The sequence below is a fragment of the Pseudomonas sediminis genome (assembly GCF_002741105.1).
Classification (GTDB): Bacteria; Pseudomonadota; Gammaproteobacteria; order Pseudomonadales; family Pseudomonadaceae; genus Aquipseudomonas; species Aquipseudomonas sediminis.
The window spans coordinates 56,695-111,052 of record NZ_NIQU01000012.1 but is presented as its reverse complement, the minus strand read 5'-3'; the positions used below and the strand labels follow the sequence as shown (position 1 = coordinate 111,052).

Here is a 54,358-nt window from a genome sequence, read left to right as displayed (position 1 = left end):
TGACCATGCGTCTTTTCCTGTTACCTCTGCTGTTGCTGGCCGCCACCACCGCACGGGCCGAGTCGGCGTCTGCCAAAACCCTGTTACCACTGTTCGAACTCGCCGGTATCCATCTGCTCTGCGAGCAGAGCGCGCCATTGGTGCAGCGCGGCCAGGATGAAGCCGAACAGAAGCGCATCGCTGAGTTGTTCGCTGGTGAGGCTTTTTGTCTGGACCTGGCCAAACGCGTCGGGGCCCGCTTCGATGCCGTGCAGGGTGAGCAGGCTCGCGAGCGCCTCGATAGCCCCCTGGCGCAGCGCTTCACCGCTGCCGAGCGTGCCGTCGGTGAGCAGCCCGAAGGCCTGGCTGAATACCGTCAGCGCCTGCAGGAACAGCCGCCACGAGGTGCGCGTCTTGACCTGGTCAAGCGTCTCGATGCGGCCGCGCGTACAACCGAACTGGCCAGCCTGCTGCGTTATGAAGTCGGCAAGACCCAGGCATTGTTGGCACTAAAGGCGCGGGGCGAGAATCTCAGCGAGGCCGAACTGCAGGCGCAGACGCAAAAGCAGGCGGATGCCATCCGCCAGTCCAGCGAGCAGGCGGTGGAAACCTTCATGTTCTATGCCTACCGGCAGATGCCCAGCGATCAACTCGCCGAGTATGCGGCGCTCTACGAGCATTCCAGTGTCAGCCAACTGCTCGCCATCAGCCTGGAAGTGGTGCCGCAGCTGTTCGCCGAGCGTCGGGAGAAGCTGCGCAAGACGGCGGGCAAGTTGTAAGGCTGCGTTGGCCGCTCGGTGCGAGCGAGCAGCCCATCCTCGAGGGTTAGAGAATTAGCAGCCGCTCATTGCGGCTGCTGATACTGCGCTGCCAGCTCACGCAAGGCGACCTCGGCGCTGAGCACCTTGCTCACTGCGTCCTCGGCTTTTTCCCGGCTCAGCCCCAGGGCCTCGAACAGCTCATCAGGAATCTCGCTCTGCGGCCCGGCACCGATACCCCGGTTGCGCAGCAGGCTGACGGCCAGGCACACCAGGTTGGGGAAGGCCGCGCTGTCGCCGGCATAAGATGGGTCGTGCTGAAAGCGCAGGGCGCTGGATAGCTCTTCCGGCATATCCCAATGGCGCATCAGCCAGGCACCGATCTGCTCGCGAGTGATGCCCAGCAGGTGCTGCTCGATGTACCCGGCAGACAGGTGCGGGTTGACCTCCAGGTGGCGGCAGATCAGCGAGAAGTGCGGTGGGAAGACGTGCGCGAGCACCAGATAACCGAAGTTGTGCAGCAAGCCGGCCAGGTAGGTCAGGCCGGCTTCAGGGCGCTGCGCGCGCGGCATGGCGCGGGTCAGGCCTTCGATCACTGCGGCGGTATAGATCGCTTGCTGCCAGTAGGGTGTGGCGTGCTGCGGCTGATCCTTGGGCAGGCTCAGGGTCTTGCCCAATGCCAGGCCGAGAGCCAGGTTGATCACCAGGTCGAAGCCCAGTACGCGGACGATGGCATCTTCCACCGAGCGAATCTTGCCGGGCGCGGCGTAGTAGGGCGAGGCTGCCCAGCTGACCACCTGGGCTGCCAGCGCGGGATCGGTCTCGACCACGCCGGTGATGTCGTCCACTGTGGCGTTGGGGTCGACGCGCAGCTTGATGATCTTCTGTGCGGTTTCCGGCAGCGGCGGAATCTCGATGGTTTCTTCCAGGCGCTGTTGGATGCGGCGTGCGGTAAAGGCCTGCACGGCCTGGGTGATTTCCGCGCGGTCATCATGCGGGCGATCGAGGTTCGGTCTGATCGCACTGACCGGCTCACCGAAACGCGCGGCGCTGGCCTTGCTCAGCAGCGCCTTGAAGGCTTCGGTGGGGATTTCCAGCAATACGCCAGGCTGGCCGGACTCGATCAGCAGGCTGGGCACCTGCAGAAGGCGTTCTTCGTACAGGCAGGGCGAGCTGGTCAGCGGCGGCAAGCCGGGCAGGGCGGCCAGATTGTGCTTGCCGAGCATGCGCTCCAGGCGCTCCGGTTTGACCGCGGTGAGCTGGCGCCCAGTCAGTTCGGCCAGACGCGACAGATCGAGCATGTGGCTACGCGGGTAGAGCACCAGCAGGGCGCCGATGGCGTCGTCCACCAGCACGGCCTGCAGGCGTGCCTCGCTTGGCTGACCCGGTCGCTCCGCGCATACCTGGTATGGTACGGCGAGTTTCTCCAGCAGTTGCACAATCACAGCGGGTGCTTGTGCAGTGGCGTTGGCGGCGAGGGCGGCTTCAGTCATATCGATATCCAGCGTTGGCGCATGTGCCCCGGAGTATAACCAGCGAGGATTTGCGCAAAGGTTCGTGGCGACGGTTGTCCTGTGAACAGGTTCACACTTGACCGTATTGCTGGCCGTGACGCAACCAGCGTTCCAACAATGGAGCCACATGTTGTGGCCAATGTTCCAAAAGTGCCTGCGCGGCATCGCGTACAGCGGGCAGCAGGTCGGCATCGCGCATCAGGTCGGCGACCTTGAACTGCAGCAGACCGGTCTGCCGGGTGCCGAGCATTTCACCGGGGCCGCGCAGCTCGAGGTCCTTCTCGGCGATGATGAAACCGTCGGTGGTCTCGCGCATGATGGCCAGGCGCTCGCGGCCAAGCTGCGACAACGGCGCATGGTAGAGCAACACGCAATGGCTGGCGGCGCTACCGCGACCGACTCGGCCGCGCAATTGGTGCAGCTGTGCCAGGCCGAGGCGTTCGGGGTTCTCGATGATCATCAGGCTGGCGTTGGGCACATCGACGCCCACCTCGATCACCGTGGTCGCCACCAGCAACTGCAGCTTGCCCTGCTTGAACTCATCCATCACCGCGGCCTTCTCGGCCGGTTTCATGCGCCCGTGGATCAGCCCGACGCGCAGCTCGCCCAGTGCCGCGGAAAGCTCCTCGAAGCTGGTTTCGGCGGCCTGGCAGGTAAGTTCTTCGGATTCTTCGATCAGGGTGCATACCCAGTACGCCTGGCGCCCCTGCTGGCAAGCATTGCGTACGCGCTCGACCACCTCGATGCGGCGGCTGTCGGCGATCACCAGGGTGTTGACCGGTGTACGCCCTGGCGGCAGTTCGTCGAGGATCGAGGTGTCCAGGTCGGCGTAGGCGCTCATCGCCAGGGTGCGGGGGATGGGCGTGGCAGTCATGATCAACTGGTGCGGGCTGAGGCGTCCGTCGATGCCTTTTTGGCGTAGGGCCAGGCGTTGCTGCACACCGAAGCGGTGCTGCTCGTCGATGATCACCAGGGCCAGGCGCTTGAACTTCACTTCGTCCTGGAACAGGGCATGGGTGCCGACCACCATCGGGCAGCCGCCGGCAATCTGCTCCAGAGCAGCGGCGCGTGCCTTGCCCTTGAGCTTGCCGGCCAGCCAGGCGACTTCCAGGCCAAGCGGTGCCAGCCATTTGCTGAAGTTTAGAAAGTGCTGCTCGGCGAGGATTTCGGTCGGCGCCATCAGCGCCACCTGATAGCCGGCCTCCAGTGCTTGTAGCGCAGCCAGTGCCGCGACCACCGTCTTGCCGGCGCCGACATCACCCTGCACCAGACGCAGCATCGGTTCGCTCTGCGCCAGGTCGTAGGCGATCTCGGCGCCCACGCGCTGCTGTGCGCCAGTCGGGGCGAAACCGAGGTTCTGCAGGTACTGTTGCGGTAGCTTCTTCGCCGGCGGCAGGGCGGGTGCCTGCTGGGCGCGTACCTGTTCGCGCAGACGCTGCAGGGACAGCTGATGAGTCAACAGTTCTTCGAAGGCCAGGCGGTGCTGAGCCCAATGACGGCCCTCGGCGAGTTCCTCGACATCGGCGTCCGGCGGTGGCCGGTGCAGATAACGGATGGCCTCGTCCAAGGGCGCCAGACGATAGTCGCGGGCCAACTCCTCGGGCAGCCAGTCCGGCAGGCTGCGTGGGCCAAGGCGCGCGAGTGCCTGCTGACTGAGCTGGCGCAGGCGCTGTTGGGTCAAACCTTCGGTGGTCGGGTAGATAGGCGTCAGGCTCTGCTCCACTGGGGCAGGCTCGTCGCCGCTCTGTGCGCGGTACTCCGGGTGGTAGATTTCCAGGCCAGTGGCGCCGGGGCGCACTTCACCGTAGCAGCGCAGGGCGGTGCCGCGCTTGAGGCCGTCCTTCTGCGCCTGGCTGAAGTGAAAGAAGCGCAGGCTCAGCGTGCCGCTACCGTCCTGCAGGCGCACCAGCAGGCTGCGCCGCCGGCCCATGACCACATCGGCGCCGGCAACGATGCCTTCGACCACCGCATCCTGCCCCGGGCGCAGTGCGCCGATGGGGGTGATGCGCGTGCGATCCTGGTAGCGCAGCGGCAGGTGGAACAGCACATCCTGCAGGTTTTCCAGGCCGACCTTGGCCAGTTTCTCGGCCAGGGCGGCGCCTACGCCTTTGAGCGCGGTGACGGAAACCGCTGCCAGCTCGCCCACTGTTGGCCTCAGACTGCCTTGGTCTGCGGACTGCGGGCGACCGAGCAGAGGCGGATGGAGTCGGCCAGCACTTCAATGGCGTTGGGTCGCGGGAAGCTGGCGCGCCAGGCGATGGCCACGGTACGGAACGGCACCGGCGCGCTGAGAGGACGGACTTCGATCACGCCGGGTGCATAGTGGTGGCTGTCGACTGCCGAGAACGGCAGGATCGATACGCCAAGGCCGGAGGCGACCATGTGGCGGATGGTCTCCAGCGAGCTGGACTCCACGGTGGTGTGCTTGCCGTGGTCATCACCGCCCTTGCGCAGGGTCGGACAGGCCTCCAATACCTGGTCGCGGAAGCAGTGGCCTTCGCCTAGCAGCAGCAGGCTCTTGTCGTTGAGCAGCTTGGTGTCGATGGTCTCCATCGCCGCCCACGGGTGGCCGGTCGGCAGCAGAGCGTAGAACGGTTCGTCGTACAGAGGCTTGGTCAGTACATCGGCCTCGTGGAACGGCAGGGCGATGATGATGGCGTCGAGTTCACCGGTGCGCAGTTTGTCGCGCAGGATATGGGTGAAGTTTTCCTCGATGTACAGCGGCATGTCCGGGGCGACCCGGTGCAGCTGCGGAATCAGATGCGGGAACAGATAAGGGCCGACGGTGTAGATGGCGCCGATTTTCAGCGGTGCGGTCAGCTGGTTCTTGCCGGCCTGGGCCAGCTCGCGAATACCCTGGGCCTGCTCCAGCACCTTCTGCGCCTGGGTGACGATGCCTTCACCGACCGGGGTCAGACGCACGGCGCTCTTGCTGCGCTCGAAGATCAGCACGCCCAGCTCGTCCTCCAGCTTCTTCACGCCCACCGACAGGGTAGGCTGGCTGACGTGACAGCGCTCGGCGGCGCGGCCGAAATGCTGTTCCTGGGCGAGGGTGACGATGTACCGCAGTTCGGTGAGGGTCATAGTGTTTATCCATTAAATTGCCGACAAGCATAGCCTTTGCTAACAGATGAACCAACCGGGCTAATAGCCTGTTGCAAAACTATCTCGCCATTGGCGTATGCATCGCCCTATCACCAGCACTCTTGCGGTGCGCTGACGGCTGCAAAGGGCCTGTTACACTGCGCCGTCGCCTAGAAGTCATGGAGAAAAGCATGTCGGGATGCAACAGCTTGCTGATTGCCGGATGCGGGGACGTCGGTACCCGTCTTGGTCTGCGTATGGCCGAACAGGGCTGGCGCGTGCTGGGCCTGCGCCGCAACGTGGCCGCGTTGCCAGCTGCCATCGAACCGTTGGCGGGCGACCTGCATGCCGATGCCTGTCCGCCGGATTGGCCGCAGGGGCCGCTGGATTACCTGGTGTATTGCGCGGCGGCCATCCAGCACGACGAAGCGGGCTACCGCGCTGCTTATGTCGATGGCCTGCGCCGTGTGCTGGGCTGGCTGGCGCAGCATGGCCAGCGACCACGGCGCATCCTGTTCGCCTCCAGCAGCGGGGTGTATGGGCAGCAGGAGGGCGAATGGATCGACGAAGATTCTCCGGCCGAGGCCCAGAGTTTCTCTGCGGTGATCATGCGTGAGGCCGAGCGCGTTGCGCTGGACAGCGGCCTGCCGGCGACCACGGTACGTTTGACCGGTCTTTATGGCCCCGGCCGTGAGTGGTTGCTGAGTCAGGTGCGCGGTGGCTATCGCGTTAGCGAGACGCCGCCGCTGTACGGCAACCGCATTCATGTCGATGACGCAGCGGGGCTGCTCGCCACGCTGTTGCAGGCAGACGTTGCCGGTAAGCCATTGGCCGATTGCTATCTGGGCGTCGATGACGAGCCGGCGCCACTACACGAAGTAGTCGCTTGGCTGCGTGAGCAACTGGGCGTGAGCCACTGGAGTGACGAGCAGCGCGTGCGCCGCGCCGGCAGCAAGCGTTGCAGCAATGCCCGCGCTCGTGCGTTGGGTTGGACGCCACAGTATCCCAGCTACCGCGAGGGTTACGCGGCGATCCTCGCCGAGCGCTGAGATGGATGCCAACAGCCTTCTGGCCAAGCCGTGGTTGCCGGGCGTCGAGCTGTTTCATGCCGATTTCTCCGGGCAGGCGTTTGGCCGTCACAGCCACGATACCTTCGCGATCGGTGCCATCGTACAGGGCGTGGGGGGCTATCAATGTCGTGGTCAGCGCTATGCGCTGCCTGCCGGCACCTTGTCGCTGATGAATCCCGAGGAGCCACATACCGGGCACGCCGAATCGGCGCGTGTGGTCTATCGCATGCTCTATGTCGAGGAGTCGCGGCTGCCGGCGCTGCTCGGGCGCAAGCGCCTGCCCAACGGTTTCAGCACACTCAACCCCCATGACGACGGCCGCGTCGCTGCAAGCCTTGCGCAACTGGCTGGCGAGTTCGAGCGCGGTGATGCGCTGGCGCTGGAGAGCGAACTGCTGGCGTTGCTGGAGCTGGTCTTCGTGCGGCACGGCGGCTTGCGCGAGGCGCGCCCGGCATGTCGCGACAGCGGGGTTACAGCGTACCTGCGCGATTACCTGGAAGCGCACTACGCCGAGGCTGTCAGCCTTGAGCAATTGGGTGCCTTGGTGCAACGTCACCCGCGCCACCTGATCGAGGCATTTCGCTGTGCCTATGGCGTGCCGCCACACACCTATCTGCTGCAGCGTCGAGTGCGTGAAGCCAAGCGCAGGTTGTTGCAAGGCCAGGCCCTGGCCGGTGTCGCACTGGACCTGGGCTTTTATGACCAGGCGCATTTCAATGGGGTGTTTCGCCGTTTCACCGGGGTCACTCCGGGGCGTTTTCGCACGCTGGCAACGGGTTGAGGCCACTGCACTGCAGCACGAAGTCGCGGCGCTGCGCCAGGCTCATTCGCGGTACCTCGATCAGTCGCTTCTACGTAGGCTTCGCGCATCACCGCGCAGGTCCGTTCGGCCTCGGCCGCATCTTGGCGGCGCTCGTGGTCGTTGCGGTAGATCTGCGGCCAGTGCGGCAGCAGGAAGACCTGCCTCTGGTAACGCAATTGGCGCACCGCCTGTAGCAGATGCTCGCCGACCGGCAGGTCGTTCAGGCGCAGGTAGCCGATGATATCGACCAGGCTGCGGTCAAAGAACACCGGCCCTTTCCTCGTCAGCGCCTGGCGGTGGGCCCTGAGCTCCCACGCCAGCATCAGTTCGGCGAACAGCCTCGGGTCGTGCCAGGGCAGGCCCAGGCCGGCGATGGCTTGCTGATCACGAATGATCTCCCGACCGGCTTCCTCGACGACGTTTTGGCCCTTCTGGGCCAGGGCTGCCAGCAAACTACTTTTGCCGCTACCGGGGCCGCCGGTTAGGACATGGAAAGGTGGGTGACATGGCATACTCTGGGCTCCTCTGAGTTTTTTCCAATACATCGACACTGCCAGTTGCCGACACTGCCTCCGCCAAACGGAGGTTCCATGTTCGCGTTGTTTCTACTGGTTGCCGGTACTCACTTCGCCGCCTTGCTGTCGCCGGGGCCGGACTTCTTTCTGTTGATTCGCACCGCTCTGGCCAAGGGCCGGCACCAGGCCGACGGTTGCGCCTGCGGCATTGCGCTGGCCAACCTGCTGAGCATGCTGCTGGTGCTCTTTGTCATGGCGTTGTTACCCGCCGAGGGCAGTTGGCTGTGGCGCTGCTTGCAGGTCGTCGGCGGGCTGTATTTCGCCTGGATCGGCCTGCAGGCGCTGGCCTCGCGGCGAGATCTGGTCCTGCCGCAGGGTGATCAGCTGAGGCAGGGCGGGGTGTGGAAGGGCATGCGCCAGGGCCTTCTGGCCAGCAGCCTCAATCCCAAATTGCCACTGTTCTACGCCGGGCTATTCGGGGCCTTGCGCGAGTCGGCAATGCCGGCATGGGGGCTGGGCCTGGCGATGCTGTGGATGACCCTGGTGGTGCTGCTCTGGGATCTGGCGCTGGTGCGCCTGCTCGATCACGCGCGCTGGCGTGGCTGGTTGCAGCGGCGCGTGCGCTGGCTGGATTGCGTTTGCGGTGGCCTGTTGCTGGCGTTGGGAGGCTGGCTGTTGCTGGGGGCTCTATAGCGTGGCGCCGCTCCTGCCCGGAGGCGGCGCATCCGGATCAGCGGCGTTTGAGCAGCCAGCGTTGTGGGCCGGGCTGGTACTCGGGCATTTCGTCGAACTGGGCACGGTTCTGTGCTTCGAAGATGCGCAGCTGATTGCCTTCATGCACGAATAGCCAGGGGCTACCCTGGTCGCCAGCCTGTAGCCAGAGGCTGTCATGTTCGCCGCTCATGGCCGCGCAGTCGCCCGCCAGACACAGGGCGAAGCGTTCGGCGCCGGGCAGGCCCTGCACCTGGCCGTCGCTGTTGAAGCGCACCAGGCCGCCCTGACCCAAACCTTCTTCGATCAGCCACTCGCCGCCTAGGTAGTCGCGGTACAACGCCTGTTCAAAGCTGCTGCCCAGGACCTTGGATTCGCTGGGGTTGTCGACGCGGGTAAAGTGCTGCTCGGGCCAGTAACCGCTGGCGATCTGTACCAGCTCGCCATTCTGTACCGCCAGTTGTTCCTTGTAGTCGCCGTAGAAGGTGACTTGCCAACGGCCCTCACCGGCGCTCTGCAATTTGCCCTCGGCCAGCTCGAAACCATTGCTGTAGCTGGCTTGCTGACGGTCGGGGGCGATGTGCCATTCGAGGTTGGGACCATAGGCGAGCAGGGCTTCGCGCAGGCGACCGCTTTCGCGGGCGGCATCGATGGCTGCCTGGTTGATCCAGGTTCCGCTCGGGTCGTTGTTGGGCTTACTGGCACAGCCGGCCAGCAGGGCCGCGCAGAGCAGCAGGGGAAGCAGACGCATGGTGATCTCCATGCAGAGTGAGGAGGAAAGAGCGGGGCCTCAGGCCCCGCTGCGGCGCTTATTCCAGAACCAGAATAGCGTCCATTTCCACCAGCGAACCACGCGGCAGAGCGGCAACGCCGATGGCGGCACGAGCCGGGTAGGGTTGTTCGAAATAGCGGCCCATGATCTCGTTGACCTTGGCGAAGTGCGAGAGGTCGGTGAGGAAGATGTTCAGCTTGACGATGTCCTTGAACGAACCGCCGGCGGCTTCGGCAACGGCCTTGAGGTTCTCGAACACCTGCACGGTCTGTGCTTCGAAGCCTTCGACCAGCTCCATGCTCATCGGGTCCAGTGGGATCTGGCCGGACATGTAGACGGTGTTGCCGGCCTTGATGGCCTGGGAGTAAGTGCCGATGGCGGCTGGGGCCTTGTCGCTGGTGATGACGGTCTTGCTCATGAATCGCTCCTTGTGAGAACTGGCTGGGTCGAGCGCCCAGCCTACAGACTGGAAACAGGGGAATTGTGTCAGGCGCGTACTCGGGTGATACGCATCACGCCCTTGAGCGCGCGCAGTTTCTTGATCACACGGGCCAGGTGCACGCGGTCATGTACGCTGACCACCAGTTGCACGACGCTGATCCGGCCATCGCGTTCGTCCATGCTGATCTTCTCGATGTTGCCATCGGCCGCGTTGACGCTGCCGGCCAGCAACGCGATCAGGCCGCGCTGGTGCTCCAGCTCGACGCGCAGCTCGACGTTGAATTCGCCGGTGACATCCTTGGCCCAGTTGAGCTGGATGCATTTTTCCGGATTGTGGCGGATGTCGACGATGTTCCGGCAGCTCTCCATGTGCACCACCATGCCTTTGCCGGCAGACAGGTAGCCGACGATGGGGTCGCCGGGAATCGGCGTGCAGCACTTGGCGTAGCTCATCACCAGGCCTTCGGTGCCGCGAATCGCCAGCGGGCCTTCGCTGCTCGGCAGGGTCTCGTCGCCGCTCTCGGCCAGCAGGCGGCGGGCGACGACATAGGCCATGCGGTTGCCCAGGCCGATGTCTTCGAGCAGGTCCTCGATGACCTCCTGGCGGTATTCGCCCAGCACTGTCTGAATGCGCTCGGGGGAAATCTTCTCCAGGTGCGTGTCGAAGCTGGCCAGCACCTTGTTCAGCAGGCGTTCGCCGAGGTTGATGGATTCGGAGCGGCGCTGCTGCTTGAGGGCGTGACGGATGTGCGTGCGCGCCTTGCCGGTGACCACGAAGTTGAGCCAGGCCGGATTCGGGCGAGCGCCCGGTGCCGTGACGATTTCCACCGTCGAGCCGCTTTCCAGCGCTTGCGATAGCGGCGCCAGGCGACGATTGATGCGACAGGCGATGCAGGTGTTGCCGACGTCGGTGTGCACTGCATAGGCGAAGTCGACCGCGGTGGAACCTTTGGGCAGCTCCATGATGCGGCCCTTGGGCGAGAACACGTAGACCTCGTCCGGGAACAGGTCGATCTTCACGCTCTCGATAAATTCCAGGGAATTACCCGCTCTCTGCTGGAGTTCGAGTACGCCCTTGACCCACTGCCGCGCACGGGCGTGGTTGCCCTTGGGTACTTCGTCCTCGTTGGACTTGTACAGCCAATGCGCGGCGATACCATTGTTGGCCATCTCTTCCATTTCGCGGGTACGTATCTGGATCTCGATGGGCACGCCGTGCATGCCGAACAGCGTGGTGTGCAGCGACTGGTAGCCGTTGGCCTTGGGAATCGCGATGTAATCCTTGAAGCGGCCCGGCAAGGGTTTATACAAGTTGTGCACGGCGCCAAGCACGCGGTAGCAGGTGTCGACCTTGTCGACAATGATGCGGAAGGCGTAGACGTCCATTATCTCGTTGAACGCCTTACGTTTGCCGCGCATCTTCTGGTAGATGCTGTAGAGGTGCTTCTCGCGGCCGATCACTTCGCCTTCCATGCCCTCGCGTTGCAGGCACATCTGGATCGATTCCTCGATCTTGGCGACGATTTCCTTGCGGTTGCCCCGAGCGCGGCGCACAGCGGCGCGAATGCGCTCGGAGCGCATCGGGTGCATGGCCTTGAAGCCCAGGTCCTCGAACTCCACGCGCATGTTGTGCATGCCCAGCCGGTTGGCGATGGGGGCGTAAATTTCCAGGGTTTCCTTGGCGATGCGCCGGCTCTTCTCGTGCGGCATGGCATCGAGGGTGCGCATGTTGTGCAGGCGGTCGGCAAGCTTGACCAGAATCACGCGGATGTCGCGGGCCATGGCCATGGCCATCTTCTGGAAGTTCTCGGCCTGCGCCTCGGCCTTGGTCTCGAAGTTCATCTGGGTCAGTTTGCTGACCCCGTCGACCAGTTCGGCCACGGTTTCGCCGAACTGCGCGTTGAGCGCTTCCTTGGCGATGCCGGTGTCTTCGATCACGTCGTGCAGCATGGCGGCCATCAGGCTCTGATGATCCATGTGCATTTCGGCGAGGATGCTGGCCACGGCCAGCGGATGGGTCACGTAGGCTTCGCCACTGCGGCGGCGTTGACCATCGTGCGCCTGTTCGGCGTAGAAGTAGGCTCGGCGAACCAGGTTGACCTGGTCATGGCCGAGGTAGGCCGAAAGTCGGTCGGCGAGAGCGTCTATGCCAGCCATGGGAGACTCTCCCGTTGGCAGCTGTGGCTCTGCGCCGCGCGACTTCGACCCGGCATCATCGACTTACAGAGGCTCGTTGGCCTCTTCCTCGAAGGCAGCGAACAGCGGTTCTTCTTCGACGATGTCTTCCTGGGCGACGACTTCATAGTCCACCAGGCCGGCAGCGATTTCGCGCAGGGCAACTACGGTGGGCTTGTCGTTTTCCCAAGCCACTTTCGGCTCTTTGCCGCCGGTGGCCAGCTGGCGCGAACGCTTGGTCGCGAGCATGACCAGTTCGAAGCGGTTATCAACGTTGTCCAGGCAATCTTCGACGGTAACGCGAGCCATGGTGTTCCTCGTAACGTGTGCGGATAAGCTTGGCCCGAGCGGGCGAGCGGACTGGATAGTCTAAAAAATCACCAGCGACAATGGAAGCGCTGTTTTACGCCAGCAGTTCGCTGAGCAGGCCGGCATGGCGCTGCTGTTGCTGAGTTTGCGACAACTGGTTGCTGCGGAAGATGGCTTTCAGGTCGCTAAGGGCATGGTTGAAATCGTCGTTGATCACCAGGTAGTCGTACTCGACGTAGTGGCTCATTTCGCTGACTGCTTCGCGCATGCGCCGCTCGATGATCTCGCCGCTGTCCTGGCCGCGGTTGGTCAGGCGATGGCGCAGCGCTTCCTGGGTCGGCGGCAGGATGAAGATGGATTTGGCCTGCGGCATCAGCTTGCGCACCTGCTGCGCGCCTTGCCAGTCGATCTCCAGGATCAGATCGAAGCCTTCGGCCAGGGTCTGCTCGACCCAGGTCTGCGAGGTGCCGTAGAAGTTGTCGAACACCTGTGCGTGCTCGAGGAACTCGCTGCGTTCGATCATGGCATTGAACTGCGCGTGGTCAACGAAGTGGTAGTTGACCCCGTCCTGCTCGCCGGGACGCATGGCGCGGGTGGTGTGCGAGACCGAGACGCGAATCTGCGCCCCGCTGTCGATCAGGGCCTTGACCAGGCTGGTCTTGCCGGCGCCGGAGGGCGCGGAAACGATGTAGAGGGTGCCGGTGGTGGTGGCCATGAATACGATCCTGGGAAAACGATGGACGAAAGATAGCAGCCGTCTGGCTGGCGTTACTCGATATTCTGAACCTGCTCGCGCATCTGCTCGATCAGGACTTTCAAATTGACCGCAGCCTGCGTGCTGCGCGGATCGAACGCCTTGGAACCGAGGGTGTTGGCCTCGCGGTTGAGCTCCTGCATCAGGAAGTCCAGGCGCCGCCCGGCAGCGCCGCCGGCCTTGAGCACGCGGCGCACTTCGCTGACGTGAGTGCTGAGGCGATCCAGCTCTTCGGCCACGTCACTTTTCTGCGCCAGCAGAACCAGCTCCTGCTCCAGACGTTGCGGATCGAGCTCGGTCTGCATCTCGGCGAAGCGGGTTTCGATCTTCTGGCGCTGGCCGGCGAGCATCTGCGGCACCAGTTCGCGCAGAGCGGCGACTTCCTCGAGGATGCTGTCGAGGCGCTCGTTGAGCAGTTTGGCCAGCTCGGCACCTTCGCGGGCGCGGCCGGCCTTGAGTTCGCCCAGCGCCTGGTCGAACAGCTTCAGTGCGGCGGCGTTGAGTGCCTGCGGGTCGGCCGAGTCGGCCACCAGCACGCCAGGCCAGGCCAGCACTTCCAGCGGGTTGAGCGGAGCCGGTTGCTGGATCAGCGCAGCGACCTGCTCGGCGGCAGTGATCAGCTGGCGCGCGCGTACGCTGTCGACCTGCAGTTGCTTGCCGGCACTTTCTTCGGCAAAGCGCAGGGTGCATTCCACCTTGCCGCGCGATAGACCCTGGCGTAGCGCTTCGCGTACCGCACCTTCGAGGTCGCGGAAGGCTTCCGGCAGGCGCAGGTGCGGCTCGAGGTAACGGTGGTTGACCGAGCGCAGTTCCCAGCTCAGGGTGCCGTGGGCGGTTGCCTGCTCGTTGCGGGCAAAGGCCGTCATGCTATGAACCATGGGATACCTCGTGGAAGTCGGCTCGAAAAACGCAAGATTGTAGCGCAGTGAATCGACCCTACCCAATTCGGCATGTCGCCGCAGTCGCCCGACCTCTATAATGCGCACTGTTTTCACTTAATGAAGTAGGTATCGCTCGATGAAACGTCCCAGTGGCCGCGCCGCCGATCAGTTGCGCTCGATTCGCATCACCCGCAACTACACCAAGCACGCCGAGGGCTCGGTGCTCGTGGAGTTCGGCGATACCAAGGTGATCTGCACCGTCAGCGTCGAATCCGGCGTGCCGCGCTTCCTCAAAGGCCAGGGCCAGGGCTGGCTGACTGCCGAGTACGGCATGCTGCCGCGCGCCACCGGCGAGCGTAACCAGCGTGAAGCCAGCCGCGGCAAGCAGGGCGGTCGTACCCTGGAAATCCAGCGCCTGATCGGCCGTTCGCTGCGCGCGGCACTGGACATGACCAAGCTGGGCGAGAACACCCTGTATGTCGACTGCGACGTTATCCAGGCTGACGGTGGCACTCGTACTGCCTCCATCACCGGCTCCATGGTGGCGCTGCTCGATGCCCTGAAAGTGCTGAAGAAGCGTGGCGCGCTGAAAGGCGAGCCGCTCAAGCAGATGATCGCTGCAGTGTCGGTTGGCATCTATCAGGGTGAGCCGGTGCTGGATCTGGACTACCTGGAGGACTCAGCCGCCGAGACCGACCTCAACGTGGTAATGACCAATGCCGGCGGCTTCATCGAAGTGCAGGGCACTGCCGAAGGCACGCCGTTCCAGCCTGACGAATTCAACGCCATGCTGGCCCTGGCGCAGAAGGGCATGAACGAGATCTTTGAACTGCAGAAGGCCGCTCTGGTCGACTGAAACCCGTAACGAGCAAGGAGCACCAGGATGAATGACGATATGCAAAACCCGCTGCCGACGCCCAGTCAGGAAGCGCGTCAGTGGGCCATGTTCTGTCACTTCGCCGCGTTTCTCGGCCTGGTGTTCCCTTTCGGTAATCTGCTCGGTCCGCTGATCGTCTGGCAGATCAAGAAGGATTTCGACCCCTTCGTCGATGCGCAGGGCAAGGAAGCGCTGAACTTCCAGATCAGCGTGGCGCTGGCCGCCGTGCTCTGCTTCATCCTGATGGTGGTGGTGATCGGCTTCCCGCTGCTGATGCTGCTGGGTCTGGCCGCGTTGGTGCTGACCATCATCGCCGGTATCAAGGCCAATGAAGGGCAGAACTATCGCTACCCGTTCAGCTGGCGGCTGATCAAGTAATTCAATGGAGTTGGACGGCCGGGGGTGACCTCCGCCATGTCAGGGAAGGATAGTTTGATGAACGTGCGAATGTTGATGCCGGCTCTGTTTCTGACAGTGCTAGTCGGCTGCGGTGATGCTGCTCGGACGCTGGCCGAGCAGACGAAACTGCAGGCTTTGAGGATCGAAGCTGCGCAATTGCACGACGCGGGGCAGTCGCGGCAGGCGATTGCCAAGTTCGAAAAGGTAGTCGATAGCCCTATTGCAACGGATGCGGAGAAGGCTCATGCGCTTCGCTTCATCTCGCTGGGCTATTACGAGCTGAGTGAGTTTCCACGTTCAGGCGAGTACGCGGCCAAGGCGGCAGCTTACTATCCGCAGGGCTCCTACGATTACCTGGTGAACATGGCCGACGCCGACCTCATGCAGGGGCGCGTACCCGAGGCCGCTGCCAGGCTGGAGCAGGCGCAGGCCATGGAGCCACGTGGTCTGGCGGCCAACAACGTGCTGGGTCTGCTTTATTTGGGCGACAACGGTGAGCAGTATGCCGATTACCCCAAGGCGCTTGCCTACAATCGGGCGGCTTTCGAGATCGAGCCGGGGCGTATTACCGAGATCGCCCTGGTGCGTAACTACCTAGCTCTGCATGAATTCGAGCAGGCTCAAGGTCATTTGCTCGATTTGAGCAGGCGCTATGCCGATGACATGCTTATACGCGACCTGCTGGAGCAGGCCGAGAATGGTTTGAAGCAGGATCGCGAGTGACAAGAAAAAGCCGGCGATAAGCCGGCTTTTTCGTATCCGTCGTTCAGATGCTGAGAATCCAGTCGTAATCGACGATCAGCGGCGCATGCTGAGAGAAGCGCGGCTGGCGCGGCAAGCGGGCGCTACGCACGCTCCGGCGCATACCCGGAGTGAGCAGTTGGTAGTCGAAGCGGTAGCCCAGGTTAAGCATTTCCGCCTGCTCGTTATCCGGCCACCAGCTGAACTGGTCGCCTTCACGGCTGACCTCGCGCAGGGCATCGACATAGCCCATGTTGCCAACCACCTCATCCATCCAGGCGCGTTCGGGCGCCAGGAAGCCTGGTGATTGCTGGCAGTCGCGCCAGTTCTTCACATCCATCTTCTGATGCGCGACATGCAGCGAGCCGCAGTAGATGTACTCGCGGCGCTTGCGCCGTTGCTTGTCCAGATAATGGGTGAAGTCATCCATGAACTTGAATTTCTGATTCAAGCTCTCGTCACCGTCCCGCCCGCTTGGCAGCAGCAGGGTGGCGATACTTACCTTGTCGAAATCGGCCTGCAGGTAGCGCCCGTAGCGATCGGCCATCTCGAAGCCGAGGCCGCTGATCACCGCCTTGGGTTGCAATCGCGAGTAGAGCGCCACGCCACCTTGGCTGGGCACTTCACCGTCGCATGCATAGAGGAAATAACCATCCAACTGGAAGGCTTGGTCGTCCATTTCAAAGGCGGAGGCACGGGTGTCTTGCAGGCAGATCACGTCGGCATTCTGGGCTTGCAGCCAGCTGAGCAGACCTCGCTCGGCCGCAGCCTGAATACCATTCACGTTCACACTGATGATCCGCATAAATGGCCCCCAAAAACACGTGCGTGTATGATACCCGAGCTCACCAGCATTAGCTAAATTCCTAGCCAAATCCGTGCCGTCCGGGACTTTTCATGCAAGCGTACCAGCGCGATTTCATTCGTTTTGCCATCGAGCGCGGGGTTCTGCGTTTTGGCCAGTTCACCCTCAAGTCCGGGCGCACCAGCCCCTATTTCTTCAACGCCGGCCTGTTCGACAGCGGTCTGGCGTTGGCGCAGCTGGGGCGTTTCTACGCCGCAGCCATCGTCGACAGTGGTATCGATTTCGATGTGTTGTTCGGCCCGGCCTACAAAGGCATTCCTTTGGCGGCGACCACTGCTGTGGCGCTGGCCGAACATCATCAGCGCGATCTGCCCTGGTGCTTCAATCGCAAGGAAGCCAAGGATCATGGCGAAGGCGGTACCCTGGTCGGTGCGCCACTCAAGGGCCGTGTGTTGATCGTCGATGACGTGATCACCGCCGGTACCGCGATCCGCGAAGTGATGCAGATCATCCAGGGCCAAGGCGCACAGGCTGCCGGCACCTTGATCGCGCTGAACCGCCAGGAGCGGGGTCAGGGCGAGCTGTCCGCGATCCAGGAAGTCGAACGCGATTTCGGCATGCCCGTAGTGAGCATCGTGTCACTGGAACAGGTACTGGAATATCTGGCAGGGGATGCTGAACTGAAGCAATATCTGCCGGCTGTCGAAACCTATCGCGCCGAGTACGGAATCTAGCCCTAGCACAAGGTAGTCCTGATGCCTGCACCGTTCCTGACCCGCTGTACGCTGCTCTGTAGCTTGCTACTGCCGCTGTCTGGAGTGGCTGCCGAGCTGTATCGCTACGTTGATGACAAGGGCGTGACGGTGCTCAGTCGCCAGGGTGTGCCGCCTGAGTTCATCGGCAAGGGTTATGAGGTACTCAATGACCAGGGCCGTGTCGTGCGAGTGATCGCGCCGGCCCCAACGCCTGAAGAGTTCGCCCGTATGCAGGCGGACAAGGCTCGCGCCAGCAGTGATGCCCAACTGCTGCGGCTATACGCCAATCTCGATGATGTCGACCGTGCTCGCGAACGCAAGCTGGCCGAGCTCGACAGCGTCACCAGCGTCGCTCGCGGCAACCTGCAGTCGGTGCGTACCCAGCAAGCCAACCTGCAGAGCCAGGCCGCCGACCACGAGCGTGCCGGGCGCCAGGTGCCGGAGCACTTGCTAGCGCAGATCAATAACCTCAAGGAAGAGCAGCAGCGTCTGCAGCGCGATATCGCCCGCTACAAGGAAATCCGCACTCAAGCCGAGGCTGGTTTCAGCGCTGATCGCGCGCGCTTGGCCGAGTTGTTTGGAGAGCCGCAGCGTAAACCCTGATCTTCACCTCTGCGGCGCAACCGTCTCGAAATTCTCGATCTTTGCCGTGAGTCACTGCGGCAGCGGTGCGCCGATGTGTTTGCCAGGCCCTCTCCCGCCCTGCGGGCACCCTCTCCCGCGAGCGGGAGAGGGTCATCAGAAGGCCGCGTAGCGGCCGCTTTTTAAGGGCGCTTGCGGTTGCTGATCATGGTGCCGTTGCCGATATCGGTGAAGATTTCCAGCAGAACGGCATTCGGCACGCGGCCATCGATGATGTGCGAGCTGGTCACGCCACCTTGCACAGCTTCCAGCGCGCATTTGATCTTGGGCAGCATGCCGCCATATATGGTGCCGTCGGCGATAAGCTCGTTGACCTGCTCGGTGGTCAGGCCGGTGAGTACCTGGCCCTGTTTGTCCATCAGGCCGGCGATATTGGTCAGCAGCATCAGCTTCTCGGCTTTCAGCGCTTCGGCCACCTTGCCGGCTACCAGGTCGGCGTTGATGTTGTAGGACTCACCGCTCGGGCCGACGCCGATGGGGGCGATGACCGGGATGAAGTCGCCCTTGACCAGCATGTTCAGCAGATCGGTGTTGACTCCGGTGACCTCGCCGACATGACCGATATCAATGATTTCCGGTTGGGTCATTTCAGGCGTCTGCCGGCTGACCGTGAGCTTCTTGGCGCGGATCAGGCCGGCATCTTTACCGGTCAGGCCGATGGCGCTACCGCCATGCTGGTTGATCAGGTTGACGATGCTCTTGTTGACCTGCCCACCCAGCACCATTTCCACCACGTCCATGGTGGCGGTGTCGGTCACGCGCATGCCGTCGATGAAGTGGCTCTCGATGGACAGACGTTTGAGCAGATCACCGATCTGCGGGCCACCACCGTGCACCACCACCGGGTTGATGCCGACCGCCTTCATCAGCACGATGTCGCGGGCGAAGCCCTGCTTGAGCTCCTCGCTTTCCATGGCGTTGCCGCCGTACTTGATCACCAGGGTCTTGCCGACGAAACGGCGGATATAGGGCAGGGCTTCGGACAGTACCTTGGCAACTTGGGCAGCGGCGTCACGCTCGAGGGTCATGCAGGGGCTCCTGGAACAAATCGGTCAAAAGGGCAGTTGCAGGTCGGGGGCGACCTTGAGCAGTTGCGCGCGGAACACGTCCTGGATGCGCTCCAGCTCTTCCTGGGTGTCGGCCTCGAAGCGCAGCACCAGCACCGGTGTGGTGTTGGAGGCGCGGATCAGGCCCCAGCCCTTGGGGTAGTCGACGCGTACACCGTCGATGCTGGTGATGTTCGCCTCGCCCCATTGGCCTTCACGCTGCAGGCGCTCGATCATGCCGAACTTGGTCTGCTCGGTAACCTTGATGTTGATTTCCGGCGTGGAAATATCGCTGGGGAAGGCGCTGAACACCTGCTCGGCGTTGCGCTTTTCGAGGCTGAGAATTTCCAGCAGACGGGCAGCGCTGTAGATGCCATCGTCGAAACCGTACCAGCGCTCCTTGAAGAAGATGTGGCCACTCATTTCGCCGGCCAGCAGTGCGCCGGTTTCCTTCATCTTCTTCTTGATCAGCGAGTGGCCGGTTTTCCACATCACCGGACGGCCGCCATAGCCGCTGATCAGCGGGGTCAGGCGACGGGTGCATTTGACGTCGAAGATGATGTCGGCGCCCGGGTTGCGCGACACCACGTCCTTGGCGAACAGCATCAGCAGGCGATCCGGGTAGACGATGTTGCCGGTGTTGGTCACCACACCGACGCGGTCACCGTCGCCGTCGAAGGCCAGGCCGAGGTCGGCGTTTTCCGCTTTGACGCGGGCGATCAGGTCGACCAGGTTCTCCGGCTTGCCCGGATCCGGGTGGTGGTTGGGGAAGGTGCCGTCGACTTCGCAGAACAGCGGAATGACGCTGCAGCCCAGGGCTTCGATCAACTGCGGGGCGATCACGCCAGCCGCGCCGTTGCCGCAGTCGACCACCACGCGCAGCGGCTTGGCCAGGGCGATGTCGTCACGGATGGTCTTGAAGTAGCGCTGCAGTACATCGACCTGTTGCACGCTGCCAACGCCGCTGGCCAGGTCGTTGTTGTCCAGGCGGGTTTTCAGCGCGAGGATCTGCTCGTTGGCCAGGGTGTCGCCAGCGATGATGATCTTGAAGCCGTTGTAGTCCGGCGGGTTGTGGCTGCCGGTGAGCATCACGGCCGAGCGGCCTTCCAGCACGTTGGCGGCGAAGTAGACGACCGGGGTCGGCACCATGCCGATATCGGTGACTTCGCAGCCGCAGTCGAGCAAGCCTTGCACCAGTTGCTGCAACAGCTCTGGGCCGGACAGGCGGCCGTCACGGCCGACGATGACCTTGGGTTCGCCCTGTGCCAGGCTCTGCGAGCCGATGGCGCGGCCGATCCAGTAGGCGTATTCGGCGGTCAGGGTGTCGCCCACCACGCCACGGATGTCGTAGGCGCGGAAAATATCGGCGGGAAGTTTCGGGGCGCTTTGGCTAGTGCTCATTGCGGGGCTCTGCTCCAGTCCCAGGAGATCCTGGTCTTCATCGAGAATGTCGATATCGAGGATATCGGTGTCCTGAAACAGCGGGTCGACCAACTCGGCTGGCTTGGCTGCCGGCTGAACGGCGGGGGCCGCGGCTGTTCCTTTAGCGGGGGTACTGCTGCCTTCAGCGCTACTGCGGCGCGGTAATCGTGCCAGGCTTTGGGCCAGCGCATCGAGCGCCGGAATGCTGAGGCTGAAGGCTTTGACGTTCTTACCCGCAGAGAGTTCTTTGAGCATTTGCCCAAGCTGCTGGGCGTCGAGATTGACGCGCCGCTGCAGCGCGCCCTGAACCAGAATCATGCCGATCAGGGCGCCGCCCACTGCGAGCAGGAACGCGAGGCCGAGCATTGCCGGAGCGATGCTGCCTTGCGTCAGGCTGGGGCCGGGGGTGAAGCTGATCTTCCAGTAAGGGTTACCGGTAGAGAAGGTCTGCGCAGCGGCAGCGTCGCCTGCCTGGCCGCGCTGTAGGAGCACCTGTGCCGGCGTGTTGGCGAACTGCTGCACCAGCTGCACCTGGCCATACTCGGCGGGTAGCGCTGGCACAGCTGCGAGTACGCGCTGCAGGTCGAAGGCCAGCAGCAGCGTACCTTGGGCCGGCTGGCTCTCACTCAGGCGCAGCGCCACGGCGCTATAGGCCAGCCAGCGCTCACCCACACGATAGGCTTCGGTGGCGGCTTGCTGACCGCTTTCAGTGCGGCGCAGCATATCCAGACCGGCGAAGTTCATCGGCGCGGCACGGGAGGTGTTCTGTACCGCTTCGCCGCGGCGATTAAGGTGGGCATCGATCACGCCGTCCCAGTAGCCCAGGCGCCGTTCGGCTTCGCTGACCCGCAGGTTGTCGCCGCTCTGCAGTGCTTGCAACAGCTCAGGGTTACGAGCCGCGGCGAGGCTGTCGGCCTGCAATTGCTTGAGCGCCTGCTGCACGGCAGCGGCCTGGCTGGTGCCGATGGCCTGCACCAGCTCTGCCTGGCGTGCCTGACTGCTGCTGTTGTCGGCAAACCACAACAGCGCGGCGCCTGCGGCCCCGCCGATCAGGGCAGCCAGTAGGCCGGGTAGCAGCACGCCCGGCGAGGGCTTCGCCGTCTTGCTCTTGGGCTTGCTCGGCACCAGGCTGGCAGCCGTGTCGGCTTCCTTGGCAGTACGCTTGAAGAGTTTCACGTGGGTGCTCCTCGGCAGGTCGTCCTGTGGGGTGTGAATCAGTGGCTACCGGAGTGGCCGAAGCCGCCAGCACCACGTTGGGTCTCGTCGAACTGCTCGACCAGCTCGAAATGCGCCTGCACCACCGGTACCAGCACCAACTGCGCGATGCGCTCGCCGATGGCGATGGTGAACGGCGTCTGGCCGCGGTTCCAGCACGACACCATCAGCTCGCCCTGGTAGTCCGAGTCGATCAGGCCGACCAGGTTGCCGAGCACGATGCCGTGTTTGTGGCCGAGGCCCGAACGCGGCAGGATCATCGCGGCCAGGCCTGGGTCGCCTATGTAGATCGACAGGCCGGTGGGAATCAGCACGGTCTGGCCTGGCTCGAGGACGATCTCCTCCTTGAGCATGGCGCGCAGGTCGAGGCCGGCGGAGCCCGGCGTGGCGTATTGCGGCAGCGGGAATTCCTGGCCGAGGCGGGGATCGAGGATCTTGGCTTGCAGAGCGTGCATGGTCAGTTCTTGTTCAGTCGTTCGGCGATAAGGGTGATCAACTGGCGGGCGATCTTGCCCTTGCTGGTCTGGGCGAAGCTGGTTGGCTGCAGCCCACGGTCGATCACGGTGATGGCGTTCTCTTCACTATTGAAGCCGATGCTGGGGTTGGCCACATCATTGGCGACGATCAGGTCGAGATTCTTGTCGCGCAGCTTGCGCGAGGCGTATTCGAGCAGGTTCTCGGTCTCGGCGGCGAATCCCACGCTGAAGGGGCGGTCCTCGCGGCTGGCGATGGTGGCGAGGATATCTGGGTTGCGCACCATTTGCAGGAGCATCCCTTCGCCGCTGGTGGGGTCTTTCTTCAATTTGTGCTGGGCGACCACTTCCGGGCGGTAGTCGGCCACGGCAGCAGCGGCGATCAGCACGTCGCAGGGCATGGCGGCTTCGCAGGCGGCGAGCATGTCGCGGGCGCTGACCACGTCGATGCGGCTGACGCGATCCGGCGTTGGCAGGTGCACCGGGCCGCTGACCAGGGTCACGCGGGCACCGGCTTCGGCGGCGGCTTCGGCCAGGGCGAAGCCCATCTTGCCGGAGCTGTGGTTGGTGATGTAGCGCACCGGGTCGATGTTTTCCTGGGTCGGGCCGGCGGTGATCAATATGTGCAGGCCGTCCAGTGCCTGGCGCTGGAAGCAGTCGGCGGCCAATTGGGCGAGATCGGTGGGTTCGAGCATGCGGCCGAGGCCGACATCACCGCAGGCCTGGCTGCCTGAGGCCGGGCCGAACAGGCGCATGCCGCGATTTTGCAGTAGTTCCAGGTTGGCCTGGGTGGCGGCGTCGCGCCACATGGCCTGGTTCATCGCCGGAGCCAGGGCAATCGGCGCATCGGTAGCCAGCACCAGCGTGGTCAGCAAGTCGTTGGCTACGCCCTGGGCCAGCCGTGCGATGAGGTCGGCGGTGGCTGGAGCTATGAGAATTAGATCGGCCCAGCGCGCCAGCTCGATATGGCCCATCGCGGCTTCGGCAGCGGGGTCGAGCAGGTCGAGGTGCACAGGGTGGCCGGACAGGGCCTGCAGGGTCAGCGGGGTGATGAACTCGCGCCCGCCCTGGGTCATCACCACACGGACTTCGGCGCCTTGATCCTTGAGTCGGCGAACCAGTTCGGCGCTCTTGTAGGCAGCAATACCGCCCCCGACGCCGACGATGATGCGTTTGCGATACAGCCGCTGCATAGGCTTGCCTTTTATAAACCGGTGGATGTGCGCCACGTGACCAACGCCTCCCCAGGCCGGCCCCGTGTAAAAAGATGGGCTACGATAGCACAGCGCCCGCAGCGGAACAGCGGGCGCCTGGCTAGATGAGGCACCTCTGAAAAACGTAGGCGAGGCAGCCAGCACAAGGCAAAAACAAGCGAGAAAGCGGAGTTTACGTGCTGTAAGTGAACATTTTGATCGGACTCGCGCACGAGCTTGTTTTTAACGCAGTGATGGCAACGCAGGTAGTTTTTAGAGGTGCCGTACAGGGAGGTGTACATGAGCATTCGTGATTGGCCCGCGGCAGAGCGCCCGCGGGAGAAATTGCTGGAGCAGGGCGCGGCGTCACTGACCGACGCCGAACTGTTGGCGATCTTTCTGCGTACCGGAGTGACCGGCAAGAGTGCGGTGGACCTGGCGCGCTATCTGCTGAGCGAGTTCGGCAGCCTGAGAGCGCTGCTCGAAGCCGATTTGGCTGGGTTCAGCCAACACCTTGGTCTGGGGCCGGCTAAGTACGCACAGCTACAGGCAGTGCTGGAGATGTCGCGGCGCCATCTGGCCGAACGCCTGCGTCGTGATTCAGCGCTGGAAAGCCCGCAGGCCGTGCGCGATTACCTCAAGGCGCAGCTGCGTCACGAACCGCACGAGGTATTCGGCTGCTTGTTCCTCGATGCCAAGCATCGGGTGTTGGCGTTCGAGGTGCTGTTTCGCGGCAGTATCGACAGTGCCAGCGTTTATCCCAGGCAGGTGGTCAAGCGGGCGCTGGCCAACAATGCTGCTGCCGTAATCCTTACCCATAACCACCCATCGGGCGTGTCGGAGCCCAGTCAGGCCGACCGCGTACTGACCCAGCGGCTCAAGGATGCTCTGGCGCTGGTCGAGGTGCGCGTGCTCGACCACTTCATCGTTGGCGATGGTGAACCGCTGTCGATGGCCGAGCTGGGCTGGATGTAGCTGGTTCGGGTGTAGGGTGGGCTTCAGCCCACCACGATGGCGCCTTATGGTGCGATCTGCACCGAGGCGAAATCCTGTCGGCCGAACGGGCTGACCTTGTAACCCTGCACCTTCTCGCTGAGCAGGGCGAAGGCGGTGGGGTGGGCCAGCGGTAGCCACAGCGCCTGCTCCTGAATGATCTGCTGCGCCTGGTGATAGAGGCGGCTGCGCTCGCTCTGATCGCTGCTGGTTTTGCCATCAGCGATCAGCTTGTCCAGCGCCTCATCGCAAAAACGGGCGAAGTTCAGGCCTGACTCGACCGAAGCGCAGGAAAACTGCGGAGTGAGGAAGTTGTCCGGGTCGCCGTTGTCGCCCGCCCAGCCCATGAATAGCAGGTCGTGTTCGCCAGCCTTGGCGCGGCGGATCAGTTCGCCCCACTCGATCACGCGGATTTCAGCGTCGATGCCGACCTTGGCCAGGTCTGCCTGCAGCAGTTGCGCGCCGAGGCTCGGGTTGGGGTTGAGCAGGCTGCCGCTGGGGCGCGTCCAGATGGTGGTCTTGAAACCATCAGCCAGGCCTGCTTCGGTCAGCAAGGCGCGTGCTTTTGCCGGCTCGTGCGCGTAGCCGGGCAGTTCGCTGGCGTAACTCCAGGTGTTTGGTGGGTAGGGGCCGTTGGCGGGCTCGGCGCTGCCTTCGAACACGGCCTTGACGTAGCTGGCCTTGTCGAACGCCAGGTTGATCGCCTGGCGCACCTGCGGCTTGTCCAGCGGCGCATGCTGGCTGTTGATGCCGACGAAGGCGGTCATGAAGGCGGCGGTCTGTGCGCTTTTCAGCTTGGTGTCGCCAGCGATGGCCTGCACGTCCTGCGGTTTCGGTGACAGGGCAATCTGGCATTCGCCGCGGCGCAGCTTCTGCAGGCGCACGTTGCTATCCGGGGTGATGGCGAAGATCACTCGATCCACGCCCGGTTTGCCAGCGAAGTAGTCCGGGTTGGCGCGGTAGCGCACCACGGCATCTTTCTGGAAACGCTCGAAGACGAACGGACCGCTGCCCACCGGCGCGCTATTGAGCTTCTGCGGGGTGCCGGCGGCCATCAGCTTGTCGGCGTATTCGGCGGAATAGATCGAGGCGAAGCCCATGCTCAGGGTGGCGAGGAAGGTGGCGTCGCGGCGATTCAGGGTAATGCGCACGCTATGGGCATCCGGCGCCTCGACCTTGGCGATCAGGCTGGGCCACTGCATCGACTGGGCGTGTGGGTAACCGCTGGCAGACACCGCATGCCAGGGGTGCTGCTCGTCGAGCATGCGCTGGAAGCTGAATAGCACGTCCTGAGAATCGAGGTGGCGGCTGGGCGTGAAGTCGGTGCTGTGGTGAAATTGCACGTCGTCGCGCAGCGTGAAGTCGTAGACCAGGCCGTCGGCGGAGATCGACCAGCTGCGCGCCAGGCTCGGCAGTAGCTTGCCTTGCTCGGCGTCGAATTCGACCAGGCGGTTCATCAGCATGTCTGCCGAGGCATTGGTAGTGGTCAGCGAGTTGTACTGCACCACGTCGAAACCCTCAGGGCTGGCTTCGGTGCATATGCTGAGGGTGGCAGCCTGGGTCAGGATCGGGGTGCACAGTAGAGCAGCGAGCAACAGGCGCATGGTGAGGTCCTCATTCCTGGCGTTGACGGCAAGCTTGCAACCCTAGTCGATTTGCCGGGCGCTGAATACCTGATCGAGGCGACGAGCGGTCAAATCTTGATCAGGCCCCAACGGGCCGGCCCCCGGCGGGTCTGCTGACCCGGGGTTGTGTTTTATCCTGCAGTTTTCCTTGTTGCTCCCAGGGCTTTCTGGTATAAAGCAGCGCTCTTTTCTAGGGGCCCGGTTCTTGCGCTATCCAGTGCGCCCGGTAAGACCCTCGAGAAACGCGGCGCCGAGCGCCAATGACATTGAGTTTAAGCGGCCAACCCATGCCGGGTTGGGCATGTGGTTTTAGAGGGCTGAGGCATGTCGAGAGTCTGTCAAGTTACCGGTAAGGGTCCGGTAACCGGGAACAACATTTCCCACGCAAACAACAAAACCCGTCGTCGTTTCCTGCCGAACCTGCAGCACCATCGCTTCTGGGTCGAGTCCGAGAAGCGCTTCGTGCGTCTGCGCGTATCTGCCAAAGGCATGCGTGTTATCGACAAGCGTGGCATCGATGTAGTGCTGTCCGAGCTGCGCGCTCGCGGCGAAAAGGTTTAAGGAGAGAGTCATGCGTGAACTGATCCGTTTGGTGTCCAGCGCCGGTACCGGCCACTTCTACACCACCGACAAGAACAAGCGCACCACCCCTGACAAGATCGAAATCAAGAAATTCGATCCGGTCGTACGCAAGCACGTGATGTACAAGGAAGCCAAGATCAAGTAATTGATCGGCTGCCTGACGAAGAAGCCCGCCTTTCGGCGGGCTTTTTTATGCCTGAGGTTTTTGTCGTTGAGCCATTTTCAGGGCAGCCGGCCAATGCCGGCTGACTTCTCGTAAAGCTGCGGTTTAGACTGCGCCGTTACCATGGAGTTGACCTACTTCTCAGGTTCGCACGGAGTGCCGGCGCAAGCGCTCCCCCTTCGCTATCGTCCAGAGGCTCGCATGACCGCTTCAGCTCACCGTGTGGAAGTTCTGATCGCCGAGGCTGACCCCTGGACGTCCAACCTGTTGCAGCAGTTGGTGCTCGACGTGCGCAGTGATGCCCACGTGCTGCAGTTCAGCGATGGCCAGGCAGCACTGGCGCGCTGTAAACGTCGCCTGCCTGATCTGGTTATCGCCGATGGCGAGTTGCCGGGGCTCGATGGTCTGGAGTTGCTGCGACAGCTGCGTCGGCATCCACGGACACCGGCGCTGCCGTTCGTACTGATCAGCGGCCGTCTGGATGCCAGCAGCGTGCGGGCCGCAAGGCCACTGGCGCCCAGTGCTTACCTGGGCAAACCCTTCAATGCTGAAAGCCTGCGTCAGCGCCTGCTGGCACTACTGCCCTCACCAGTGGCAGCGGTAGTGGTGCGTCAGCCGTTGCTGGTCAGCGACCTGCGCGACTTTCTCGATACGGTGCGCGAAGAGGGGCAGGGTGCGCCCTTGCTCAGCGATGTGCGCAATGCCGTGAGCCAGGGGTTGCAGAGCGGCGAGCAGGACCTCGGCGAGTTGGAGGCCGTGTTCGGCAGTGATCCGCAGATCACCGCCTTGCTGATCGCCGCCGCCAGCACCGCCGCGCAGCATCAGGGCGTGCCTTGTCATACCCTGGCCCAGGCACTGCATCGTTTGGGCGTGGCGCGCACGCTGAACCTGGTGCTCGGCCTGGCGGTGCAGCGCAACGCCCAGTTGCGTGACCCGCGCCTGGCCGAGCTGGCCAGCCACACCTGGCAACAGGCACGACGCAGTGCCGAGCTGGCGCGTTGGCTGGCGTTGGAGCTGAAGCTGGATGCCGAGTTGTGCTACACCGCCGGCCTGTTGCACAACCTGGGGGAGCTGGCGCTGCTGCGCAGCCTGCAGGACTGGCAGGAAGCTGGCGGTGAGTTGAGCGATGCGCAGATCGCCGATGCGATGCAGCGCCGCTCGGCGAGCTTCGGCTCGGCCTTGCGTATCCGCTGGCGCCTGCCCTTCGGTCTGCGCGAGCTGATTGCGGCGTTCTACGGCCTGGGCAGTGGTGTGTTCTCGCGTGAGGCACTGGTGCTCAACCTTAGCGGCCTGCTGCTGGCGTTACCGGCCAACGAGGCACCTAAAAGCCTGGTCGAGGCGCGTTGCGTGCGCATGTTGCGTTTGGATCCGGCGCTGCTCGAGCGCCTGCCGGCGGCGCTCTATCAGGCTTCCTGAGTGCCGTGGCGACGCGCATCGTCGGCCAGTTGCCGCAAGGGTTGCGGGCGACCAACGAAGTAGCCCTGAGCGTAGTCGATGCCCAGGCGGCGCAGGCAGTCCAGGCTGGCCTGAGTCTCGACGAATTCGGCGACGGTGAGCAGGCCCAGTTGTCCGGCGATCTGGCGCATGGAGCCGACCATGGCCTGATTGATCGGATCGTTCTCGATGCCACTGATGAAGCTGCCGTCGATCTTGAGAATATCCAGCGGCAGGTGACGCAGGTAAGCATAGGAAGCGAAGCCGCTGCCAAAGTCGTCCAGGGCGACTTTCAGCCCCTTGCTGCGTAGCTCCTCGATCCACTGCGCGGAGACGCCCAACTCACCCAGGGCGACCATTTCCGTCACCTCGATACACAGTTTGCCGGGCGGCAAGCCGTGGTGCTGCAGCTCGTCCTGCAGCAGGCGATGGAAGGTGCAGTCGAGCAGCGAGCTGGCGCTGAGGTTGACGTTGACCTGGGCCAGTTGCGCCAGGTGCCGTGGGTTGGCTGCCAGCCAGGCACACAGATGCTGGACGACCCAGCGGTCGATTGCGCCGAGAAAATCGTAGCGCGCCGCCGCGTCGAGAAACTGCGCCGGGCTGATCCACTCGCCACTCTGTGGGTCGCGGTAACGTAGCAGCACTTCATAGTGCAGGCCGCTGGCCGCATTCTGCAGCGCCTGCACCGGTTGGAAGAACAGCTCGAAATGACCGCGCTCGGTGGCCTCGCGCAGGCGTGTGATCCACTGCAGTTGGCGTTGATGTTCGAGCAAGGCGCCGTCGGCCGGGTTGAACTGCTGCACACGGTTGCGGCCCTGATGCTTGGCCAATTGGCTGGCGCTGCTGGCCCAGTTCAGCGCGGTTTCCCAGTCGCGCACGCCGGAGCTGAGCGCGAGCATGCCGATGCTGGCGTGCAGGCGGAAGGGTCGTCCCTGCCAGGTGAAGACGAACTGCTCGACGGCGCGGCGCAACTGCTCAGCCTGGCTCAGCGCTGCGTCGTCATCGACTTCTCGCAGGAGAATGGCGAACTCGTCGCCGCCAACGCGGGCCAGCTCGGCATGGCGCGGGAGCTGGTGCAGCAACTGGCCGGCCAGCTGTTTCAGCAACTGGTCGCCGGCCGAATGGCCGAACAGGTCGTTGACCTGCTTGAAGCGATCCAGCCCCAGCAGCAGCAGGTGGCTGAAGCGCCGTTTGGCTGCGCCGCTGAGAGTTTCCGAAAGCAGTCTTTCCAGCTCGCGACGATTCAGCAGGCCGGTCAGGGCATCGTGGGCGGCCAACTGTTGCAGGCGTTCTTCCAGCGCCCGGCGCTCGCTGAGGTCGACCACGATGCCTTCGATGGACTCCTGATGCGGGCGCAGGTGCAGCGACAGGTAGACCCAGCGGGGGCGCTGCTCGAGGTCGTACAGCTGGCATTCGCAACTGACCGCGCCGGCCTGCACGTCGAGTTGCAGCAGCAACCAGCGCCACTGGGTTTCCCCTACCAGGCTCTGCAGGGACAGCTGGCTGAGATCGTCCGGCAGGGTCTCGCTGCCAAGTAGGCGCGCCAGGCTCGGGTTGGCTTCCAGCAACTGGCCGTCGCGCTGGCAGCGGAAGATGCCTTCGCCGCTGTGGCGGAACAGCGCCTGGTACTGCTCCAGATTGTCGATGGCCTGTTCCTGGCTGCTCAGCAGCACGCGGCGTACGCGTTCCAGCTGCTTGTCGAGCAGGGCGCCGAACAGCAGCATGCTCAGCGCCGGCAGGTAGGCATACAACGCATAAAAGCCGGCAGGCAGCGGAATCAGCCCGGCACGGCTCAGCGGCACCAGCAGCATCAGCACCAGCGCCGCGCTCCAGCACAGCATGTATCCGGGGGCGTAGGGGCGGCGCTGATGGACGCCAAGCACCATCAGCAGCAGTTGGTACAGCCCGGTGGCCAGGGTCAGCAGGTTGAGGGTCTGATAGGCGTGGGGGTGGTCGACGAAGACGCCGCCCATACTGACCAGCAAGGTGGCTGCGAACAAGGCGTCGCGCAGCCAGCGCAAACGGCCCAGGTGCAGGCCCAGAGCACTGGCGATGAACAGCGAGCTGAAGATCATCATCCCGGCGGTGGGCAGGTTGACCAGCAACTTGGGCAGCAGCGACCACTGCGGCCAGAGCAGGCCTGCCAGGTTGTACAGGCTGGCGTTGTACAGCGCCACACACAACGAGGTGAGGCTGAAGTAGGCCAGTTGCGCTTCGCGCAGGGTGCTGTACTTGACCAGATAGAACAGCGCCAGGGCGAGCAGTGCACCGATCAGCAGGCCGCTCTGCAGCCAGCTGTAGGCGATCAGTTGTTGGCCCTGCGCGGCACCGACTACCTGCAGCGGCAGGTTGATCGCCGAATGACTCTCTACGCGCAGCAGCAGGCTGTGAGGGCCTTCGCCCAGGCGCGGCAGGTTGAGCAGGAATTGGGGGTAGGGCTCGCCACGCTGGGCGAACGGACGTTTTGCGCCGCTGTACAGCGGGCCGAGCGGCGTGTCGCCGTCGAACAGCCATATCTCCAGGTCATCGAGGAAGGTCTGGCCAATGATCAGTTGCAAGCGTTCTGCCGGCGGTGTCTGCAACTGCACGGCAAGCCACCAGGCGCTGCGGGTGTAGCCGATGCGCGCAGTGCCGTGCACCTCTTGGCCTTCCTCGCCGATGCGCTGCAGCACTTCGCTGGCGGTCAAATGGCCGCTGGGGTCTTCCAGCAGCACACTGCGCTCGATGCTCACTGGCGATACCAGATCGGCGGCACTGAGCTTGAGCAACGGCAGCGCGCTATCCGCCCAGGCCGGTATGACGCAGGCCAGGCAGAGCAGCAATAGCAGTGAGCGAAACGGGCGGAGCATCCAGGGCGCCTCATGGCTACTACGAGGGCGCCGAAGTCCGATGGACACTGTTCTGTCTGAGGAGCGGTCGGGCGCATGTGGATTCTAGCCGACTACTGGCGTGATGATTGCGCTGCGAGTCTCATCCGTCTGGATCGCGCGACGAATGACGGCTTACAGCACGTCACAAGTTTCTTGCGGTCAACGGTTGCGGTTACGCAGGTGTAACGACACTCTCTTTGCCCGAGTGTGACTTTGCTGTGTCGTGGCAGGCGTCAGAGCCCGCAGAATGGTCTGCCCTGCTGCACGAGCATGAATTGGACTATCGAGCTTTCAAACGCTGTGCCGGCCAAGTGCCGAGCCAGTACCGCGACGGATGCAATTAACGCATGACCCAGTACGACCTGATTCTGGCCGGGGCCGGCCATGCCCACCTTGGTGTGTTGCGCCGCTGGGCGTTGGTGGAGCGCCCGCCAGGCCGTATCGCCTTGCTCAGCCCGGGCCCGGAAGCCTGGTACGCCGGCATGCTGCCGGGGCTGATCAGTGGCCGTTTCAGCCCGGCAGATTGCCGCGTGGAGCTGCAGCCACTGTGCCGCGCGGCCAAGGTAGACCTGATCGAGGGCGAGATCGCTGCGCTCGATGCCGATGCGCGCATCCTGCAACTCGGCGATGGTCGTAGCCTTCAGAGCGAGTGGTTGTCGCTCAACGTCGGTGCCGGTATGGCCATTCCTCCGCAGCAGGGCGATGGCATGCAGGTGCTGGCTGCCAGACCCATCGAGCGGCTGCTCGAAGGCTGGCAGCAGTGGCAGGCCGAGCCACGCCGCATGGCGATTCTCGGTGGTGGCGCCGGTGGCGTAGAGCTGGCTCTGGCCCTGGCCGACAAGGTGCCGGCGCTGGCGCTGTTCTGTGGCGGATCGTTGCTCGACGGACTGGCCCCCGGGCTGCGCCTGCGCGCGCTGGGGCACTTGCGCCAGCGCGGCGTGCAGGTGCGCGAGCATTGCCCGATCGGCCGCATCGAAGACGACTGGCTGCTCAGCGGCGATGAACCGGTGTGGCGTGGACGGCGCCTGTTACTGGCCAGTGGTGCACGCCCATGGCCATGGCTGACGGCGAGCCAGCTGGCCAGCGACGCCGCCGGCTTCATCGCCATTCGTCCGACCCTGCAGTGCGAGTCCCACGCGCAGATCTTCGCCGTCGGCGACAGCGCCAGCCTCGATGGCATGCGCCGCAGCGGCCGTTTCGCGGTGCGCCAGGCACCGGTACTGAGCTTCAATCTGCAGGCCGCGCTGCAGGGGCGCCCGCTGCGCCCGTATCGCGCGCAGTGGCAGAGCCTGGCTCTGCTCGCCACTGGCGACGGCGGGGCGCTGCTGGGGTGGCACGACTGGAGTGCCGGCGGGCAGCTGTACGGTCATTGCAAGGACTGGCTGGACCGGCGTTTCGTGAAACGCCATCGCATGGTGGGCTAGCCGGCCATGGAAGCCGAGGCGCAGTGCTCTTGCCGCCGTTCGCTAATGTCACCGGGTTAAGCGTCGATACAGTAGATGTGCTCCTGGCAAGGGTTGCTCTGGAGGCCTTTTCGATCAGCCTGCCGCGGGCCTGACCGTCTAAATTCATGGCAGTGTGCTACCAAAGTTTTATGGTGCTGGTGCTTCCAAGCTGCTCGAATCCCGGTCATGGTGCCCGACCTGCACACGCTTATTTTTCGTCGGGCCTGTCTTACGCGTAGCCTGCTGCCCAGGTTGCGTGGGATATTCAAGGAGAGAACCCGCCGTGACCCCGTCCGCCTACAGCGCCTCGCCGCGCACCAGAACAAGAACTCTGAGGTCGGTCATGCAAGCTGCCTTTGTCCGTTCACCTGTTGCCTGTCTTCTCCACGCCCTGGGGCTGGCTGCGTTGATGCTGGTCTACCAGCAGGTGCAGCTACCGCCCTATGTCAGCGTGTTGTCTTTCCTGCTGCTGGCGCTGTGGCCCTGGCTGGGGCCATGGCAGCGCCGCGACGACGGTTCGCCCGCCACGCAGCAGGTCGCCAGCGCTGACTTCGTCGAGCTCAGCCGCGGGCTGTCACGCCATACCTGTCACAACGCGCTATCCGCAGCCAAGGTGGCCCATGCGGTCAAGCACCTGGCCGGTCGTCTGCAATCGCAGCTGACGGCGGTGCAGCAGGTCAGCCAGGCCGCCGAGGCCATCACCCATACCGAGCAGGACAGCGCCGCCCGCGCCGAGCACACCTTGAGCGCGGCCCGACATGTGCGTGAGGCCAGCGCTAACGGTCAGGCCGAACTCAATCAGGCCATCGAACGCATGCAGCAACTCAGCGCGCAGACCCTGGCCAGCCGCGAGCTGATCGATGGCCTGGGCAGCCGTACCGAGCAGATCGAGCAGGTCACCCAGGTCATCCAGTCCATCGCCAGCCAGACCAACCTGCTGGCGCTCAACGCGGCCATCGAGGCCGCCCGTGCTGGTGAGATGGGCCGGGGCTTTGCCGTGGTCGCCGACGAGGTGCGCAACCTCGCTGCGCGCACCGCCAGTGCCACCGAGGAAGTCAGCCAGATGATCGCCGACATTCGCCAGCAGAGTACGGCGGTGGTTGCGCATATCCAGCGTCAGAGCGTCGAGCTGGAGCAGGCGGCGCAGCAGATAGAGACAGCCGGTAGCCGCCTGCACGGTATCGCCGACCAGGCCGAGGAAGTCGAGCAGCAGGTGGCGCAGATCAGCGCCGGCACGGCGGACAACCATCAGCGTCTGGCCAGCCTGTCGGCTGCTGCGCTGCAATTGCAGGACGACGTGCAGGGCAGCGAAGGGCAGACGCGGCAACTGGCCGACGCGGCTGAACAGTTGGTCGGCCAAGCTGAGACGGTCAGCGAGCAGCTCGCCGAAGTGGGCCTAGATGATTATCACCAGCGCGCCTTTGACCTGGCCCGTGAAGGCGCCGCTGCCATTGCGGCGCAGTTCGAGCAGGATTTGCAGGCCGGTCGCATTAGCCTCGATGATCTGTTCGACCGTCGCTACCAACCAATCGCCGGCACCCAGCCACAGAAGTACCGCACGCGCTTCGATCAGTATGCCGACCAGGTGCTGCCGGCGTTGCAGGAGCCGCTGCTCAAGCGCCATGAAGGGCTGGTCTTCGCCATTTCCACCACCCCGGAAGGCTACGTGGCGACCCACAACGCCGCGTTCAACCATCCGCCCAGCGGCGACCCGGCGGTGGACGCGACCCGCAGCCGCGGCAAGCGCCTGTTCAACGACCGCACCGGCATCCGCTGCGGCAGCCACAAGCAGGCGCTGCTGCTGCAGACCTACATGCGCGATACCGGCGAGCTGATGCACGATCTGTCGGTGCCGATCATGGTGCAGGGCAAGCATTGGGGCGGTTTGCGTCTGGGCTACCGGCCGGAACCTTAAGGTGCGCACGGCGCACCCTGCGGGGCGGTGTTGGTTCGTCAGTGGATTGTTTAGTCGGCGCATAACCAAGCGTATGAAAAACCCGATTTAACGCACCTCAAGCCCTGTGCGACGCTGCCAAACCATGATCTCCCTGGCCTGCCAAGTCCATGTTCCGCTGTACCGCGCTCCCGCGCGGCGGCGCTTGTTGGAGCGGTTAAACCCGCTGCTGACGATCATTCTCGCCTTCTGGGCGCTGTGGCATTGCCGCCACGCCCGCCCGCCGGACGTTGTCCCCGCCCGCTGAATACCGATGGCTGCGCCATGCCCGCAGCCGCTGCTATCACCTTGTCTGCCTGTGCAACCTGTTCACGAATCGAACGGGCCGTGCGGACACCGAGCGCCGAACTGGCGCAAGCGAGCGCAACATGACGACTTTCGCCACCGTGCAGGAAGCTCAGGACTTCCTGGCGAACAATCCCGATATCGAGCTGATCGAGCTGTTCATTCTCGACGCCAATGGCGTGCCGCGCGGCAAGCTGCTGCACCGCGAGGAACTGCTGGCGCTGTATCAGAGCGGCCGGCCGCTGCCGAGCACCATGCTCGGCCTGTCCATCCAGGGCGAGGATGTCGAGGACTCTGGCCTGGTCTGGGAGGTGGGCGATATCGATTGCCGCGCCTATCCGCTGCCCGGCAGCCTGGTTCGCCTGCCCTGGCGGCAGATGCCCACCGCCGCCGTGCAGGTGTCGATGCACCCGACCGAAGGCCTGCCGGCCACGCCGGCCGATCCGCGTCAGTTGCTGATCCGCGTGATCGAGCAGCTTGAAGCCGAGGGGTATTACCCGGTGATGGCCTGCGAGCTGGAGTTCTATCTGCTCGACCAAAAGCGTGATGCCGAGGGGCGCCCACAGCCGGCGCTGGACGCCGATGGCGGCCGTCCACGGCAGACCCAGGTCTACGGCCTGCGCGAGCTGGAACAGATCGAACCCTTCCTGCGCGACCTCTATGCCGCCTGCAAGGCGCAAGGCATTCCCGCGCGCACGGCGATTTCCGAATACGCCCCCGGCCAGGTGGAAATCACCCTGGAACATGGCCCGGTGCTGGCGGCGATGGATCAGGCGGTGCGCTACAAGCGCCTGGTCAAGGGCGTCGCGCACCGCCACGGCATGCAGGCCTGCTTCATGGCCAAGCCATTCGACCATCTGGCCGGCACCGGCATGCATATGCACGTCAGCCTGGCCGATGCGCAGGACAACAACCTGTTCGCCAGCGAAGATCCTGCCGGCACACCGCTGCTGCGCCAGGCGGTTGGCGGTATGCTCGCCAGCCTGCTCGACTCGCTGCTGCTGTTCTGCCCCAACGCCAACTCCTACCGGCGTTTTCAGGCCAACAGCTATGCGCCGCTGGCGCCAACCTGGGGTGTGGATAACCGTACCGTCAGCCTGCGCGTGCCGGGCGGGCCCGCCAATACCCGGCATGTCGAGCATCGTATCTGTGGCGCCGATGCCAACCCCTATCTCGCCGCGGCGGCGATTCTTGCCGGGATTCACCGTGGTATTCGTGATCGTCTCGACCCAGGCGCGCCGGTGGAAGGCAACGGTTATGCCCAGGCCAAGACTCTGCTGCCGACCGAGTGGCTGGCGTCGATCCAGGCACTGGAGCGCTCCAACTGGGCGCGTGATGCCTTTGGTGCCGAATTCCTCAAGGTCTTTCTCGCCGTCAAGCGTGCCGAGTATCGCCAGTTCATGGGGGAAGTCGGTGAGCAGGATTGGCGCTGGTATCTGAGCAACGCCTGATGGCCCTTATTTGAAATAGTCGCGGCTAAAGCCCCTCCCACAAAGTGCGGAGATTGTGGGCGCCCCCTGTGGGAGGGGCTTTAGCCGCGAAGACTGATTCATCGGTGCGCACAGCGCACCCTACGGCGGCATAGCCGCCCCAAGGACATGCAATGAACGCGATCAAGCAAACCGTCAAACCCGCCGCCGAGCGCGCGCCGTCTTACTACTCGGCGTCGCTCAATTTCGAGAGCGACTACCCGACACTGCAGGGCAGCGTGACCGTGGACGTGGCCATCATTGGCGGCGGTTTCACCGGCATCGCCACCGCGGTGGAACTGGCCGAGCGCGGCCTCAAGGTCGCCGTGGTGGAAACCAACAAGGTCGGCTGGGGCGCCAGCGGGCGTAACGGCGGCCAGGTCACCGGTAGCCTCTCCGGCGACGAGGCCATGCGCAAGCAAATGCGCAACACGCTGGGCGAGGAGGTGGATGACTTCATCTGGCACCTGCGCTGGCGCGGCCACGAGATCATCAAGAACCGCGTGGCCAAGTACGGCATCGACTGCGACCTCAAGCACGGCCATCTGCATACGGCGATGAAAGCCAGCCATATGGACGAGCTCAAGGCCACCTACGACGAAGCGCTGCGTCGCGGTATGGGCGGCGATGTCACCCTGCTCGATGCGGCTGGCGTACGTGCGCAACTGGGCAGCGAGCTGTACTGCGGCGCGCTGAAGAACACCCGCAACATGCACCTGCACCCGCTCAACCTGTGCCTCGGCGAAGCCAAGGCCGCCGAGAGTCTGGGCGCGCTGATATTCGAACATTCCGAGGTGCTGGATATCGTCCACGGCCCGCGTCCGGCGGTGGTCACCACGGGCGGGCGTATCGAGGCCAAACAGGTGCTGCTAGCCGGCGACGTCTACCACAAGCTGGAACGGCGCAAGCTCAAGGGCATGATCTTCCCGGCCATGGGCGGCATCGTCACCACCGCGCCGCTGGGCGAGCTGGCCCGTGAGATCAACCCGCAGGATCTGGCGGTGTACGACTGCCGCTTCGTGCTCGACTACTACCGCCTGACCGGTGACGGCCGCCTGCTGTTCGGCGGCGGCGCCAATTACTCCGGGCGCGATTCGCGCGATATCGCCGGCGAGCTGCGCCCGTGCATCGAGAGCACCTTCCCGCAGCTCAAGGGCGTGCAGATCGACTACCAGTGGAGCTGCGCCATGGGCATCGTGATGAACCGCATCCCGCAGTTGGGCAAGCTCTCGTCCAATGTCTGGTACTGCCAGGGCTACTCCGGCCACGGCGTGGCCACCACTCACATCATGGGCGAGATCATGGCCAAGGCGATCACTGGTGATCTGGAGCAGTACGACACCTTCGCTGCCTGCAAGCACATCAAGGTGCCGCTGGGCGACCAGCTCGGCAACCCGATGCTGGCAGCCGGCATGTGGTACTACCAGATGCTGGAAAAGCTGCGCTGAAGCGCAGGGGATGACCCGGACGGTAGCAATTGGCGGCAGTCGTGCTCCGCTCGGGTCATCGACTTAGAGATGATGGGAGTCATTTCTCGCTTACATCAGCTCTCTGCAGGCCTCGGGCGTTTGTAAGCCATACCAACAGAGTGCGGCGCGGTGTGAACGAAGCCAAATTGCGCGTACAGGTCTTGTGCTGGCCCATCCGCAATAAGGCTCACGTAGCCACTTTCCGGCACATGGGTTTCGATGAACTGCAGAATCTCGCCCATGATGCGCTTGCCGAGCCCTTTGCCCTGATGTTCCCTGAGAACGGCGATGTCCACGACTTGAAAGAAACAGCCTCCGTCACCGATCACGCGGCCCATTCCAACGGGTTGGCCGTCATGCAGGATTTGCACGGCAAACAGGCTGTTAGGTAAGCCACGTGCGGCGGCCTCATCGGTCTTTGCGCTAAGGCCAGAGCCGACTCGAAGCGCTTGATAGACCTGAGCGGATGGCGTTTCTAACAGGCAGGAGTAAATGCTCAATGGGATCTCCGAACTGGAAAAAATCTTGTGGCGCCAGTTTGAACCCAATTAGAGAGTGGAGAAGGTTCATGGGGCAAATCGGATCACTCCAGTAACGCCTGCTTTTTTCACTCCGAGCGACGATCGCCAATTCGCCGGTCATCTGCCTCGGGTACTTGCCCTGATGCTATTTGGCGTAGGCGCTCGGCTCACGGGTGGCTTGTGCCGCCGTCTCGCGGTACTGCACTGCGATCAGAATGCCCGGACAGTGGTGCTGTCGCCGGGCCTGATTCACGCTCGGCGATGAACGCTGCAGGCTTTGACCCGTCTGCGTTGAGCTGCAGGATGCGCTTGGGCCGGCCCTGTTCGTCGAAGAACACCTGGCCGAGGCCGGCGCTGTTCCACAGGCGTTCACCCGAGCGGCTGCGGTCGGGGATAAGCGGCGTGACGCGCATGCGGCGGCGCTTGGTCAGCCAGTTGAGCGGCGACCAGGGCGCGTAGAGCCAGCGATTGAGGCGGTCGAACCAGTCCAGCAGGTCGGCCGGGAATTCGTTCTTGATGCCGCTGCTGGTGATCTGCCAGATGGTCGGGCTGGCGCGCCGGTGGCGGATGTTCACGCGGTAGACGAAGGAGTAGTGCACGTCGCCGGAGAGGATGACGAAATCCCTTGGCGTACGCGAATGGCGGAAGATGTTCATCATCACGCTGGCCGCGCCGCGGTGGGCCATCCAGTTTTCTGCGTCGACCATCAGCGGGTGGCCGGCGAGGGTGAAGAGTTTCTGGATGCCCTCGATCAGTTTCACGCCGAACATCGGCGCCGCTGAAACGATGATGCAGCTGGGGTGATCGAGCAGCGCCTGCTGGAAGTCGCACAACGCCTCCCAGTCCATCAGCCCCGAGGGTTTCGACAGATGCCCTTCACTGCGCCAACGCCGCGTGCGGGTATCCAGTACCAGCAGCGCGGGTGTGCTCGGCAGTACGTAGTGCCACTGCTCGAAGCTCAGCAGTTGGTCGATCAGCGCGTCCTGCGCCTTGGCCTGCAGATGGTCGTCCTGGCGCTGCTCAAGCAGTTCGCGAAATGCCTGCAGCAGCTCCTCGAACACATCCGGGTTGTTGCCCCAGCCCTGGCACAGCAGATAGGTGAGCAGGGCGTTGCCGATGATGCGCTTGGAAAACGGGTGGCCATAGGCGGTCTCTTCCCAGCGTGCGGAGAGGTTCCAGTCATCGGTGACGTCGTGGTCGTCGAAGATCATCAGTGTCGGCAGGTGGGCGAACACCCGTGCGGCCTGGCCGAGGGTCTGGCGGAATGCATCGATACGCTCGCGCTCGTTGGCGTAACGCTGCTGTTGTTCTTCATCCAGCGGCGGCTGCTGTTCGCTGATCAGCGTCCAGGGTAGCGGCGACCAGACCAGCAGGTACATGGCGATCATCTCGGCGAAGGTCACCAGGTGGTTGTCGGCGCTATTGCTGGTAAAGACCGGCTTTTCCACACCGCCGAAGAACTTGTCGCGCAGGGTCTGGTTGCTCTTCACCGCTGGCAGTAGTTCGGCGCGCTGGTAGTAGCCGACCGGGTTGGCGTAGAGCGACTGGCTGTCCTCGACCACGGCGCCTTCGAGAAACTCATCGAACAGGCCGAGGCGGGCGATCAGTTGGTGGATGGCGCACAGCAGCGGGCCGGCGACATCGTCGACATAGACCTGGTCGCCGCTCATCAGCAGCAAGGCTGGGCGCTGGTTGGCGTCGTGCTGCTCGGCCAGCAGGCGGTCGGCGCAGAGCAGGCCGTCATCGGCGGCGTGGTGCGGCTTGCGGCAGGAGCCGTGGAGTAGCTGATCGACACGCGAACGCAGGACGAAATCGGCATGCTCGGCACCGTCGTAGAGCAGGTGCGGCGCCCAGTCGCGCATGCCTCGCGGATCATCGTCAGCGACGATCTGCAGGTCGTAGGCGACGCGTACGTCTTGCGGCAGGGCCTGCGCAAGGGGCAGGTCGATCAGATGCAGCACGGCATGTCGGCCGAGCGGCAGTTGCTGGCAGTGTTCGTCCAGTGCATGTGTCTGCTGCGTCTGGCCTTCGGGCTGCAGCCACAGTTGCAGGCTCAGCTCGCGACTCGCCACCAGCCACAGTACCAGGCGGCCGGGCTCCAGGCGGCGCAGCAGCGGGCCGGCGAGCACATCGGGCAGCGGAGCGGAGGCATTGTCTGGCATCGGCACGTTACTTCCTGCGGAGAAATGAACAGGGCTTGGACAGTGGCAGGACGCCAGCGGTTCAGGAGGCCAGTTGGCGCAGGTGCTCGATGTCGAGAATTTCGATTTCGCCGTAGGTCAGTTGCACCACGCCTTGTGCCTGCAGCTCCTTGAGTATCTGGTTGGTGGTCTGACGTGACAGCGAGAGCATCAGCGCCAGCTGTTCCTGGGCCAGGTGCAGCACCCGTCGGGGTTCGCTGTCACCGTAATTTTCGGCGATCAGCAGCAGGCGTCGGGCCAGGCGCGGCGCGGCGGGCAGCAGGCTCATGTCTTCCAGGGCGAGGAAGGCCAGGCGCAGCTTGTGGCTCATCAGCAGGGCAAAGTCGCGCCAGTGTTGCGGCTGGCGTTCGAGCAGGGCGAGCAGCTCGGTCTGTGGCAACAGCAGCAGGGTGCTGGCGCTTTCGGTGAAGGCATCGTGGGTACGCGGCAGGCCATCGAACAGGGAAATCTCGCCAAACCAGTAAGGCGGCTCGACCAGTGTCAGCAGCGCCTCCTTGCCGTTCTCGCTGACTGCGCCGACGCGCACGGCGCCTTCGACCACCGCGTACAGCCCGCTGGGTTTGTCGCCACGGCGAAACAGCCGCTGGCCGGCGTCCAGGCGCTGCACCTGGGCCATGTCCAGCAGGTTCTGGCTCAGCGCTGCTGGCAAGGCGGCGAACCAGTGCCCCTGGTTCAGTTGGCTGAGGTAATGGCGGGGATCGGGCATTGCGGCTCCTGTGAGGTTGCGCGGCGGTGCGGCCTTCCCTGCCATTGTCGGCTAGCCGACAGTGCGACGAGCCACGGCGAGGTGATCATGCTCGGGCCCGTTTCACACATGAGGACGATAACAATGAAAACCCTCGTCGATCACCTGGCGCAGTATGCCGCCTACCACCGCGACCGACGCAACATTGCCAGCCATTTCATCGGTATCCCGATGATCGTGCTGGCCGTCGCCGTGCTGCTGTCGCGGCCAGGTTTCGAAATCGCTGGCCTGTGGCTGGCGCCTGCCACGCTGACGGCGCTGGCTGCCGCCGTGTTCTATCTGCGTCTGGATACCCGCTTCGGCCTGCTCATGGCCGTACTGCTGGGGCTGTGCCTGTGGGCCGGTGCCAGCTTGGCGGTCGCCTCCACGGCCTTGTGGCTGACGGCAGGCATTGGTCTGTTCGTGGTCGGTTGGGTGATCCAGTTCGTTGGCCATTACTACGAAGGGCGCAAGCCGGCGTTCGTCGATGACGTCATGGGACTGATCGTTGGTCCGCTGTTCGTGGCCGCTGAACTGGCTTTCCTGCTCGGCCTGCGCAAGGAAGTCGAACATGCCGTGGTGGAGATCGCCGGCCCGACCTGCATCCGCGAGAAGAAGGCGCTGGCCTGAGCCCGCGCTGCTGTTCGTCGCGGCTAAAGCCCCTCCCACGCTCCCTCGGGGTTTGTGGGAGGGGCTTTAGCCGCGAGCCTTTCTAGAACATCTCCATCCACTGCGCCGTCATCGAGCGTGCGTGGCGGTCCACGGTGATGGGGGCGAAGGGGCGGCCGGAAACGCTCTGCAGGGTGTTGCTCTGGCTGTTCATGTCAGCCAGCGCGGCGCGCAGGTAACTCCAGCGTGTCTGCAGCTTGCTCACCTGTGGGTCGGATTGGTCCTTGAGTGCCTGCAGTTCACTGTCGATGGCCGGCAGCAGCAGGCGTTCGTCCTGGCCGAGGTAGGTGCCGGGTTGTTCCCGGGCGATCTCGAAGGTGCCCAGGTAGGAACGGCTGAGGTATTGCACGCTGAGGTACTCGACCTTGGCCGCCAGTTCGCTCTGGCCTTCGGCGCTCGGCAGGGCCCGGGCTGCGCTGAGAAAGTCGCGCAGGGCACGGCTGAGGTCTTCGGGGAAACGCCAGGGCACGTTCTCGTCACCGGGGCCATAGGAAACACCGTTGCGCAATTGGGTAACGAGTGCCTGATGGGCGTTGGTGAGTTCGGCGCTGCCCTGCGGCAGGCTCTGCATGGCACCGGCCAGAGCGGCTAGGTCGGCTTCCAGGCGCTGCTGATGGGTCTTCTGGAAGCCTTCACCACGTAACAGCATCAGGCTACTGGTGGCACGGCTGGCGTGTACCTGAATCTGTTCCTGCGGACTGACGGCCTCGGCGAAGACCATTGGCGAGAGCCCGACGAAAAGTCCGAGCGACCAGAGAAAAGCATGACGCAACAGTGCTTTACAGCGCATCCGGGGTGCTCCTTGTTATTGTTTTGAGCAGGTATGCATTGGCAGCGTCAACGACGCAGCGCCAAGACTACTGCGCCAAGCGTAGCGGAGCATGACCCGAAAGAGTGATTTCGTCGGAAATCGCTACCGTTCAGGGGCTTTTATTCAGATTGCGCAGGTACTCGGCGGTGAAGGCGTCGGCGGGGAAGAAGGTCTCCAGTGCCAGTTCGGCGAGGGTCACGTCATTCGGCGTGCCGAACACCGTGATGGTGCTGATCAGGCTGAGCACGCCCTGCTCGCTGTGCAGTTGCAGCGGCACCAGCACGGCCTCGCTCGGTGGCGCAGGGACTTCCGCCGGCGCTGGATAGCCGCGTAGCTCATCGAGCAGTCTGAACAGGGCTTCATCGCCGCTGATTTCCGCGTCGCGCTGCAGGCGCATCAGCAGGTGGGCGCGCCACAGCGCCAGGTTGGCGATGCGCGGTGCCAGGCCTTCGGGATGCAGTGACAGGCGCATCACGTTGAGCGGCGGGCCGAGCAGGAAATCCGGCATGCCGGCGAGAAAGGGGCTGACCGAGGCGTTGGCTGCCAGCAGATTCCACTGTCGGTCGATGGCCAGTGCCGGATAGGGCTCATGGGCCTTGAGCAACTGCTCAATGGCCTGGCGGGCTGGAGCCAGTGCCGGATCGCTCAGCTCGTGCTGGCTGTACAGCGGGGCGAAGCCGGCGGCACTGAGCAGGCGATTGCGCTCGCGCAGGGGGATATCCAACTGCTCGGCCAGGTGCAGCAGCATCTCGCGGCTGGGTTGGGCGCGTCCGGTTTCGACGAAGCTCAGGTGGCGGGTGGATATCTCCGCCTCGCAGGCGAGGTCGAGCTGGCTCAGGCGGCGCCGCTGGCGCCATTGGCGCAACAGCGCGCCGGCGGTCTGGGTAGTGTTCATGGTCAGCACGATAGTTCAGCCAGGTCATGTCGGCCATTACCTGGCAGGTAATCGACGCCCTGATGGTTTCGGCGAAATCTGTAGGCCAGGCACCAGTCCGGTGCCCCTATGGAGGATTCGCCATGAACGCACTACAACCCACCCCGATGCTGCGCAACGCTCTCTTGCTCGATGGTCTGCTCAGCGGCGTCACTGGCCTGCTGCTGGTCCTGGCGGCCGGCTGGCTGGGCGCCTTCCTCGAACTGCCGCGCCTGCTGTTGCTGGTCGCAGGCAGTGCCCTGCTGCCCTTCGCGGCGATGCTGGTGTGGTTGTCCAACCGTGCTGAAATCAGCCGCCAGGCCATCTGGGCGGTCATTGCGGTCAACCTGGTCTGGGTGATCGACAGCCTGCTGCTGCTGGTGATCGGCTGGGTCTCGCCGAACCTGTTCGGTTATGCCTTCATCATTGCTCAGGCTTTGGCGGTCGGGCTGCTGGCCGAACTGCAATGGTTCGGCCTCAAGCACTCGCAGGCTGCCGTGGCCTGATGAGGCCGGCTCAGAGGCCACGCAATGCCAGCTCGGCGCCGAGCAGCAACAGGCCGATGAAGAACCAGCGTTTGAAGCGCTCCGCGCTGATGCGCTTGCGCAACCACTGGCCGGCGGCCATGCCCAGCAGGGCAGGCAGCAAGGCCAGGGCAGACAGCCCGAGCACTGCCGGTTGCAGCAGTTCACCGCTGTGACCGAGCGCTGCCGCCAGGGCCAGGGTAGATACGCTGAACGACAGCCCCAGGGCTTGCACCAGGTCGTCCTTCTCCAGGCCGATGGCCTGAAGAAAGGGCACGGCTGGAATCACGAAAACGCCGGTAACGGCGGTAATCGCACCGGTGATGGCGCCGATCATCGGTCTCAGCCAGGCTTCCTTGGCCCGCTCCACGCGAAAGTGCACCTTGGCCAGGCCAAGCAGCGCGTAGAGCACCAGGGCAGCGCCCAGCCAGCGGGTGGCGCCGGGCAGGTCGAGACTCTGCAGCAAGCCGGCGACCAGCAGCGTGCCGAACAGGATGCCCAGCAGCATCGGCCACAGGCGGCGCAGCATCGGTAGCGGGCTGCGGCCGTCGCACAGCTGCCAGATGTTGGTCACCATCGATGGGATGATCAGCAGCGCGGCGGCTTGCAGTGGCGCCATCACCAGGCCGAGCAGGCCGACGGCGATGGTCGGCAGGCCGAGGCCGACCACGCCCTTGACCAGGCCGGCGAGCAGGAAGGTGACGAGGATCAGCGGCAGATGCTCGGTCATCGCGCCGCCCCCTGTTCGTGGATCGACCGGCTGTCGGCAGGCGCCTCGTCGCGTTCGTGCAAGCCGTAGTCGCGCAGTACCTGGGCCACGCGCAGACGATAGTGACTGAAAACCTCCTCGCGTCCTGCCATCTGTGCGCGTCGGTGTTCATCGCGCTGGCGCCAGGCCTGGACCGAGGCTTCGTCCTGCCAGAACGACAGCGACAGGATCTTCCCTGGCTGGGTAAGGCTCTGGAAGCGCTCGATGGAGATGAAACCCGGCTGTTCGGCGAGTAGCGGGCGCAGCTCTGCGGCGAGGTCGAGATAGTCCTGCTGTTGGTCCGGCTTGGCCTCGACTTCGAAGATCACGGCGAGCATCGGCTTTCTCCCTGGCTCTGGCTGAAGTTGCCTGCCAGTATCCATATTTGCTGCACGCCATGTTTCGTCATGAGGTGAATTATGGAATACGCACCAGGTTTCAGTTCGATCGCCGCGCTGCTTGCCGATGCCGGCCGCGCGGCCATGATCTGGGCGCTGATGGACGGCAGTGCGCGGCCGGCCGGTGAGCTGGCCTTGCTGGCAGGCCTGTCGCCGTCGTCGACCAGCGCGCACCTGGCCAAGCTGGTGGAGGGCGGCCTGCTGGTGCAGCAGCGGCACGGGCGCAATCGCTATTACCGTCTGGCCGGGCCGGAAGTCGGGCAACTGGTCGAGGCGCTGGCCAGTGCTGCACTGGCCGCACAGCCACGGCAAACGCGTGCAGTGCCAGTCTCGCGCGGCACGCCGCTGGTCATGCGCGAGGCGCGCACCTGCTACGACCATCTGGCCGGCGAGCTGGCAGTCGGCGTGTTCGCACGTATGTGTGCGGCTGGCTGGTTGAGTGAGGAGGACGGTGCGCTGAAGTTGACCGCCAGCGGCGAGCTGGGGCTGCAGGCGCTGGGTATCGATTTGCAGCAGGTCGGTCGTCAGCGTCGCCAGCGGTTGTGTGCCTGCCCGGACTGGAGCGAGCGCAAGCCGCATCTGGGCGGTGCGCTGGGCGCGGCGCTGCTGAGGCTGTGTGAAGGTGAGGGCTGGTTGCGGCGCAGCAAGGAGTCGCGTGCGTTGCAGGTGTCGCCGGAGGGGCGCAGGGCGATCATGGCGATCGCGGCTGCGTAGATTCGTAGGGTGGGCTTTAGCCCACCCTACGGCCACCCTGCGTACGAAGTGCTACTGCAGGTGTGGCCGAGGGAGCGTAGGGCGTTCAGGCTGAGGGGCTGACCGGCTTGCCACCCTTGGGCTTGAAGTACAGGGTGGTGCCACGGGCGAGGTTGTCCAGGCTGACGTGATCCTTGGCCACCTCGGCCTCGATCAGTTCGTCCTGGCCTTCGACTTTCAGCGTGATGCGGGTGATCGCGCCAAGCAGGCGGATGTCGCGCACTTCGCCGGCTTTGTGCTCCGGGCTCGGTTCGCTGGACAGATCGACCTCGTGCGGGCGGAACAGCACGTGGTGGTCGTTGCCGACGTAGAGGCGGTTGGCATCACCGAGGAAGTGGTAGACGAAATCGCTGGCCGGATGCTCGTAGACCTCGGCCGGGGTGCCGATCTGCTCGATCACGCCCTTGTTCATCACCACGATGCGGTCGGCCACTTCCATGGCTTCTTCCTGGTCGTGGGTCACGAACACGCTGGTCAGGTGCACTTCCTCGTGCAGGCGCGCCAGCCAGCGGCGCAGTTCCTTGCGCACCTTGGCATCCAGCGCGCCGAAGGGTTCGTCGAGTAGCAGCACTTTCGGCTCCACCGCCAGGGCGCGGGCCAGGGCGATACGCTGGCGCTGGCCGCCGGAGAGCTGCTCCGGGTAGCGGTCGCCGAGCCAGTCGAGCTGCACCAGGTTGAGCAACTCGTGCACTTTCTGCTTGATCACCTCTTCGCTCGGGCGCTCGCGCTTGGGTTTCATGCGCAGGCCGAAGGCGACGTTGTCGAACACGGTCATGTGGCGGAACAGCGCGTAGTGCTGGAACACGAAGCCGACGTTGCGATCACGCACGTCGTGCTCGGACACGTCCTCGCCGTGGAAGCCGATGCTGCCGCTGTCCGGGGTTTCCAGGCCGGCGATGATGCGCAGCAGGGTGGTCTTGCCGCAGCCGGACGGGCCGAGCAGGGCGACCAGCTCGCCGCTCTGGATGCTCAGGTTGATCTCGTTCAGCGCCTTGAACTGGCCGAACTGCTTGTTGACGCCTTTGACTTCGATACTCATGGCTTATTCCTGGTGGTTCCGTGGGCCGTGCCTCACGGCTGTCAGTCTTCTCGGTTGGCTTGCAGCTGGCGGCTCAGACGCGCTTCGCTCCATTGGCGAAGCAGCAACACCACCAGGGCCATGACGAGCAGCAGGATCGCCACGCTGAAGGCAGCGACGATGTTGTACTCGTTGTAGAGAATCTCGATATGCAGCGGCAGGGTGTTGGTGTAACCGCGGATATGCCCGGAAACCACCGATACTGCGCCGAATTCGCCCATCGCACGGGCGGTGCACAGCACCACGCCGTAGATCAGCGCCCATTTTACGTTAGGCAGCGTGACATGCCAGAACATCTGCCAACCGTTGGCACCGAGCAGGCGCGCGGCCTCTTCCTCGGTGGTGCCCTGTTCCTCCATCAGCGGGATCAGCTCGCGGGCGACGAAGGGGAAGGTGACGAAGATGGTCGCCAGCACGATGCCCGGCACGGCATAGACGATCTGCAGGTTCTGCGAGTCGAGGTACGGCGCGAGAAAACTCTGCGAGCCGAACAGCAGCACGTAGATCAGGCCGGCGACCACGGGCGACACCGAGAACGGCATGTCGATCAGGGTGATCAGGATGCTCTTGCCGCGGAACTCGAACTTGGTCACCGCCCAGGCGGCGGCGACGCCGAACACCAGGTTCAGTGGTACCGAGATGGCGGTGGCGAGCAGGGTCAGCTTCAGCGCCGAGATGGCATCCGGCTCGCTGATCGCTTGCCAGAAAACCTCCAGGCCACGGCTCAGGCCCTGCGTCACCACCATGTACAGCGGTAATACGAGAATCGCGGCGAACACCGCCCAGGCGATGACGATCAGGGCGATGGCGCCGATGGAGCGGCTGGCTGGGCGCGCAGCCGCGCTCTGGCCGAGGGTTGCAAGGCTCATGACGGGCTCCTCAGAGTTGCGGCTGGATGCGGCGCTGCAGGATGTTGATCAGCAGCAGCAGGATGAACGAGACCACCAGCATGATCACACCGATGGCGGTGGCGCCCGGGTAGTCGTACTGGTCCAGCTTGGAGACGATCAGCAGCGGCAGGATCTCGGTCTTCAGCGGGATGTTGCCGGCAATGAACACCACCGAGCCGTACTCACCGACACCGCGGGCGAAGGCCAGGGCGAAACCGGTCAACCAGGCCGGCAGCAGGCTCGGCAGCAGTACGTGGCGGAACACCTGCAACGGCTTGGCACCCAGGCAGGCGGCGGCTTCTTCAACTTCCTTGGGAATGTCGGCCAGCACCGGCTGCAGCGTGCGCACCACGAACGGCAGGGTGACGAACACCAGCGCCAGGGTGATGCCTAGCGGGGTATAGGCAATCTTGAACGGGAACAGCGAGCCGATCAGGCCGTTGGGTGCGTACAGCGCGGTGAGCGCGATACCGGCCACGGCGGTGGGTAGGGCGAAGGGCATGTCGACCATGGCATCGATGATGCGCCGGCCAGGAAAGGTGTAGCGCACCAGCACCCAGGCGATGATGGTGCCGAGAATACCGTTGAGTACGGCCGCGGCCAGGGCGGTGCCGAACGACAGTTTCAGCGAGAACTGCAACTGGCGGTTGTTGAGCAGGGCCCACCATTGCTCGCTGGTCAACTGAAAAGAGAAGAGGAACATCGCACCCAACGGGATCAGCACGATCAACGCCAGGTAGGTGAGGGTGTAGCCCAGAGTCAGCCCGAAGCCGGGTATGACCGAGGAAGTTCGACGAGACATGGGGTGTCCTTTGGCTCAGGTCCGCGACAAGAGCTGGTTAAAAGTCTGCTGCGCGTTGGCCATGCTGCGATGGAACTGGCTCTGGTTCGCGAGACTGCTAGCCGGCTCTAAACAAGGCTCTCCACCCCGGAAGGTGGAGAGCCTGAGCGATCAAACCGGTATCACTGGTTGATCTTGGTGAAGATCTGATCGAACACCGCGCCGTCACCGAAGTACTTCGGCTGGGCTTCTTTCCAGCCGCCGAAATCCTTGTCGATGGTCACCAGCTTGAGGTCCTGGAACTGGTCCTTGAACTCGGCGGCGACCTTTTCGTTGCGTGGGCGGTAGAAGTTCTTCGCGGCGATGCGCTGGCCTTCTTCGCTGTACAGGTGCTCCAGATAGGCCTCGGCCACGGCGCGGGTGCCTTTGCGGTCGACGTTGGCATCGACCACCGCAACCGGCGGTTCGGCGAGGATTGACAGCGACGGGGTGACGATCTCCAGCTGATCGCCGCCTTCTTCGGCCAGCGACAGGTAGGCCTCGTTTTCCCAGGCCAGCAGCACGTCACCCAGGCCACGCTGGACGAAGCTGATGGTCGAGCCGCGTGCGCCGGTATCCAGCACCGGGGCGTGACGGTACAGCTCGGTTACGAACTCCAGGGCCTTGTCTTCGCTGCCGAATTTCTCGCGGGCATAGGCCCAGGCGGCGAGGAAGTTCCAGCGCGCGCCGCCGGAGGTTTTCGGGTTCGGGGTGATGACTTCCACGCCGTCTTTGACCAGGTCATCCCAGTCCTTGATGCCTTTCGGGTTGCCCTTGCGCACCAGGAACACGATGGTCGAGGTGTAGGGGGTGCTGTTGTCCGGCAGGCGCGCCTGCCAGTTCGGGTCTATCAGCTGCTGGTTGAGGTTGATCGCGTCGATGTCGCCGGACAGGGCCAGGGTCACCACGTCAGCGCGCAGGCCATCGATCACCGCACGGGCCTGCTTGCCCGAGCCACCGTGGGACTGCTGGATGGCGACGGCGGGGTTGCCCTTGGCTTGCCAGAATTTGTTGAAGGCGGCGTTGTACTCGACGTACAGCTCACGGGTCGGGTCGTAGGACACGTTGAGCAGCGGCTGGGCGATGGCCGGGCCGGCGATCAGGGTGCTGGCCAGCGCGGCCAGGGCGAAACGACGAATGGACATGGTGCAGCTCCTAACTGTTGAATTCTTGTGTTGGCGTATTGGGTGTCAGGCGAGGCGAACTGTTTCGAGCCCTCTGGTGGTCCAGTCGGGCTGCATCATGAGGTCGGTGTTCTGTCAGCTGTTCTTGGTGTTCGGTTGTTGCAGGCGAATCTTTTCCTTGCGCTCGATCTGCACCACTTGGCCGTTGTGGACGGTGATTTCCACCGAACCGAATTTCAGGCCATGCAGTGCGGTCTGGATCTCGCGCAGGATGCTGGCTTCATCCTGGCCTTCGAGGTTTCTCAGCGTCGCGGTCATTTCCAGGCTCCTTGTGAATAGGTCGCCACGGCGGCGGGATGTGAGTGCCGACGCTGGCGTGGAGCGGATAGTAGAGAGGCTGAAATATTCTTAAAAATATTGTTTAAGAACATTTATATGCCTTTTAGAAATATAAGCCGTCAGGTGTTTGCTTTGCATTTATGGAATAAGTAAATAAATTCTTATTCTTTTTGTAATGGGTTTGCGCTGCCTAGACTGACGCCATTCGATTCAAGGAGTGCCGTCATGGGCAGCGAAGCAATCCGTTATCTGATCCTGCCGGGCTGGCAGGGCTCATCCGAGGAACACTGGCAAAGCCACTGGCAGCGCAGCCTGCCCAACAGTGCGCGGGTCGAACAGAAGGACTGGCTCAACCCGCAACGGGGCGATTGGGTTGCTGCCTTGAACCAGGCGATTGCCGCCGATCCGCGTCCGGTCATCCTCATCGCTCATAGCCTGGGCTGCGTGACGGTGGCGCACTGGGCGGCGCAGGCGCCGGTCGAGTTGCTGCGCCGTGTGCGCGGCGCGCTGCTGGTGGCGCCGGCCGATGTCGAGCGGCCAGGCTGCCCCATACCGTTGCAGAACTTCGCGCCGATACCGCGTGATCTGCTGCCCTTTCCCAGCCTGCTAGTGGGCTCCGACAACGACGCGGCGGCCAGTGCCCTGCGTGCCATGGAACTGGCGCGGGCCTGGGGCAGCGAGGCAGCGATCTTGACCGGTGCCGGGCATATCAACGTGAAGTCCGGGCACCGTTACTGGGAGCAGGGCTTCGGTTATCTGTATCGCCTGCAGAACCGCATCGAACAGCAGTCGCGCTTGCGCGCCTGAGCCGGTCACCACGTCACACCCTTTTTCAGAGCGGGGCCGGGCCAGGCAGCCGCCCGCTCTTTTTTATCGCCTGCCAGCCATGGCGGCCACCCTTCGGGCCGTTGCGGAGCAATTGCTCCAGGCAATTTTTTTATTCGCGTACAGGCTGCACCGGCGAGGTGTGGCTCAGGAGCTGCACGTCATGAGTTTTCCACCAGGCTTCCCACCGCCATTGACCTTCGCCGATTCGGACAAGAGCCCACTGAGCATTCGGGCCAAGGCGCTGGTATTCGTCGATGCGCGTTCGCGTCAATTGCGCGAGCGCGCCGAAGCGCTGGCGGGTAACGGCCAGCCGTTGCTGATTCTTGGCGAGACCGGTACCGGCAAGGAGTTGCTGGCGCGCTATATCCATAGCCACAGCGAGCGTGCCGGCCTGTTCGTGGCGGTGAGCTGCGCGGCGATCAGCCCGCAATGGGGTGAGGCCGAGCTGTTCGGGCATGTTGGCGGCGTTCATGTCGGCGCCGCCAGCAGTCGCGCCGGCTGGTTTGGTTCGGCCAATGGCGGCACGCTCTATCTGGATGAAATCGCCGACCTCGCGCGCCCGTTGCAGAGCAAGCTGCTGTCCGCACTGGAAACCCGCGAGGTGTATCGCGTTGGCGCCAGCCAGGCGTTGCCGGTGGATGTGCGCCTGGTGGCGGCGAGCAGCATCGAGTTGTCCCGCGCGGTGGCCGCCGGCACTTTCGATGAGCGCTTGTATGCCTACCTGTGCGATGGCCAGCTGCTGTTCCCAGCCCTGCGTCAGCGCGTCGGCGATATCCTGCCGTTGGCCGAATACTTCCTCGGCATCCACGCCCTGCGCCTGGGGCTGGCCATTCCGTCGATCAGTCCGGCGGCGCAGGCGGTGCTGGAGGCGCACCGCTGGCCCGGCAATACCCGTGAGCTGGAGAACGTCATCCACTTCGCCCTGCTGCTGGCCGGCCATGCCGAAATCGGGCCGGAGCATCTGGAGCTGCCGGGTATTGCGTAATGAATGAATGAGGCCGATCTTCCTCGCGCTGCGCGTGGGAGCTATCAACCTACGCGTAGTCGGTGCGCGCGGCGCACCCTAAGGTGTGTGACGGCTTCAGCGTAGGGTGCGCCATGCGCACCGGGGGCTCCGCGGTCGCACAGCCAGGAATTACGGCGCCAGCAACGACACCGACTTGATCTGCGCCCACAGCGCCTGGCCGGCGTGAATGCCCAACTGATCGAAGGAGTAGCGGGTGATTCGCGCCAGCAGGCGCTGATCGCCGATGCGCAGGGTCAACAGCATCTGCGCGTCCAGCGCCTGCCAGCCATCGACCCGCACCGGCAGCAGGTTGAGCAGGCTGCTGCCTTCGGCACGTTGCAGGCTGAGGCTGACGTCGCGCGCCTTGATCTTCACCCGTACCCGATGCCCGCTGAGCAGCGCTGCATGGGGGAGGCGCAGGCAGGCTTCGCTGCCGGGAAGGTTCAGTTGCAGCAGATCGTAGGCGGCATCGTGGCCACAGACCTGGCCGTCGATCACCGCTTCGGCCTCGTCATCGCTGGCGAACGGCAGATCGGCGCGCAGCAGGGTCTCCTTGAGCGGGCCGCTGGCGCGCACCTGGCCTTCGTCGAGCAGCACCAGGTGATCAGCCAGACGCGCCACTTCGTCCGGGGCGTGGCTGACGTAGAGCACGGGGATGTCCAGCTCCTCGTGCAGGCGCTGCAGATACGGCAGGACTTCGTGCTTGCGTTTGAGGTCGAGCGAAGCCAGCGGCTCGTCCATCAGTAGCAGGCGCGGGCTGGTGACCAGCGCGCGGGCGATACCGACGCGCTGGCGTTCGCCGCCGGACAGCGCCGAGGGCATACGATCGAGCAGGTGGCCGATGCCCAGCAGCTGCAGCGCCTGCTCCAGTGCCACCTTGCGTTGCGAGGCAGGGATGCGCCGCTGACCGTATTCCAGGTTCTTGCGCACGCTCAGGTGCGGGAACAGGTTGGCGTCCTGGAACACGTAGCCGATGGCGCGCTTGTGCGCGGGGAGGAAGAAACCGCGCTCGCTGTCCTGCCAGAGCTCACCGGCTACCTGCAGGTAACCCTGCTGCGGGCGATCCAGCCCGGCGAAGCAGCGCAGGCAGCTGGTCTTGCCCGAACCGGAGTGGCCGAACAGCGCACTGACGCCGCGCCCGGGCAAGTCGAGGTCGACATCCAGGGCGAAGCCCGGATGCTTGACCACGAAGCGCGCGCGAATGCGCCCGTCGTCGTGAACGGCAGGTGGTGGGGCTTTGCCGAAACCGAACATCACAGTGCCCTCATTCGGCTACTGCGCCCGCTGTACAGCGTGAGCAGCACGAGGAAGGAGAACGCCACCATACCGCCGGCCAGCCAGTGCGCCTGGGCGTAGTTCATGGTTTCCACGTGGTTGTAGATCTGCACCGACACCACCTGGGTCTTGCCGGGGATGTTGCCACCGATCATCAGCACCACGCCGAATTCACCGACGGTATGGGCGAAGCTGAGAATGGCGGCGGTGATGAAACCGGGGCGGGCCAGTGGCAGCACCACACTGAAGAACGTATCCCAGGGGTTGGCGCGCAAGGTCGCGGCCGCTTCCAGCGGGCCACGGCCGATGGCCTCGAAGGCGTTCTGCAGCGGCTGCACGACGAAGGGCAGCGAATAGAAGATCGAGCCGATCACCAGGCCGGTGAACGTGAAGGTGAAGGTGCCTAGCCCGAGGCTCTGCGTCAGCTGACCGAAGAAACCATTGGGCCCCATGCTCACTAGCAGGTAGAAACCGATCACGGTCGGCGGCAGCACCAGCGGCAGCGCCACCACCGCGCCGACCGGGCGCTTGAGCCAGGAGTCGGTGCGTGCCAGCCACAGGGCAATCGGCGTGCCGATGATCAGCAGCAGCACGGTGGTCAGTGAGGCCAGCTCCAGGGTCAGGAGGATGGCGTCGAGGTCACTCTTCGACAGCGGCATGCAGGAATTCCGGAAGTGGAAAGCGTGGCCCGAATGCGATCCGGGCCACGGCTATTACAGCTTATAACCGAACGACTTGATCACCTTGGCCGCTTCCGGGCCTTTCAGGTACTCGACCAGTGCCGCCGCCGCCGGGTTGTTCGCGCCCTGCTTGAGAATCACCGCGTCCTGTTTGATCGGGTCGTACATATCGTCCGGGACGATCCAGGCCGAGCCGCTGCTGACCTTACCGTCCTTGTACACCTGCGACAGGGCGACGAAGCCCAGCTCGGCGTTACCGGTGGAGACGAATTGATGCGCCTGGGTGATGTTCTGCCCTTCGACCAGTTTGCTTTTCACGGCGTCGCTCAGGCCCAGCTTATCCAGCACCTGGGTCGCGGCCAGACCGTAGGGGGCGGCCTTCGGGTTGGCGATGGACAGGTGCTTGAACTGGCCTGCTTTCAGCGCCTTGTCCG

General features: G+C 64.0%; 54 protein-coding genes (1 of these 54 cut by a window edge). 22 read left to right on the top strand and 32 right to left on the bottom strand.

Features of this window, described 5'->3' with window-relative positions:
• The first annotated feature begins 5 nt into the window (after positions 1–5).
• On the top strand, positions 6–758 hold the full coding sequence (locus CDO35_RS22135) for a hypothetical protein (protein WP_208019985.1): 753 nt from the start codon (positions 6–8) through the stop codon (positions 756–758).
• 65 nt (positions 759–823) lie between these two features.
• On the opposite strand, the gene CDO35_RS22130 is transcribed toward CDO35_RS22135, so the two are convergent.
• From CDO35_RS22130 to CDO35_RS22120, 3 genes are all read right to left on the bottom strand, one after another.
• The gene (locus tag CDO35_RS22130; protein ID WP_099526725.1) at positions 824–2,230 is read right to left on the bottom strand and encodes an aminoacyl-tRNA deacylase and HDOD domain-containing protein; all 1,407 of its coding nucleotides are present in this window, start codon (positions 2,228–2,230) and stop codon (positions 824–826) included.
• A 91-nt stretch (positions 2,231–2,321) separates the two neighbouring features.
• On the bottom strand, positions 2,322–4,397 hold the full coding sequence (recG, locus tag CDO35_RS22125; RefSeq protein WP_099526724.1) for an ATP-dependent DNA helicase RecG: 2,076 nt from the start codon (positions 4,395–4,397) through the stop codon (positions 2,322–2,324).
• Between the two features lie 8 nt (positions 4,398–4,405).
• The gene (locus tag CDO35_RS22120; protein WP_099526723.1) at positions 4,406–5,335 is read right to left on the bottom strand and encodes a hydrogen peroxide-inducible genes activator; all 930 of its coding nucleotides are present in this window, start codon (positions 5,333–5,335) and stop codon (positions 4,406–4,408) included.
• Positions 5,336–5,526: 191 nt separating this feature from the next.
• Here CDO35_RS22120 and CDO35_RS22115 point away from each other — a divergent pair, with 191 nt between their 5' ends.
• Together CDO35_RS22115 and CDO35_RS22110 are read left to right on the top strand one after the other, a co-directional pair.
• Positions 5,527–6,384 carry an SDR family oxidoreductase gene (locus tag CDO35_RS22115; RefSeq protein WP_099526722.1) on the top strand — a complete coding sequence of 286 codons (858 nt, stop codon included), beginning with the start codon at positions 5,527–5,529 and terminating at the stop codon, positions 6,382–6,384.
• Between the two features lies 1 nt (position 6,385).
• A complete protein-coding gene (locus tag CDO35_RS22110; RefSeq protein ID WP_099526721.1) occupies positions 6,386–7,186 on the top strand; it encodes an AraC family transcriptional regulator in 801 nt (266 codons plus the stop codon).
• On the opposite strand, the gene CDO35_RS22105 is transcribed toward CDO35_RS22110, so the two are convergent.
• Complete coding sequence (locus CDO35_RS22105; protein WP_243699125.1) at positions 7,102–7,659, bottom strand: AAA family ATPase; 558 nt, start codon at positions 7,657–7,659, stop codon at positions 7,102–7,104. The two genes, CDO35_RS22110 and CDO35_RS22105, sit on opposite strands and share 85 nt — an antisense overlap.
• 138 nt (positions 7,660–7,797) lie before the next feature.
• Here CDO35_RS22105 and CDO35_RS22100 point away from each other — a divergent pair, with 138 nt between their 5' ends.
• Positions 7,798–8,415 (top strand): LysE family transporter, encoded by a 618-nt coding sequence (locus CDO35_RS22100; RefSeq protein ID WP_099526720.1) that lies wholly within the window; start codon positions 7,798–7,800, stop codon positions 8,413–8,415.
• A gap of 37 nt (positions 8,416–8,452) precedes the next feature.
• On the opposite strand, the gene CDO35_RS22095 is transcribed toward CDO35_RS22100, so the two are convergent.
• From CDO35_RS22095 to CDO35_RS22070, 6 genes are all read right to left on the bottom strand, one after another.
• On the bottom strand, positions 8,453–9,184 hold the full coding sequence (locus CDO35_RS22095) for a hypothetical protein (RefSeq protein ID WP_099526719.1): 732 nt from the start codon (positions 9,182–9,184) through the stop codon (positions 8,453–8,455).
• 58 nt (positions 9,185–9,242) lie between these two features.
• On the bottom strand, positions 9,243–9,623 hold the full coding sequence (locus tag CDO35_RS22090) for a RidA family protein (protein WP_099526718.1): 381 nt from the start codon (positions 9,621–9,623) through the stop codon (positions 9,243–9,245).
• Positions 9,624–9,691: 68 nt separating this feature from the next.
• Positions 9,692–11,803 (bottom strand): bifunctional GTP diphosphokinase/guanosine-3',5'-bis pyrophosphate 3'-pyrophosphohydrolase, encoded by a 2,112-nt coding sequence (gene spoT / locus CDO35_RS22085; RefSeq protein ID WP_099526717.1) that lies wholly within the window; start codon positions 11,801–11,803, stop codon positions 9,692–9,694.
• A 63-nt stretch (positions 11,804–11,866) separates the two neighbouring features.
• Positions 11,867–12,130: a DNA-directed RNA polymerase subunit omega gene (gene rpoZ, locus CDO35_RS22080; protein WP_003242550.1), complete on the bottom strand. Its 264-nt coding sequence runs from the start codon at positions 12,128–12,130 to the stop codon at positions 11,867–11,869.
• Positions 12,131–12,224: 94 nt separating this feature from the next.
• The gene (gene gmk / locus CDO35_RS22075; RefSeq protein ID WP_099526716.1) at positions 12,225–12,845 is read right to left on the bottom strand and encodes a guanylate kinase; all 621 of its coding nucleotides are present in this window, start codon (positions 12,843–12,845) and stop codon (positions 12,225–12,227) included.
• A gap of 53 nt (positions 12,846–12,898) precedes the next feature.
• Positions 12,899–13,762, bottom strand: a complete 864-nt coding sequence (locus CDO35_RS22070) for a YicC/YloC family endoribonuclease (protein ID WP_099526715.1) — start codon at positions 13,760–13,762, stop codon at positions 12,899–12,901.
• 139 nt (positions 13,763–13,901) lie between these two features.
• Between CDO35_RS22070 and rph the strand changes: the two genes are divergently transcribed.
• The 3 genes from rph to CDO35_RS22055 are packed head-to-tail and all read left to right on the top strand — an operon-like array spanning position 13,902 to position 15,764.
• Positions 13,902–14,621, top strand: coding sequence for a ribonuclease PH (gene rph / locus CDO35_RS22065; RefSeq protein WP_099526714.1), 720 nt, complete (start codon positions 13,902–13,904; stop codon positions 14,619–14,621).
• A gap of 27 nt (positions 14,622–14,648) precedes the next feature.
• Positions 14,649–15,020: a DUF4870 domain-containing protein gene (locus CDO35_RS22060; protein WP_099526713.1), complete on the top strand. Its 372-nt coding sequence runs from the start codon at positions 14,649–14,651 to the stop codon at positions 15,018–15,020.
• A gap of 24 nt (positions 15,021–15,044) precedes the next feature.
• Entirely contained in the window at positions 15,045–15,764 is a 720-nt protein-coding gene (locus CDO35_RS22055) for a tetratricopeptide repeat protein (protein WP_243699124.1), read from the top strand.
• A gap of 43 nt (positions 15,765–15,807) precedes the next feature.
• On the opposite strand, the gene CDO35_RS22050 is transcribed toward CDO35_RS22055, so the two are convergent.
• Positions 15,808–16,587, bottom strand: coding sequence for an exodeoxyribonuclease III (locus CDO35_RS22050; RefSeq protein WP_061238319.1), 780 nt, complete (start codon positions 16,585–16,587; stop codon positions 15,808–15,810).
• Positions 16,588–16,679: 92 nt separating this feature from the next.
• Between CDO35_RS22050 and pyrE the strand changes: the two genes are divergently transcribed.
• Entirely contained in the window at positions 16,680–17,321 is a 642-nt protein-coding gene (pyrE, locus tag CDO35_RS22045) for an orotate phosphoribosyltransferase (protein ID WP_099526712.1), read from the top strand.
• Positions 17,322–17,342: 21 nt separating this feature from the next.
• Entirely contained in the window at positions 17,343–17,945 is a 603-nt protein-coding gene (locus CDO35_RS22040; RefSeq protein ID WP_099526711.1) for a DUF4124 domain-containing protein, read from the top strand.
• Positions 17,946–18,106: 161 nt separating this feature from the next.
• Here CDO35_RS22040 and argB read toward each other — a convergent pair whose 3' ends face one another.
• The 4 genes from argB to coaBC form a co-directional block, all read right to left on the bottom strand.
• Positions 18,107–19,012, bottom strand: a complete 906-nt coding sequence (gene argB, locus CDO35_RS22035; protein ID WP_099526710.1) for an acetylglutamate kinase — start codon at positions 19,010–19,012, stop codon at positions 18,107–18,109.
• Positions 19,013–19,036: 24 nt separating this feature from the next.
• Positions 19,037–20,431, bottom strand: a complete 1,395-nt coding sequence (algC, locus tag CDO35_RS22980; protein WP_208019987.1) for a phosphomannomutase/phosphoglucomutase — start codon at positions 20,429–20,431, stop codon at positions 19,037–19,039.
• 1,235 nt (positions 20,432–21,666) lie between these two features.
• The gene (gene dut, locus CDO35_RS22025) at positions 21,667–22,122 is read right to left on the bottom strand and encodes a dUTP diphosphatase (protein ID WP_074682220.1); all 456 of its coding nucleotides are present in this window, start codon (positions 22,120–22,122) and stop codon (positions 21,667–21,669) included.
• Between the two features lie 2 nt (positions 22,123–22,124).
• Positions 22,125–23,333, bottom strand: a complete 1,209-nt coding sequence (gene coaBC / locus CDO35_RS22020) for a bifunctional phosphopantothenoylcysteine decarboxylase/phosphopantothenate--cysteine ligase CoaBC (protein WP_099526708.1) — start codon at positions 23,331–23,333, stop codon at positions 22,125–22,127.
• A 300-nt stretch (positions 23,334–23,633) separates the two neighbouring features.
• Between coaBC and radC the strand changes: the two genes are divergently transcribed.
• The gene (gene radC, locus CDO35_RS22015; protein WP_075750716.1) at positions 23,634–24,308 is read left to right on the top strand and encodes a RadC family protein; all 675 of its coding nucleotides are present in this window, start codon (positions 23,634–23,636) and stop codon (positions 24,306–24,308) included.
• Between the two features lie 44 nt (positions 24,309–24,352).
• Here radC and CDO35_RS22010 read toward each other — a convergent pair whose 3' ends face one another.
• Positions 24,353–25,930 carry an ABC transporter substrate-binding protein gene (locus tag CDO35_RS22010; RefSeq protein WP_099526707.1) on the bottom strand — a complete coding sequence of 526 codons (1,578 nt, stop codon included), beginning with the start codon at positions 25,928–25,930 and terminating at the stop codon, positions 24,353–24,355.
• A gap of 345 nt (positions 25,931–26,275) precedes the next feature.
• Here CDO35_RS22010 and rpmB point away from each other — a divergent pair, with 345 nt between their 5' ends.
• The 3 genes from rpmB (at position 26,276) to CDO35_RS21995 (ending at position 28,112) form a co-directional block, all read left to right on the top strand.
• A complete protein-coding gene (gene rpmB, locus CDO35_RS22005) occupies positions 26,276–26,512 on the top strand; it encodes a 50S ribosomal protein L28 (protein WP_016495372.1) in 237 nt (78 codons plus the stop codon).
• Positions 26,513–26,522: 10 nt separating this feature from the next.
• Positions 26,523–26,678, top strand: a complete 156-nt coding sequence (gene rpmG / locus CDO35_RS22000) for a 50S ribosomal protein L33 (RefSeq protein ID WP_003464575.1) — start codon at positions 26,523–26,525, stop codon at positions 26,676–26,678.
• A gap of 219 nt (positions 26,679–26,897) precedes the next feature.
• Entirely contained in the window at positions 26,898–28,112 is a 1,215-nt protein-coding gene (locus CDO35_RS21995) for an HDOD domain-containing protein (RefSeq protein WP_099526706.1), read from the top strand.
• Here the strand turns inward: CDO35_RS21995 and CDO35_RS21990 are convergent.
• Positions 28,100–30,979: an EAL domain-containing protein gene (locus tag CDO35_RS21990; protein WP_099526705.1), complete on the bottom strand. Its 2,880-nt coding sequence runs from the start codon at positions 30,977–30,979 to the stop codon at positions 28,100–28,102. The two genes, CDO35_RS21995 and CDO35_RS21990, sit on opposite strands and share 13 nt — an antisense overlap.
• Positions 30,980–31,347: 368 nt before the next feature.
• Here CDO35_RS21990 and CDO35_RS21985 point away from each other — a divergent pair, with 368 nt between their 5' ends.
• From CDO35_RS21985 to CDO35_RS21970, 4 genes are all read left to right on the top strand, one after another.
• Complete coding sequence (locus CDO35_RS21985; RefSeq protein WP_099526704.1) at positions 31,348–32,424, top strand: FAD-dependent oxidoreductase; 1,077 nt, start codon at positions 31,348–31,350, stop codon at positions 32,422–32,424.
• A 364-nt stretch (positions 32,425–32,788) separates the two neighbouring features.
• Positions 32,789–34,360 (top strand): methyl-accepting chemotaxis protein, encoded by a 1,572-nt coding sequence (locus tag CDO35_RS21980; RefSeq protein WP_208019984.1) that lies wholly within the window; start codon positions 32,789–32,791, stop codon positions 34,358–34,360.
• 407 nt (positions 34,361–34,767) lie between these two features.
• On the top strand, positions 34,768–36,135 hold the full coding sequence (locus CDO35_RS21975) for a glutamine synthetase family protein (RefSeq protein WP_099526702.1): 1,368 nt from the start codon (positions 34,768–34,770) through the stop codon (positions 36,133–36,135).
• Between the two features lie 152 nt (positions 36,136–36,287).
• Positions 36,288–37,601, top strand: a complete 1,314-nt coding sequence (locus tag CDO35_RS21970; protein WP_099526701.1) for an NAD(P)/FAD-dependent oxidoreductase — start codon at positions 36,288–36,290, stop codon at positions 37,599–37,601.
• Between the two features lie 95 nt (positions 37,602–37,696).
• On the opposite strand, the gene CDO35_RS21965 is transcribed toward CDO35_RS21970, so the two are convergent.
• The 3 genes from CDO35_RS21965 to CDO35_RS21955 form a co-directional block, all read right to left on the bottom strand.
• Positions 37,697–38,122: a GNAT family N-acetyltransferase gene (locus CDO35_RS21965; protein WP_099526700.1), complete on the bottom strand. Its 426-nt coding sequence runs from the start codon at positions 38,120–38,122 to the stop codon at positions 37,697–37,699.
• Between the two features lie 188 nt (positions 38,123–38,310).
• The gene (locus CDO35_RS21960; protein WP_099526699.1) at positions 38,311–40,305 is read right to left on the bottom strand and encodes a metallophosphoesterase family protein; all 1,995 of its coding nucleotides are present in this window, start codon (positions 40,303–40,305) and stop codon (positions 38,311–38,313) included.
• Between the two features lie 61 nt (positions 40,306–40,366).
• Entirely contained in the window at positions 40,367–41,050 is a 684-nt protein-coding gene (locus tag CDO35_RS21955; RefSeq protein ID WP_099526698.1) for a Crp/Fnr family transcriptional regulator, read from the bottom strand.
• 123 nt (positions 41,051–41,173) lie between these two features.
• Here CDO35_RS21955 and CDO35_RS21950 point away from each other — a divergent pair, with 123 nt between their 5' ends.
• Positions 41,174–41,698 carry an Mpo1 family 2-hydroxy fatty acid dioxygenase gene (locus CDO35_RS21950; protein ID WP_099526697.1) on the top strand — a complete coding sequence of 175 codons (525 nt, stop codon included), beginning with the start codon at positions 41,174–41,176 and terminating at the stop codon, positions 41,696–41,698.
• 82 nt (positions 41,699–41,780) lie between these two features.
• Here the strand turns inward: CDO35_RS21950 and CDO35_RS21945 are convergent, their stop codons facing one another.
• Both CDO35_RS21945 and CDO35_RS21940 read right to left on the bottom strand, forming a co-directional pair.
• Positions 41,781–42,527 carry a hypothetical protein gene (locus tag CDO35_RS21945; RefSeq protein ID WP_099526696.1) on the bottom strand — a complete coding sequence of 249 codons (747 nt, stop codon included), beginning with the start codon at positions 42,525–42,527 and terminating at the stop codon, positions 41,781–41,783.
• 130 nt (positions 42,528–42,657) lie between these two features.
• Positions 42,658–43,443 carry an MmyB family transcriptional regulator gene (locus CDO35_RS21940; protein WP_099526695.1) on the bottom strand — a complete coding sequence of 262 codons (786 nt, stop codon included), beginning with the start codon at positions 43,441–43,443 and terminating at the stop codon, positions 42,658–42,660.
• Between the two features lie 122 nt (positions 43,444–43,565).
• On the opposite strand from CDO35_RS21940, the gene CDO35_RS21935 reads away from it, so the two are divergent.
• Complete coding sequence (locus tag CDO35_RS21935) at positions 43,566–43,967, top strand: hypothetical protein (protein WP_099526694.1); 402 nt, start codon at positions 43,566–43,568, stop codon at positions 43,965–43,967.
• A 10-nt stretch (positions 43,968–43,977) separates the two neighbouring features.
• Here CDO35_RS21935 and CDO35_RS21930 read toward each other — a convergent pair whose 3' ends face one another.
• Together CDO35_RS21930 and CDO35_RS21925 are read right to left on the bottom strand one after the other, a co-directional pair.
• Positions 43,978–44,715 (bottom strand): sulfite exporter TauE/SafE family protein, encoded by a 738-nt coding sequence (locus tag CDO35_RS21930; protein ID WP_099526693.1) that lies wholly within the window; start codon positions 44,713–44,715, stop codon positions 43,978–43,980.
• Entirely contained in the window at positions 44,712–45,071 is a 360-nt protein-coding gene (locus tag CDO35_RS21925; protein WP_013717719.1) for an antibiotic biosynthesis monooxygenase family protein, read from the bottom strand. Before CDO35_RS21925 ends, CDO35_RS21930 begins: the two co-directional genes overlap by 4 nt.
• Before the next feature lie 81 nt (positions 45,072–45,152).
• On the opposite strand from CDO35_RS21925, the gene CDO35_RS21920 reads away from it, so the two are divergent.
• A complete protein-coding gene (locus tag CDO35_RS21920; RefSeq protein ID WP_013717718.1) occupies positions 45,153–45,845 on the top strand; it encodes an ArsR/SmtB family transcription factor in 693 nt (230 codons plus the stop codon).
• A gap of 85 nt (positions 45,846–45,930) precedes the next feature.
• Here CDO35_RS21920 and CDO35_RS21915 read toward each other — a convergent pair whose 3' ends face one another.
• From CDO35_RS21915 to oscA, 5 genes are all read right to left on the bottom strand, one after another.
• A complete protein-coding gene (locus CDO35_RS21915; RefSeq protein ID WP_013717717.1) occupies positions 45,931–46,923 on the bottom strand; it encodes a sulfate/molybdate ABC transporter ATP-binding protein in 993 nt (330 codons plus the stop codon).
• Between the two features lie 41 nt (positions 46,924–46,964).
• Positions 46,965–47,831 (bottom strand): sulfate ABC transporter permease subunit CysW, encoded by an 867-nt coding sequence (gene cysW, locus CDO35_RS21910; protein ID WP_013717716.1) that lies wholly within the window; start codon positions 47,829–47,831, stop codon positions 46,965–46,967.
• 10 nt (positions 47,832–47,841) lie between these two features.
• Positions 47,842–48,654, bottom strand: coding sequence for a sulfate ABC transporter permease subunit CysT (cysT, locus tag CDO35_RS21905; RefSeq protein ID WP_099526692.1), 813 nt, complete (start codon positions 48,652–48,654; stop codon positions 47,842–47,844).
• A gap of 161 nt (positions 48,655–48,815) precedes the next feature.
• On the bottom strand, positions 48,816–49,817 hold the full coding sequence (locus CDO35_RS21900; protein ID WP_099526691.1) for a sulfate ABC transporter substrate-binding protein: 1,002 nt from the start codon (positions 49,815–49,817) through the stop codon (positions 48,816–48,818).
• Positions 49,818–49,931: 114 nt separating this feature from the next.
• Positions 49,932–50,114 carry a sulfur starvation response protein OscA gene (gene oscA, locus CDO35_RS21895; protein WP_036998842.1) on the bottom strand — a complete coding sequence of 61 codons (183 nt, stop codon included), beginning with the start codon at positions 50,112–50,114 and terminating at the stop codon, positions 49,932–49,934.
• A 246-nt stretch (positions 50,115–50,360) separates the two neighbouring features.
• On the opposite strand from oscA, the gene CDO35_RS21890 reads away from it, so the two are divergent.
• The gene (locus tag CDO35_RS21890) at positions 50,361–50,942 is read left to right on the top strand and encodes an RBBP9/YdeN family alpha/beta hydrolase (protein ID WP_099526690.1); all 582 of its coding nucleotides are present in this window, start codon (positions 50,361–50,363) and stop codon (positions 50,940–50,942) included.
• A 181-nt stretch (positions 50,943–51,123) separates the two neighbouring features.
• Positions 51,124–51,948, top strand: a complete 825-nt coding sequence (locus tag CDO35_RS21885) for a sigma 54-interacting transcriptional regulator (RefSeq protein WP_099526689.1) — start codon at positions 51,124–51,126, stop codon at positions 51,946–51,948.
• 150 nt (positions 51,949–52,098) lie between these two features.
• Here CDO35_RS21885 and modC read toward each other — a convergent pair whose 3' ends face one another.
• The 3 genes in view from modC to modA are tightly spaced (at most 54 nt apart) and all read right to left on the bottom strand, a layout consistent with a single transcriptional unit that may run on beyond the window.
• A complete protein-coding gene (gene modC / locus CDO35_RS21880; RefSeq protein ID WP_099526688.1) occupies positions 52,099–53,223 on the bottom strand; it encodes a molybdenum ABC transporter ATP-binding protein in 1,125 nt (374 codons plus the stop codon).
• A complete protein-coding gene (modB, locus tag CDO35_RS21875) occupies positions 53,223–53,903 on the bottom strand; it encodes a molybdate ABC transporter permease subunit (protein ID WP_099526687.1) in 681 nt (226 codons plus the stop codon). The genes modC and modB overlap by 1 nt, the downstream gene beginning before the upstream one ends.
• A 54-nt stretch (positions 53,904–53,957) precedes the next feature.
• On the bottom strand, positions 53,958–54,358 hold the 3' portion of the coding sequence (modA, locus tag CDO35_RS21870) for a molybdate ABC transporter substrate-binding protein (RefSeq protein WP_099526686.1). It continues 352 nt past the right edge of the window; the window shows 401 of its 753 coding nt (coding positions 353–753); its start codon lies off the right edge, out of view; its stop codon occupies positions 53,958–53,960.

Excerpts from the sequence above, each read along its gene's own strand:
- dut (WP_074682220.1), bottom strand. The coding sequence starts at position 22,122 with ATGCACGCTCTGCAAGCCAAGATCCTCGATCCCCGCCTCGGCCAGGAA.
- CDO35_RS21970 (WP_099526701.1), top strand. The coding sequence starts at position 36,288 with ATGAACGCGATCAAGCAAACCGTCAAACCCGCCGCCGAGCGCGCGCCG.
- CDO35_RS21935 (WP_099526694.1), top strand. The coding sequence starts at position 43,566 with ATGAACGCACTACAACCCACCCCGATGCTGCGCAACGCTCTCTTGCTC.
- CDO35_RS22060 (WP_099526713.1), top strand. The coding sequence starts at position 14,649 with ATGAATGACGATATGCAAAACCCGCTGCCGACGCCCAGTCAGGAAGCG.
- CDO35_RS22070 (WP_099526715.1), bottom strand. The coding sequence starts at position 13,762 with ATGGTTCATAGCATGACGGCCTTTGCCCGCAACGAGCAGGCAACCGCC.
- CDO35_RS22120 (WP_099526723.1), bottom strand. The coding sequence starts at position 5,335 with ATGACCCTCACCGAACTGCGGTACATCGTCACCCTCGCCCAGGAACAG.
- coaBC (WP_099526708.1), bottom strand. The coding sequence starts at position 23,333 with ATGCAGCGGCTGTATCGCAAACGCATCATCGTCGGCGTCGGGGGCGGT.
- modC (WP_099526688.1), bottom strand. The coding sequence starts at position 53,223 with ATGTTCGGTTTCGGCAAAGCCCCACCACCTGCCGTTCACGACGACGGG.
- CDO35_RS21995 (WP_099526706.1), top strand. The coding sequence starts at position 26,898 with ATGACCGCTTCAGCTCACCGTGTGGAAGTTCTGATCGCCGAGGCTGAC.
- pyrE (WP_099526712.1), top strand. The coding sequence starts at position 16,680 with ATGCAAGCGTACCAGCGCGATTTCATTCGTTTTGCCATCGAGCGCGGG.
- argB (WP_099526710.1), bottom strand. The coding sequence starts at position 19,012 with ATGACCCTCGAGCGTGACGCCGCTGCCCAAGTTGCCAAGGTACTGTCC.
- algC (WP_208019987.1), bottom strand. The coding sequence starts at position 20,431 with ATGAGCACTAGCCAAAGCGCCCCGAAACTTCCCGCCGATATTTTCCGC.
- rpoZ (WP_003242550.1), bottom strand. The coding sequence starts at position 12,130 with ATGGCTCGCGTTACCGTCGAAGATTGCCTGGACAACGTTGATAACCGC.
- oscA (WP_036998842.1), bottom strand. The coding sequence starts at position 50,114 with ATGACCGCGACGCTGAGAAACCTCGAAGGCCAGGATGAAGCCAGCATC.
- radC (WP_075750716.1), top strand. The coding sequence starts at position 23,634 with ATGAGCATTCGTGATTGGCCCGCGGCAGAGCGCCCGCGGGAGAAATTG.
- CDO35_RS22050 (WP_061238319.1), bottom strand. The coding sequence starts at position 16,587 with ATGCGGATCATCAGTGTGAACGTGAATGGTATTCAGGCTGCGGCCGAG.
- CDO35_RS22115 (WP_099526722.1), top strand. The coding sequence starts at position 5,527 with ATGTCGGGATGCAACAGCTTGCTGATTGCCGGATGCGGGGACGTCGGT.
- CDO35_RS22090 (WP_099526718.1), bottom strand. The coding sequence starts at position 9,623 with ATGAGCAAGACCGTCATCACCAGCGACAAGGCCCCAGCCGCCATCGGC.
- CDO35_RS21950 (WP_099526697.1), top strand. The coding sequence starts at position 41,174 with ATGAAAACCCTCGTCGATCACCTGGCGCAGTATGCCGCCTACCACCGC.
- cysT (WP_099526692.1), bottom strand. The coding sequence starts at position 48,654 with ATGTCTCGTCGAACTTCCTCGGTCATACCCGGCTTCGGGCTGACTCTG.
- CDO35_RS21980 (WP_208019984.1), top strand. The coding sequence starts at position 32,789 with ATGCAAGCTGCCTTTGTCCGTTCACCTGTTGCCTGTCTTCTCCACGCC.
- CDO35_RS21900 (WP_099526691.1), bottom strand. The coding sequence starts at position 49,817 with ATGTCCATTCGTCGTTTCGCCCTGGCCGCGCTGGCCAGCACCCTGATC.
- CDO35_RS21990 (WP_099526705.1), bottom strand. The coding sequence starts at position 30,979 with ATGCTCCGCCCGTTTCGCTCACTGCTATTGCTGCTCTGCCTGGCCTGC.
- CDO35_RS21915 (WP_013717717.1), bottom strand. The coding sequence starts at position 46,923 with ATGAGTATCGAAGTCAAAGGCGTCAACAAGCAGTTCGGCCAGTTCAAG.
- CDO35_RS21930 (WP_099526693.1), bottom strand. The coding sequence starts at position 44,715 with ATGACCGAGCATCTGCCGCTGATCCTCGTCACCTTCCTGCTCGCCGGC.
- modB (WP_099526687.1), bottom strand. The coding sequence starts at position 53,903 with ATGCCGCTGTCGAAGAGTGACCTCGACGCCATCCTCCTGACCCTGGAG.
- CDO35_RS21975 (WP_099526702.1), top strand. The coding sequence starts at position 34,768 with ATGACGACTTTCGCCACCGTGCAGGAAGCTCAGGACTTCCTGGCGAAC.
- CDO35_RS22130 (WP_099526725.1), bottom strand. The coding sequence starts at position 2,230 with ATGACTGAAGCCGCCCTCGCCGCCAACGCCACTGCACAAGCACCCGCT.
- CDO35_RS21885 (WP_099526689.1), top strand. The coding sequence starts at position 51,124 with ATGAGTTTTCCACCAGGCTTCCCACCGCCATTGACCTTCGCCGATTCG.
- CDO35_RS22110 (WP_099526721.1), top strand. The coding sequence starts at position 6,386 with ATGGATGCCAACAGCCTTCTGGCCAAGCCGTGGTTGCCGGGCGTCGAG.
- CDO35_RS22095 (WP_099526719.1), bottom strand. The coding sequence starts at position 9,184 with ATGCGTCTGCTTCCCCTGCTGCTCTGCGCGGCCCTGCTGGCCGGCTGT.
- cysW (WP_013717716.1), bottom strand. The coding sequence starts at position 47,831 with ATGAGCCTTGCAACCCTCGGCCAGAGCGCGGCTGCGCGCCCAGCCAGC.
- CDO35_RS21945 (WP_099526696.1), bottom strand. The coding sequence starts at position 42,527 with ATGCGCTGTAAAGCACTGTTGCGTCATGCTTTTCTCTGGTCGCTCGGA.
- CDO35_RS21955 (WP_099526698.1), bottom strand. The coding sequence starts at position 41,050 with ATGCCCGATCCCCGCCATTACCTCAGCCAACTGAACCAGGGGCACTGG.
- CDO35_RS21890 (WP_099526690.1), top strand. The coding sequence starts at position 50,361 with ATGGGCAGCGAAGCAATCCGTTATCTGATCCTGCCGGGCTGGCAGGGC.
- rpmG (WP_003464575.1), top strand. The coding sequence starts at position 26,523 with ATGCGTGAACTGATCCGTTTGGTGTCCAGCGCCGGTACCGGCCACTTC.
- CDO35_RS22135 (WP_208019985.1), top strand. The coding sequence starts at position 6 with ATGCGTCTTTTCCTGTTACCTCTGCTGTTGCTGGCCGCCACCACCGCA.
- CDO35_RS21925 (WP_013717719.1), bottom strand. The coding sequence starts at position 45,071 with ATGCTCGCCGTGATCTTCGAAGTCGAGGCCAAGCCGGACCAACAGCAG.
- CDO35_RS21985 (WP_099526704.1), top strand. The coding sequence starts at position 31,348 with ATGACCCAGTACGACCTGATTCTGGCCGGGGCCGGCCATGCCCACCTT.
- spoT (WP_099526717.1), bottom strand. The coding sequence starts at position 11,803 with ATGGCTGGCATAGACGCTCTCGCCGACCGACTTTCGGCCTACCTCGGC.
- rph (WP_099526714.1), top strand. The coding sequence starts at position 13,902 with ATGAAACGTCCCAGTGGCCGCGCCGCCGATCAGTTGCGCTCGATTCGC.
- CDO35_RS22100 (WP_099526720.1), top strand. The coding sequence starts at position 7,798 with ATGTTCGCGTTGTTTCTACTGGTTGCCGGTACTCACTTCGCCGCCTTG.
- CDO35_RS21940 (WP_099526695.1), bottom strand. The coding sequence starts at position 43,443 with ATGAACACTACCCAGACCGCCGGCGCGCTGTTGCGCCAATGGCGCCAG.
- rpmB (WP_016495372.1), top strand. The coding sequence starts at position 26,276 with ATGTCGAGAGTCTGTCAAGTTACCGGTAAGGGTCCGGTAACCGGGAAC.
- CDO35_RS21960 (WP_099526699.1), bottom strand. The coding sequence starts at position 40,305 with ATGCCAGACAATGCCTCCGCTCCGCTGCCCGATGTGCTCGCCGGCCCG.
- CDO35_RS21920 (WP_013717718.1), top strand. The coding sequence starts at position 45,153 with ATGGAATACGCACCAGGTTTCAGTTCGATCGCCGCGCTGCTTGCCGAT.
- gmk (WP_099526716.1), bottom strand. The coding sequence starts at position 12,845 with ATGGCCACCACCACCGGCACCCTCTACATCGTTTCCGCGCCCTCCGGC.
- CDO35_RS22010 (WP_099526707.1), bottom strand. The coding sequence starts at position 25,930 with ATGCGCCTGTTGCTCGCTGCTCTACTGTGCACCCCGATCCTGACCCAG.
- CDO35_RS22040 (WP_099526711.1), top strand. The coding sequence starts at position 17,343 with ATGCCTGCACCGTTCCTGACCCGCTGTACGCTGCTCTGTAGCTTGCTA.